Source organism: Solirhodobacter olei (genome assembly GCF_004010155.1).
In the GTDB taxonomy this organism is placed as follows: domain Bacteria; phylum Pseudomonadota; class Alphaproteobacteria; order Rhodobacterales; family Rhodobacteraceae; genus Solirhodobacter; species Solirhodobacter olei.
In genome coordinates this window covers 1-56,234 of the sequence record NZ_RRYH01000017.1, presented here as the reverse complement: position 1 = coordinate 56,234, position 56,234 = coordinate 1, and the positions used below count along the sequence as shown (strand labels likewise).

Here is a 56,234-nt window from a genome sequence, read left to right as displayed (position 1 = left end):
GGCATGGACATTCAGGCGATCCAAGCGGTGCTGGAGGCCAACGGGCTGGCCGCGGCGGCGGTGGCGGCCGGGCTGCTGGTGGTGCTGGTCCTGACCTTGCTTTCCGCGCGGCGCGGCCAGCGGCGGCACTGGGCGGAGACGGACGCGCTTCGCCTCGAGACCGCCGCGCTGCGCGAGGAGAATGCCCAGTTGCGCGAGGAGCGCGCGGGGCTGCGCTCTGCCGCCGAGCGGGTGCCGGGCCTCGACGCGCGCATTGCAGAGCTTCAGGCCGCGCTGGGCGAGGAGGCGCGGTCGCGCGCGGGCGTGGCGCAGGAACTCGCCAGCCTGAAGGAAACTCACGCCGCCCGGCTCGACGAAATCCGCGGCCTGAAGCAGGAGCTGGAGGACCGGTTCAAGGCGCTCGCCTCCGGCGTGCTCAACGCCAATTCGGAGCAGTTCCTGAAGCTCGTCTCCGAGCGGTTCGAGAGCCACAAGACCAATGCCGAGGACGACCTCGCCAAGCGGCACAAGGCGATTGCCGACCTGGTGAAGCCGCTTGACGAGAAGCTCGTGCAGTTCGACCAGAAGATCGGCGAGATCGAGAAGGCAAGGAACGAGGCCTATGGCGCGATCCAGAGCCAGGTTCGCGCGCTGACAGATGGCCAGCGCGATCTGGGCACCGAGACCCGCAAGCTGGTGCAGGCGCTGCGCGCGCCGAAGACACGGGGCCGCTGGGGAGAGATGCAGCTGCGGCAGGTCTTCGAGATGGCCGGAATGGCCGAGCATGTGGATTACGACCTGGAATCGACCATCGACGCCGACGGCGCCCGCAAGCGCCCGGATGCGATCGTGAACATTCCCGGCGGCAAGCAGATCGTGGTCGATGCGAAGACGCCGCTGGAGGGCTATCTCGACGCGCTGGAAGCGGCGACGCCGGAGGAGCAGAAGCACCACCTGCAGCGCCATGCCCAGCAGTTGCGGGTGCATGTGAAATCGCTGGCCTCGAAGGAATACCACGCCGCGATCCCGACGACGCCCGACTTCGTGGTGATGTTCATCCCCGGCGAGACCTTCGTCGCCGCCGCGGTGGAGGCCGATCCGGGCGTGATCGAATACGCCTTCGAGAACAAGGTGCTGATCGCCACGCCGACCACGCTGATGGCGCTGGTCAAGGCGATCGCCTACGGCTGGCAGCAGGAGCGCATGACCCGCTCCGCCGCCGAGGTGCAGCGCGTCGGCAAGGAGATCTACGAACGCCTCGGCATCTTCGCAGGCCACCTGGAGAAGGTCGGCCGTGCGCTGGGCCAGTCTGTGGACAGCTACAACCGCGCGGTCGGCTCGCTCGAAAGCCGGGTACTGGCCTCGGCCCGGAAGTTCGAGGCGCTGGGCGCGGTGAATTCCGAGGCGCGGATCACCGCCGGCGCCGGGGTGGAGGCGCGGCCGCGCGGCATTGCCGCGCAGGAGCTTCTGGCCGCCGCCGACGACCAGGCCGACACGGCAGAATCCGAGGTCTGATGCGCCACCTGACGCCTGCAGATTACCGCCAGATGCCCTGGGCCAACGGCCGCGGCACGACGGTGGAGATGCTGCGGGAAGAGGACGCGGTGGGCCTCTCCCTCCGGCTTTCCATGGCGACGGTGGCGGAGGACGGGCCATTCTCGGCCCTGCCGGGGATTGAGCGGGTCCTGGTCCTGTTGGACGGACCGGGTTTCGTGCTGGAGATCGCGGGTGCCCGCCACACGGTGGGCCTGCTGCAGCCGGTGCGATTCGCGGGCGAGGCAGCGGTCGCGGCGCGGGGCGTGACCGGACCCAGCCGCGATTTCAACGTGATGACCCGGCGCGGCGCACCGGTGCCAGAGGTGGCCGTGCTGCGCGCCGGGCAGGGGGCAGAGGCGGCCAGGCTTCTGGTTTTCGCACCCTCCGGGGCGGAACTGGCGCTGGGGCGCGGGGCGGTATCGCTGGGCGCCGGGGATCTTCTCGACGCGGCGGGCGCGGCCAGGGTTCTTGCCGGTGGGCCGGTGATCGCGGTCGGGCTCGGCTAGCGGCCGGCAGAAAGCTGCCCTGCGGCACGGCGTCGCGGGATTTTCTTGGATATATTCCGAAAACCGGTACCATTCATCCCTACGGACGGCGGCCCTTGGGAGGAGGGCCGGGCGAATCGCCCCGGACAGACGCCGTCGCTGGAGGAGGAACGGATGAAGGTCTGCTCGATTTCCTGCGTGGTGGGCTATGGCGCGGCGGTGAGCTTCGGCTTTCTGGCGGTCACCGGCGCCGCGCTCGACCCGGCGCATACGCTTCTGGTGGACGAACTGATGGCGGCGGCGGGCTTCGGCCTCGGCACGCTGTCCTGGATCAGGATTCGTCGCGGCTGCTAAGGCGGCGCCCGCCCGGGCCGTCACCGGACATGCCTGCGCCGGACATGCAAAGGCCGCCGGGGCTTTCGCCGCGGCGGCCTTGGCCTGGCTAGTCTGGCGGATCAGCCCTGACGCGCCTTGAAGCGCTTCTGGGTCTTGTTGATCACATAGACGCGGCCCTTGCGGCGCACGATCTGACAGTCGCGATGGCGCGCCTTCAGCGAGCGGAGCGAGTTCCTGACCTTCATCGGTCTTCTCCTGGTCCCGGCGCGCGTGCGCCAATCTACGAACGTGCCCCGGACAAGCCGGAGCGGTGAATGGTGGGCGCGACAGGGATCGAACCTGTGGCCACTACGATGTCAACGTAGTGCTCTACCGCTGAGCTACGCGCCCCATCGCCGCCAGTTCCGCCTGCCTTAATGAAAAGGACGCGGGCGGATCCGCGTCGGTCGTCCGGGTCTATAGAGGGAATGGATGGAGGGTTCAAGAGGTTTTGGAAATGCGGGAATTGCCGCTATATCTGGGCCGAAGGAGGCCCGTGGATCGTGCAGTTACCCGCTTATGACCTCGTCCTGCCGCGTGGCAAGCGGTCCCGTCTCGTCGTCTCCTCGCCGCATTCCGGGCGCGATTATCCGGCCGCTTTCATGGCCGCCAGCCAGCTGGATGCGCGGGCGATCCGGTCCTCCGAGGATGCCTTTGTCGACCAGCTTTTCGCCGATGCACCGGCGCATGGCGCGCCGCTTCTGGCGGCCCGGGCGCCACGGGCCTTCGTCGATCTCAACCGCGCGCCGGACGAGCTGGACCCCGCCGTGATCGAGGACGTTCCGCGCAGCGGGATGAACCCCCGGATCTCTGCCGGGCTGGGGGTGATTCCCCGCGTCGTGTCGAACGGGCGGGCAATCTACCGCGGCAAGATTGGCCGGGCGGAGGCGGAAGCGCGGCTGGAAGGTTTCTGGACCCCCTATCACGCCCGGCTGGAGGCGCTTCTGACGGAGACGCGCGAGGCTTGGGGCGAGGCGGTCCTCCTCGACTGCCACTCGATGCCGCATGAGGCGATCGAAAGCTTCGCCCAGGGCGGGCGGCCGCGGCCGGAGGTGGTGCTGGGCGACCGCTTCGGCGCCTCCGCCGGGGCCGAGGTGACGGAGGAGCTGGAGGCCGCCTTCCGCGCCGAGGGACTGTGCGTCGCGCGCAACGCGCCCTTTGCCGGGGCCTTCATCACCCAGGCCTACGGGCGGCCCTCGCGCGGGCAGCACGTGGTGCAGATCGAGATCGACCGCGCGCTTTACATGGACGAGGCGCGGGTGGAGCCGGGGCCGGGGTTCGACCCCCTGCGCCAGCTTCTTGGCCGGGTCTTGGCCCGGATGGCGGGGCTTGCCGGAGACGAGGGTCTGTCGCTCGCCGCGGAGTGAGGGCGGGCGGTGCGCAATGAATGCGCACCCTACGCGCCGAGCCTGGCATGAACCTCGTCGAGGTCGATCTCGCCCTTCGGCATCCGCTGGGCCGGATTTTCGAAATCGTAGCGGAACAGCTCGAAGTCGCGTTTGTAGATCTCGTAGACCAGATGCATCGAGAGATCGTCGAAGAACGCCTCCACCGGATGGGCGCGCTTCGGCCCGTGACCGGCACTCTCGTTGAAGCGCGGCACCTGCGCCAGTGTGACCGGATGGATCTGGGGCACGGCGGCGAGCACCGCGCTCATGCCCTCCTCGAACCGCTCGGTGAAGATGATCCGGTCGTAGCGCCCGCCGCCGTGGATGAAGGTCGAGATATGCCCCGACATCGCCGACCAGTGGATGTCCGGCTCCATCGGCTTGCGGAACCGGATCGTGTCGCGCGCGAAAAGGAGGAACCGCCGGAAGCTGCGGATCTGGTCGAATTCGTCCCGCCCCTCTTCGCCGCCGACGTCGATCCCGTATTTCCGGACCACAAGCGGCACGAGGTTGCCCCGGTAGCGCCCGCCGTTGCGCTGGATGCCGCAGATCTTGTCGAAGAAAGAGGACAGGATCCGGCTGTAGGGATTGCGCACGCAGGTGAAAGCGTAGGCGCGGTGCGCGCGCACGTTGGCCTCGATAAGCGGCTGGCTTTCCTCCAGCGCCCATTTGTGCAGGCCCTCGCGCGCGTCATGTATGTCGCCGTCAAAGAACCGGCCATGGTCGGACTGGAACATGATCTGGCCGATGGTCGAGCAGGCGCATTTCGGCACCACGCGATAGACCATGCTCTCGCTCTTGGTCATCCAGGTGCCGGGAAACCCCATGCGGACCTCAACCCTCGTTACAACCCTGCGCCGAAGCCATGGGTTCGGACATTGCGCCAAGATCTCAAGTTCGCGCTGTCTTTTCAATGGCTTTTCAAGCTAGTTTGGGTGCATAAAATCAACCTTTGGCTGAATGGACGGCCGGATGGCGCGCATCGCCTATATCCTCCTTGCCCATAAGGACCCCGACGGGATCATCGCCCAGGCGGCCCGGCTGACGGCGACGGGCGACGCGGTGGCGATCCATTTCGATGGCCGCGCAGCGACCGCCGGCTTCACCCGCATCCGCGCCGCGCTTGCGGGTAACCCGGCCGTGGCCTTCGCGCCCCGGGTGAAATGCGGCTGGGGGGAATGGAGCCTTGTGAAGGCCACGCTCGGCGCGATCGAGACGGCGCTGGCGGCCTTCCCCGACGCGAGCCACGTCTACATGCTCTCGGGCGATTGCATGCCGATCAAGTCGGCGGCCCATTCCCATGCGGTCCTCGACGCCGAGAGCGCGGATTACATCGAGGCGGAGGATTTCTTCACCTCCGGCTGGATCCGCACCGGCCTGAAGGAAGAGCGGCTGATCTACCGCCACTACCTCAACGAGCGGCGGCACAAGGCGCTCTTCTACCGGATGCTGGACTGGCAGAAGCGGCTGGGGCTGAGGCGGAAGATCCCGGACGATCTGCAGATGATGATCGGCAGCCAGTGGTGGTGCCTGCGCCGCGCCACGGCGGAGGCGGTGCTGGCCTTCTGCCGCGCCCGGCCCGACGTGATCCGCTTCTTCCGTACCACATGGATCCCGGACGAGACCTTCTTCCAGACCCTCGTCCGCCACCTCGTGCCGGAGGCGGAGATCCGGTCGCGCACGCTGACCTTCCTGCTGTTCACCGACTACGGCATGCCGGTCACCTTCTACAACGACCACTACGACCTGCTGGTCAGCCAGAACCACCTCTTCGCGCGCAAGATCTCGCCCGACGCGACAGAGTTGAAGGCCCGGCTGGGCGCACTCTACTGCGACGCCGCGGCGCGCTTCGCGATCTCGGACGAGGGCCGCCCGCTCTTCGCCTTCCTGACCGGGCGGGGCCGGGTCGGCCGCCGCTTCGCGCCCCGCTTCTGGGAGGCCTGTTCCACCATCGGCCGGGGGCGGGAGCTGATGCTGGTGGCCTGCAGGAAACGCCATGTCGGAAAGCGGCTGGCAGAGCGGGTGCGGCAGGCCTCCAACCTGCCCGCGCTCGATTACATATTCGACGAGGAGGCAGCGAACCTGCCCGACCTCGGCGGCATCCAGTCGACGGTCGGGAAACGCACCCGTCACCGCCGCGCGCTGATGCGGATGCTCTTCGACTATTACGGGACGAACCGCCTTCTCGTCTGCCTCGACCCTGCGGGAATCGAACTGATGCGCGATTTCGTCGCCGACCGCTGCACGACGCGAATCCTCGAGATCGACTGCGCCTTCTCCGACGCCTTCCTGGCCGGCCATGCCTGCCGCACCGGCCTCGCCGCGCCCGAGACGCCGGCGGAAGTGCTGAAAAGCCTCCTTTGCACCCTGCGCCATGATATCAGGTTCGAGAGTGACAGGATGCGCGATGCCAACTTCCCCACCTTCCTGCGCATTGACGAGGCCGCCGGGCTGGAGGAGAACGCAATCCCCCTCGCCGCCTTTCTCGATGTGCCGGTGGCGCAGGCCCGCGCGCTCCTGGGCGCCGATCTCTTCGAGGACTGACCAGAACAGAGGACACGATGGCCTACGCCTATGACGACCAGAACATCTTCGCCAAGATCCTGCGCGGCGAGATCCCGAACTCCACCGTGCTCGAAACCGAGCATGCGCTGGCCTTCCACGACATCCGCCCGCATGCGCCGGTGCATGTGCTGGTGATCCCGAAGGGGCCCTATGTGAACTGGGACCATTTCGCGGCCGAGGCCTCGGACGCGGAGATCGGCGATTTCACCCGCGCGGTGGCAAAGGTCTGCGCCTATCTCGGGCTGACGCCGGGGGAGGACGGGATGGGCTACCGGCTGCTGGCCAATTCCGGGCCGCACAGCCACCAGGAAGTGCCGCATCTCCACGTCCACATCCTCGCCGGCCGCCCGCTCGGCCCGATGCTGGTGCAACCGGGCTGAGCCGAGGCCCCGGGCGGGCAGAGGGCAGGACGGCGGCGGCTTATGCGCAGCATCCGGGTCGGCCCGGCGGGCGCGGGGCGGCAGGATGGCGGGGCAAAGGAGACCTGCCATGACCATCCGCTTCATCCCCCTTCCGACCGAGACCGTCCGCGCCCTGCAAGCCGGCGCGCCCGATGCCTATGGCTTCACGCCCGAGCGCCGCACCTCCGGCGGGGCGGGCGTTCCCTGCCGCCATTGCCTGGCCCAGGTGCCGGCCGGGAAGGACTACCTGATCCTCGCCCATCGCCCCTTCCCAGGGCTGCAGCCCTACGCCGAGACCGGGCCGATCTTCCTCTGTGCCGACCCCTGCGCGGCTTACGGGGAGGGGGCGGGCGGGGCCGAGGCCATGCCGGCGATTCTCTCCTCCGCGCACTACATCGTCCGGGGCTATGGCCGGGATGACCGGATCGTCTACGGCACCGGCGGCGTGGTGGCGACGGCGGCGATCCCGGCGCGGGCGGAAGAACTGCTCGCCCGACCCGAGATCGCCTATGTCCATGTCCGCTCGGCCGCGAACAACTGCTACCAGCTCCGGATCGACCGCGCGGCGGGCTAAGGGGGGGCAGGCTGAGCGGGCCGCCGCGCCGCGCTCAGCCGTGGGCGCCCAGCCGGCCCGGGAACAGCTTGCGCTGGATCCAGGGCCGGTATTCGCGCCAGAGCGCCGGGAGCGGCAGCAGAAGGATGAGGAGCAGCGCGGCCGTGACCGTCTCGAGGTTGCCCAGCGGGCCCCAGGTCATGTCGACATAGCGCAACCCGTAGACCAGCAGGACGTGCCAGGCGTAGGTCTGCAGCGAATGCCGGCCCATGATCTTCAGCGGCCAGAACCTGAACAGCGCATGCAGTCCGCGCGAGATCGCCGCGACCCATCGCTGTTTCGCCTCCGGCCCCGCGATCAGCAGCCAGGCCAGCAGGCCGCCGGCGCCGGCGAGGTTCAGAAGGTAGACCGGGCCGAAGCTGCGGCGGATCGCCATGCTCTGGAACGGGCCGAGGAATTCGTAATCGATCATCCCGTGCGCCGTGACGAAACGCACCGGCATGAAGAAGCCCACCACGATCAGGCAGACGATCGGCAGCGCCGTCTTCTCGGGCGCGAAGATCTTCTTCCATTCGATCCCGCCCTTGGCCATCAGCCCGCCGCCCACCAGGCCGGAGATGAACACGATCTGCCAGCCCAGCGGGTTGAAGCTGCCGCGTAGCCCCTGCCCGTCGGAGGCCTTGAAGGCGGCGTGAAGCGGCCAGCCGATCAGCTCTCCCATGCCGATCTGCGCCGCCATCCAGACCACCAGCGAGCCGGTGATGACGACGGGCCAGCGCCCCTCGGCCACCAGCTTCACCAGCCAGGGCGAGACCACCAGGAACAGGATGTACATCGGCAGGATGTCCATGAAGGTCGGCTGGAACACCATCAGCGCCAGCGCCAGGTCGCGCAGGTGATCGTCGGTCCCGGCCGGGCCCATCCAGTTGGCATAGGCCTCGAACCCGCCCGGCAGCAGCGCGCGCAGCGTCAGCGCCACCACGACCACGCCCATTGCGTAGACGTAAAGCTCTGCCGCCCGTCGCCAGATGCTGATGCGCATGGCCACGGCGCCGTAGCGGAGCATCCGCGAGGTCTGGATCAGGCCGATCAGGAAGCCGGAGAGAAACACGAAGCCCTGGGCGTCCTCGACGAACATGACCTCTGCCAGGTTGACGTTCTGCAGCCACAGTCCGCCCTGCAGGATCATGTGATTGATAAGCATGAAGAAGAGGAAATAGCCCCGCATGCCGTCGAGGGTTTCGATCCGTTTCACTTGGGCCTCCTTGGCGCCAAATCAGTCCGAAGCCAGATGAACGAATCTACGCCTCCACTCCGTCGCACACCATGCAACTGATAGGCGACTTTCTGCGCTCTGGCGGGGAATTGCTCATGCACTCCTGAACCTTCGCGCCGCGGCCGCGGGCTTGACGCCCCGGGCCGGGCGACCTATCCCGCTCTGGACCAATTCCGACAGGACAGGGGGAGCCGCCGATGGCCACAGAGGTGCCGGAGACCGAGGTTGTCAACCAGTGGAAAGTGCCCTGCGACGGGGGCCCCGGCGGGCTTGGCCATCCACGCGTCTGGCTGACCATCCCGCACGAGACCGGCTGGGTCGAATGCGGCTATTGCGACAAGCGCTTCGTGCATGAGGATTTCGTCGAGAAGGTGCTCGGCGAAAAGGCCTGAGGCGCGCTTAGGGGGGGCCACCCGCTGAAACCCCTGAGGATACGCCCGGACGGAAAGAGTGCGCAGGCCGCGCTCCTTCTCCCTGGACGAAATACTCCCGTCGGAGGCCGCCCGGTCCGGCTGGCACCCCGCGCGGCTTCATGGCATGAGAAGGCCAGAGGCAAGCGGAGGAGCGGCACATGACATTCGGCAAGGGCTGCCACCTGCACCTGATCGACGGCTCGGCCTATATCTTCCGCGCCTATCACGCGCTGCCGCCCCTGACCCGCAAGTCCGACGGCCTGCCGATCGGCGCGGTGGCGGGGTTCTGCAATATCCTCTGGAACGAGATCAACCGCGCCAACGGCGACGACGCCGCGACCCATCTCGCCGTGGTCTTCGACTACTCGTCGAAGACCTTCCGCAGCGATCTCTACCCTGAATACAAGGCCAACCGCCCCGAGCCGCCCGAGGATCTGCGCCCGCAGTTCCCGCTGACGCGCGATGCGACACGGGCCTTCAACGTGGCCTGCCTCGAGACCGCCAATTACGAGGCCGACGACATCATCGCCACGCTGGCGCGCGAGGCGGTGGAGGCGGGCGGCAGCGTCACCATCATCTCCTCCGACAAGGACCTGATGCAGCTTGTCGGGCCCGGCGTCGTTATGCGCGATCCGATGAAGGACCGGGTGATCGGCCCCGAGGAGGTGGAGGAGAAATTCGGCGTCGGCCCCGAGAAGGTGGTCGACGTGCAGGCGCTGGCGGGCGATTCGGTCGACAACGTGCCTGGCGCGCCGGGGATCGGCATCAAGACCGCCGCGCTTCTGATCCGCGAATACGGCGACCTGGAAACGCTGCTGGAGCGGGCCTCGGAGATCAAGCAGCCCAAGCGCCGCGAGGCGCTGACCGAGAATGTCGAGAAGATCCGCATCTCCAAGCAGCTGGTGACGCTGAAGCGCGACACGCCGCTCGACGTGACGCTGGACGCGCTGGAACTGCGCCCGGTCGATCCCGAGGCGATCATGGATTTCCTCGGCAAGATGGAATTCCGCACCCTGACCAAGCGCGTGGCCGACAAGCTGGGCGTCGAGGCGCCGGTGATCGCCGGTACCGCGCCCGCCGCCACCGCGGCAGAAGCCCCGGATACCCCGGCGGTGGCCGAGGTCCCCTTCGACACCGCCGGCTACGAATGCGTGCGCGACGCGGCGGCGTTGGAGGCCTGGGCGGCGGCGATCCGAGAGAAGGGTCATGTCGCGGTCGATACCGAGACGACGAGCCTTGACGAGATGCAGGCCGAGCTGGTCGGCATCTCGCTTTCGGTCGAGACCGGGCGCGCCTGCTACATCCCGCTGGGCCACAAAGAGGGCGGCGGCGATCTGTTCGGGGCGGAAGCGCTCTGCGACGGGCAGATCCCGATGGAGAAGGCGCTGGCGATCCTCAAGCCGGTGCTGGAGGACGCGTCGATCCTCAAGATCGGCCAGAACATGAAATACGATGCGAAGATCTTCGCCCGCTACGGGGTGAAGGTCGCGCCGATCGACGACACCATGCTGATGTCCTACGCCATGCACGCCGGCGAGCATGGCCACGGCATGGATTTCCTGAGCGAGAAGTACCTCGGCCACGCACCGATCCCAATCAAGCCGCTCCTGGGTTCAGGCAAGTCGGCGATCACCTTCGACAGGGTCTCGATCGACGAGGCGACCGCCTATGCGGCGGAGGATGCCGACATCACGCTCCGCCTCTGGCAGCGCTTCAAGCCGGAGCTGCCTCGCGCCGAGGTGACCACCGTCTACGAGACGCTGGAGCGGCCCATGGTGGGCGTTCTGGCGGCGATGGAGATGGCGGGGGTGCAGGTCGACCGCGACACGCTCTCGCGCATGTCGAACGCGTTTGCGCAGAAGATGGCCGGGCTGGAGGACGAGATCCACCAGCTCGCCGGGGAAAGCTTCAACGTCGGCTCGCCGAAGCAGCTGGGCGAGATCCTCTTCGACAAGATGAGCCTGCCGGGCGGGGTGAAGGGCAAGACCGGCGCCTATGCCACCGGCGCTGACGTGCTGGAGGATCTGGCGGCGGAAGGGCACGACCTGCCCGCGCGGGTGCTGGACTGGCGGCAGATCTCGAAGCTCAAGTCGACCTACACCGACGCGCTGCAGACCCACATCCACCCGGATACGGGGCGGGTCCACACCTCCTACTCCATCGCGGGGGCCAACACCGGGCGGCTCGCCTCGACCGATCCGAACCTGCAGAACATCCCGGTCAGGACCGAGGAAGGCCGCCGCATCCGCGAGGCTTTCGTGGCGCCGGCCGGCAAGCGGCTCCTCAGCCTCGACTATTCCCAGATCGAACTCAGGATCCTCGCCCATGTCGCCGATATCCCGGAGCTGAAGCAGGCCTTCAAGGACGGGCTCGACATCCACGCGATGACGGCGTCGGAGATGTTCGACGTGCCGATCGAGGGGATGGACCCGGGCGTGCGGCGGCAGGCCAAGGCGATCAATTTCGGGGTGATCTACGGCATCTCGGGCTTCGGCCTCGCCCGCAACCTGCGCATCCCGCGGGCCGAGGCGCAGGGCTTCATCGACCGCTACTTCGAACGCTTCCCCGGCATCCGGACCTACATGGACGACACCGTGGCCTTCGCGAAGGGACACGGCTACGTCCAGACCCTCTTCGGCCGCCGCATCCATACGCCGGAGATCAACGCCAAGGGCCCGCACGCGGGCTTCGCCCGCCGCGCCGCGATCAACGCGCCGATCCAGGGGGCGGCGGCCGACATCATCCGCCGCGCCATGATCCGGATGCCGAAGGCGATCGAGGGGCTGCCCGCAACCATGCTTCTGCAGGTCCACGACGAACTCCTCTTCGAGGTCGCCGAGGACGCGGCCGACCGCGTCGCCGCGCGGGTGAAGGAGGTCATGGAGGCCGCCGCCGAACCGGCGGTGAAGCTCTCCGTCCCGCTGATCGTCGAGGCCGGCCAGGGCGGCAACTGGGCCGAGGCGCATTAGGGGGCTCCGCCCCCGGTCCTTCGCTCAGAACTTCTCCACCCAGGGCCTGACCGCGATCTCCTCCGACCAGGCGGAGCGGTGCTGGTTGACCAGCGCGACATAGGTCTGGGCGATGGCCTCCGGGTCGAGCATGGAATCCGGCGCGTCGGGCGGCTCGACGCGGCCTGGGTTTCGGATGCCGCCGTCGATGTTGATCCAGGCGACGTGGATGCCCTGCGGGTGCAGCTCGCGCGACATCGACTGGGCAAGGCCGCGCTGGGCGAACTTGCCCATGGCGAAGCTGGCCGATTGCGGGAAGCCCTTCACCCCGGCGGAGGCGCCGGTGAAGAGGATGGTGCCGCGGGTTCCGCCCTCGGGCGCGGTGGCCAGCATGGCGCGGGCCGCGGCCTGGCCCACCAGGAAGGCGCCGAAGGCGGTGGTGTCGAGCGCGCGGCGGACCTCGGCGGGGTCGAGCCCGGCGATCGGGCCGCGCACCCGGGCGGAGGGGTTGTAGACCACCACGCGCGGCGCCCGGCCGAGGGCGGCGAAAAGCGCCGTGACCGCCGCCGGATCGGCCGCGTCGCAGGCGTGGCAGGCGGCGTCCACCTCCGCGGCGAGGGTGGCGAGCTTGGCGGTGTCGCGGGCGGCCAGGGCCACGGCATAACCTTCGCGGTGGAAGCTGCGCGCGAGCGCGGCCGAAAGGCCGCTGCCGGCGCCGACGATGAGGGCGAGGGGGTGTGCCATGTTATTCTCCTGCCTGAAGCTTCACGAAAGCTGGCGCTCCGGGGGGCAAAAGTCAAAGCCGGGCGGGCAGGGCCCCTTGGTTGACAGTCCCGCGCCAAGGCGGGAGTCTGGGCTGGAAGGAGAGTCCATGCCGCACGATCACGCCCATCACCATCATCACGATCTCGACGCCGCCGGCGGCGACAGGCGAGTAGCCTTGGCGCTTGTCGTCAACGTGGGACTATCGCTGGCGCAGATCGCAGGCGGGATCGTCTCGGGATCGGTCGCTCTGGTGGCCGACGCGGTCCACAACCTCTCCGACGCGGCGGCGCTGGCGCTGGCATTCGCCGCGCGTCGGATCGCGCGGCGGCCGGCGGATGCCAAGATGACCTTCGGCTATGGCCGGGCCGAGGTGGTGGCTGCGCTGATCAACTACACCGCGCTGATCCTGCTCTCGGTCTGGCTGGCGGGCGAGGCGGTGACGCGGCTGATCGCACCGCCGCCGGTTGAGGGCTGGCCGGTGGTCATCCTCGCCGCGCTGGCGCTGGTGGTGAATTCGGTGACCGCGCTTCTGACCTTCGCCATGGCAAAGGACAGCGTGAACATCCGTGCGGCCTTCCTGCATAATCTCGGCGATGCCGCGACCTCGCTGGTGGTCATGCTCGCCGGCGGGCTGATCCTGCTTTACGACTGGCGGCTGGTCGACCCGCTGGCGACGATCGCGATCTCCGCCTGGATGCTGCGGATCTCGTTCATCGAGATCGGGCCGGTGATCCGGATCCTGATGCTCGGCGCCCCGCCCGAGACGGCGGCGGAGGAGATCCTGCAGGAGATCGAGGCCGTCCCCGGCGTCGCCGGCGCGCATCACCTGCACCTCTGGCAGATCGACGAGCGCAAGATCTCCTGCGAGGCGCATCTGGTCGTTTCCGGCGATCCGGCGGTGGTCGATCGGGCCGTGCGGCGCATGCTGGAGCGCGACTACCACATCCATCACGCGACCTTCCAGGTGGAGACGGTCGAGGGCCGATGCGTCGGTGCACCCGCGATCGGCCACGCCGCGGAATAGGGACCTCCGGGCGCCGCGCTCTTTCCCCGGTCCGGACTAGCCGAGTTCCGCCGAGGGGATCACCGGAAAGAACTTCCCGCCGGACCAGAGGCCGAACCAGTGCTCTCCCTCCCGTTCCTCATGTGCGCCGAGCTCGACCAGCCGGTAGAAGCTCTTGCGGTCGATCAGCGCCTCGAGGTTGGTGCGGACGAGGATGTAGGGAGAGGGCTCCCCCGTCTCCGGATCGCGGACAACGCGGATCGGGTGCTCCGGGCCGGCCTCGGCCTCGTCGCCGACATTGGTGACGAAGCGCAGGCGCTGGCCGCGGCCCGTCCCCTCCGCCTCGAAATCCACGGCGACGAAGGGGGCGTCGTCGACCTTGATGCCGACCTTCTCGACCGGGGTGACCAGGAAATAATCGTCCCCGTCCCGCCGGATGATGTTGGAAAAGAGCTTCACCAGTTCCTTCCGTCCGATCGGCGTGCCGAGGTAGAACCAGGTTCCGTCGCGCGCGATCCGCATGTCGAGATCGCCGCAGAAGGGCGGATTCCACAGATGCACCGGTGCCGGCCCACGGCCCTTGCCGGCCTTGCCCGCCGCCTTGGCGAGGCCCTCCGCCGACGGCCCCGAGCCGATTTGCGCCGTTTTGCTTTTTGTCATTTGTGCCCGCCGCTATATCCTCTCTAATGGCCCTAACTATAACCCGCAAAGGAGCAGTGTCATGGCCGAGCCGTCCCCCCTCGTCGCAGAGATCGAGGCCCTGGGCGACAAGCTCTCCCGCGCCCGCGCCTCGATCAACCGCCGTTTCATCGGGCAGGACCGGGTGGTGGACCTCGTGCTGTCCGCGCTTCTCTGCGGCGGGCATGGCCTGCTGATCGGTCTGCCGGGGCTGGGCAAGACCCGGCTGGTCGATACGCTCTCGACCGTGATGGGCCTGAAGGGGTCGCGCGTGCAGTTCACGCCGGACCTGATGCCGGCGGACATCCTCGGGTCCGAGGTGCTGGAAACCGCCGCCGACGGCTCCCGCGCCTTCCGCTTCATCGAGGGGCCGGTGTTCTGCCAGCTCCTGATGGCGGACGAGATCAACCGCGCCAGCCCGCGCACGCAATCCGCCCTCCTGCAGGCGATGCAGGAGCGCCAGGTGACCGTCGCGGGCCGCCACCGCCCGCTCGGCACGCCGTTCCACGTCCTCGCCACCCAGAACCCGATCGAGCAGGAGGGCACCTATCCCCTGCCTGAGGCGCAGCTCGACCGCTTCCTGGTGGAGATCGACGTCGACTACCCCGAGCGGGAGGCGGAGAAGGAGATCCTGATCGCCACCACCGGCACGGAGGAGGCGCAGTCCGAACAGGTCTTCTCCGATGGCGAGCTTCTGGGTGCCCAGCAGGTGCTGCGGCGGATGCCGGTGGGCGATGCTGTGGTGGAGATGATTCTGGATCTCGTCCGCGCCTGCCGCCCGGGCGAAGCCGAAGCGGGCCAGCGCGTGAACGAGGCGGTCAGCTGGGGCCCCGGCCCGCGCGCGGCGCAGGCCCTGATGCTTACGGTCCGCGCGCGGGCGCTTCTCGAAGGCCGGCTCGCCCCCTCGGCAGAGGATGTGGCGGCACTGGCGCGGCCGGTGCTGAGCCACCGCATGGCGCTGAGCTTCGCCGCCCGTGCGCGGGGCGAAAGCCTGCCCGCCCTGATCGATTCGGTAGCGGCGCAAGTGACCCGGATCGAGGCCGCCGCTTGAACCAGGGCGCCCCCTCCACCCCCCTCAGGGGGCGGGCGGAGGCGCTGGCCTCGCCCCTGCCGCCGCTTCTGGCGGAGGCGGAGCATCTGGCCCAGGCGGTGATGCTGGGCGAGCATGGCCGCCGCCGCGCCGGGACGGGCGACGAGTTCTGGCAATACCGCCCGGCGCTCGGTGGCGACGACGCCCGCGCCATCGACTGGCGCCGCTCGGCCCGGTCCGACGCGCATTACGTGCGCGAGAAGGAATGGCAGGCGGCGCAGACGGTCTCTCTCTGGGTCGACGATGCGCGTTCCATGGGGTTCACGGGGGATGCGCGCCGCCCGGCCAAGGCCGACCGCGCCGCCCTTCTGGCGCTCGCCGTCACGGTGCTTCTGACGAGGGCGGGGGAGCGCGTCGGCCTTGCCGACGGGTCGATCCCGGCGCGGAGCGGGCCGGCGCAGGTGGTGCGGCTTGCGGAAGCGTTTTCCGGACTGGCCACGGGCGCGGGCGAGGCCGATTACGGCGCGCCGCGGGCAGAGGCGATGGCGCCGCATGGCCGGGCGCTGTTCTTCTCGGATTTCCTTGGCGATCCGGCGCCGCTGGAGGATGCGCTCGGCCGCGCGGCGGATCGCGGGGTGCGGGGTGTCCTCCTCCAGATTCTGGATCCGCAGGAAGAGACCTTCCCCTTCGACGGCCGCACGATCTTCGAGAGCATGGCGGGCCTTCTGCGGCACGAGACGCTGCGCGCGGGCGACCTTCGGGGCCGCTATCTGGAGCGGCTGGCCGAGCGGAAGGATCGTCTGCGCCAGCTCGCGCGCCGCACCGGCTGGCAATTCTCGACGCATCACAGCGATGAGCCCCCGGCGGCGGCGCTCCTCTGGCTTTACCGGGCGCTGGAGCGCCGGCTCTGATGTGGGTGCTTGGCCCGATCGGCTTCACCACGCCCTGGCTTCTTCTCGGGCTCGCCGCGCTGCCGGTGCTGTGGCTTCTGCTGCGCGCGATCCCGCCTGCGCCGATCCGGCGGCGGTTCCCGGGTGTCGCGCTGCTCCTCGGCCTGAAGGACGAGGAGGCGGAGACCGACCGCACGCCCTGGTGGCTGCTTCTCCTGCGCAGCCTCGCCGTGGCCGGGCTGATCCTCGCCTTCGCCGGGCCGGTGCTGCACCCCGACCAGCGGCGCGGCGGCACCGGGCCGCTTCTGGTGGTGATGGACGGCACCTGGGCCGATGCGGCGGACTGGCCGCGCCGGATAGAGCATGTGCAGCAGCTTCTGACCGACGCCGGCCGCGCCGGGCGCCCGGTGGCGGTGGTCACGCTGACCGACCTGCCCGAGGGCGCCCTGCCGTTCCAGGCGGCGAGCGCCTGGGTCTCGCGCCTGCCCGGTCTGAAGCCCCAGCCCTGGGCGCCCGACCCCAAGGCGCTTTCGGCCTTCGCCGGGCGGCTGAGCGGATCGTTCCAGACCTACTGGCTGTCGGACGGCCTTGCCCATGACGGGCGGATGGCGTTTCTTTCCGCGCTGGAACGCCACGGCCGGGTGACGGTGTTCGAGACGGGCCGCCCGTTCTTCGCGCTGCCTCCGGCGGTCTTCAAGGACGGGGCGATCACGCTCACCGCACTGCGCGCCCGCCCCGGCCCGGCGATGAGCGCCGCGATCACCGCGCGCGGCCCCGATCCCTCGGGCACCGAGCGCGACCTCGCCCGCGGCACGGCCGATTTCAAGGACGGAGCGACGGTGGCGGAGCTGAAGCTCTCGCTGCCATCGGAACTTCGCAACCGCATCACCGGCTTCGCGATCCAGGGCGAACGCTCCGCCGCCGCCGTCAGCCTCACTGACGACGCGCTGAAGCGCCGCAAGGTGGCGCTGATCGCCGGGGTGCCGGACCAGGAGGGGCTGCAGCTCCTCTCGCCGCTCCATTACCTGCGCGAGGCGCTGAAGCCCAATGCCGATGTGATCGAGGGCAAGTTCGGCGACCTCCTGATGGCCGACCCCGACGTGATCATTCTCGCCGATGTCGCCCGCCTGCCGCCCGAGCAGGAGGATCCGCTGATCGCCTGGGTCAAGAAGGGCGGCACACTGCTGCGCTTCGCCGGCCCCCGGCTGGCCCAGTCCGACGTCAGCCGCGAGACCGAGGACCCTCTGATGCCCGTGCGCCTGCGCGCCGGCGGGCGCGAGGTCGGCGGTGCAATGTCCTGGGGCCAGCCGAAGAAGCTGAGGCCCTTCCCGGAGAACTCGCCCTTCCACGGCCTCGCCATCCCCAAGGACGTGACGGTGAAGGAACAGGTGCTGGCCCAGCCCGACCCCTCGCTTGCCAGCCGCACGATCGCGAGCCTGACCGACGGCACGCCGCTGGTCACCCGCAAGGCGCTGGGGCAGGGGCAGGTGGTGCTGTTCCACGTCACCGCCAACGCGGAATGGTCGAGCCTGCCGCTGTCCGGCCTGTTCGTGCGGATGCTCGACCGGCTGGCGGTGGCGACGCGGCCGGCGGAGCCGAGCGCGGCGGATCTGAAGGGCACGACCTGGGTGCCGAAGAAGCTGGTCGACGCCTTCGGGGCCACGCATGACGCGGGCCAGGTCGCGGGCGTCACCGGCGAGGCCCTGGGCAGGGCCGAGGCCGGCCCGGCAACACCCCCCGGCCTCTACGCCGCGCAGGACCGGCGCGTGGCGCTGAACGTGATCGGCGCGAAGACCGTACTCGCCCCTGCCGCCTGGCCCGCGGGGACCGTGGTGGAGGGCGCCGCCGCCCGCCACGAACGCCCGCTGAAGGGCGATCTGCTGCTCGCGGCGCTGATCCTGCTTCTGGTGGATCTCGCGGCCTCGCTCTGGCTCTCCGGCCGGCTGCGCGGCCCCCGTGCCGGGGCGGCGGCCGTCGTGCTGGCGGCGCTTCTTGCGCTGCCGCCGCATCCCGCGCAGGCGGATGACGCCTTCGCGCTGAAGGCCACCCACGGCGTCGTCCTCGCCCATGTGCTGACCGGCAACGCCCGGGTCGACCAGATCGCTCAGGAGGGGCTGCAGGGGCTTTCGGACGTCCTGACCCAGCGCACCTCGGTCGAGCCCGACACGCCGATGGCGGTGAACCTGAACACCGACGATATCTCGCTTTTCCCCTTCCTCTACTGGCCGATCACGCCGGACGAGCCGCTGCCCTCGGCCAAGGCCTATGACAAGCTGAACGACTTCCTGCGCACCGGCGGCATGATCCTTTTCGACACCCGCGACGGCGACGTGTCGGGCTACGGCACGACCACGCCCGCGGGCCAGCGCCTGCAGCAGATCGCCGCCGGCCTCGATATCCCGCCGCTGGAGCCGATCCCGCGCGACCACGTGCTGACCCGCAGCTTCTACCTGCTGCAGGACTTCCCCGGACGCTACGACGGCGCGCCGGTCTGGGTAGAGGCGGCGGCCCCCGATGCCGCCAAGGCTGACGGCATGCCCTTCCGCAATCTCAACGACGGTGTCTCGCCCGTGGTGATCGGCGGCAACGACTGGGCCGCGGCCTGGGCGGTGGATGCAAAGGGCAACTTCCTCTTCCCGGTCGGGCGTGGGGCTACGGGAGAACGGCAGCGGGAGATCTCGTTCCGCTTCGGCATCAACCTCGTCATGTACGTGCTGACCGGCAACTACAAGTCAGACCAGGTGCACGTACCGGCGCTGCTGCAGAGGCTGGGACAATGAGCGTCGCGGGTGTGGTCTTCGATCCGCTGGTGCCGTGGCCGGTGATCTGGCTCGCCGCAGCGGTGGCCGTGATCGCCATCGGCGTGGCACTCTGGCGCAGGCTTTCGGGCTGGGGCCTGCGGGCCCTGACCGGCGTCGTGATCCTCACCGCGCTTGCCAACCCGGCGCTCCAGCGCGAGACGCGGCGGCCGCTGTCGGACATCGTGCTGATGGCAATCGACCGCTCGTCGAGCCAGAAGCTCTCGGACCGCGACGCGCAGACCACGGCGGCAGTGAAGGCGATCGAGGCGAAAATCAAGGCGATGCCGAACACCGAGCTTCGCGAGGTCACCGTGGGCGACGCGCCTGGCGACGGCGGCACCCTCCTCATGGGTGGCCTCGCCAGTGCCTTGGCCGAGGAGCCGCGCGACCGCGTCGCCGGGGCGATCCTCGTCACCGACGGGCAGGTGAACGACATGGCCGCCGCACCGGATATCCCGGCGCCGGTCAGCGTGCTTCTGACCGGCCACAAGACCGACTGGGACCGCCGACTGATCATCAAGGCCGCGCCCGCCTATGCGATCATGGGCGAGCCGGTCGAGCTGCGCCTGCGTGTCGAGGATCAGGGTAAGGTCCCGGCCTCTGCCGGCAAGACCGCCCGGCTCGCCATCTCCATCGACGGCGATCCGGCGAAGTCCTACACGGTGCCGATCGGCCGCGACCTCAGCCTGCCCGTCACCCTGCCGCACGGGGGCCTCAACGTGCTGCAGTTCCAGACGCCTAAGATGGCGGGCGAGCTGACCGCCCGCAACAACGCCGCCGTCGTGCAGATCAACGGCGTGCGGGACCGCCTCCGTGTCCTCCTCGTCTCCGGAGAGCCCTACGCGGGCGAGCGGGTCTGGCGGAACCTGCTGAAATCCGACGCCTCGGTGGACCTTGTCCATTTCACCATCCTGCGCCCGCCGGAAAAGGAGGACGGCGTTCCGGTGAACGAGCTGGCGCTGATCGCCTTCCCGACCCACGAGCTCTTCGTCGAGAAGATCAAGAGCTTCGACCTGATCATCTTCGACCGCTACCGCCGCCGCGGCATCCTGCCCGCGGAATACCTCGACAACGTGCGCAAATACGTGACGGACGGCGGCGCCGTGCTGGTGGAGGCCGGGCCGGAATTCGGCTCTGCCGACAGCCTCTACCGCTCGCCGCTGGCCAGTGTCCTGCCGGTCGAGCCGACCAGCCGGGTGATCGAGCAGGGCTTTCTGCCCGAGATCACCAAGCTCGGCGAGCGTCACCCGGTGACCGAGGGGCTGGAGAATTTCGGCCGCTGGCACAAGACCAAGGACGGCAAGCCCGGATGGGGCCGCTGGTTCCGCCAGATCGAGGTGACGGCGAAGCCGAAGTCGCAGGTCGTCATGTCGGGGGTGGACGGCAAGCCGCTCCTCGTCCTGTCGCATGAGGGCAAGGGCCGCGTCGCCGTCCTCGCCTCCGACCAGGCCTGGCTCTGGTCGCGCGATTTCGAGGGCGGCGGGCCGCAGCTGGAGCTTCTCCGCCGCCTCGCCCACTGGATGATGAAGGAACCCTCGCTGGAGGAAGAGGCGCTGACCGCCTCAGCCGTCGGGCAGGACGTGACCATCACCCGCCGCTCGCTGACCGAGGAGAAGCGCAGCGTTTCCGTCACCGGCCCGGACGGCAAGGTGACGGTCCTGCCGATGAAGGAAACCTCGCCCGGCGCCTGGACGGTCACCTGGCACGCGCCGGACATGGGGCTTTACAAGCTTGCGCAGGGCAAGCTGAAGGCGGTCGTCGGCGTCGGCCCCTCCGCGCCCAAGGAATTCGAGCAGACCATCGCCTCGGGCGCGAAACTCGCGCCGCTGGTCGACCGGCACCGCGGCGGCGTGATCCCGGTGGAGGACGGCATCCCCGACATCCGCCTGGTCCGCGCCGGCGCCGCCGCGGCGGGGCGCGGCTGGATCGGCATCACCCCGCGCCACGCCTATGTGACGACAGACGTGCGGGTGGAACCCATGCTGCCGGCCTGGGCGCTTCTGCTGCTCGCGGGCCTGCTTGCCATCGCCGCCTGGCTGGTCGAAGGGCGCCGCCGCGCCCGCTGAAAGCTTGCCTCCGCCTGTCCCATTGGCAAAAATATCCCCTCCAGAGGCCGTCGCTGTCCGCGGCGATCTTGCCACATTCGAATATTGGTTATAATTCCTTACCAATACCGAGGGAGAGACCCATGGAGATGCCGGCCCCGAATCCCGCGATCCTGGCCCGCAAGGCGCGGATCGTCGAACGGCTGCGCGCGGTCCTGCCCGCGGACGCGGTGATCGCCGAGGAGGCGGAGACCCGCGCCTATGAATGCGACGCGCTGTCCGCCTATCGCTGCCCGCCGCTGGCCGTCGTGCTGCCGCGCTCGACGGCCGAGGTCGCGGCCGCGCTGAAGGTCTGCCATGCCGAGGGCGTGCCGGTGGTGCCACGCGGCTCCGGCACCTCGCTTGCGGGGGGCGTGCTGCCCACCGCCGACTGCGTCGTCCTCGGCGTTGCCCGCATGAACCGGGTGATCGAGGTCGACTACGCCAACCGCTTCATCCGGGTGGAGACCGGGCGCACCAACCTCTCCGTCACCGGCGCGGTGGAAGAGGACGGGTTCTTCTACGCGCCCGATCCCTCCTCGCAGCTCGCCTGCGCCATCGCCGGCAACGTGGCGATGAACTCCGGCGGCGCGCATTGCCTGAAATACGGCGTGACGACGAACAACCTGATGGGCGTCACCCTCGTCACCATGGAAGGCGAGGTGCTGGAGATCGGCGGCGCGCATCTGGACGCGGGGGGGCTCGACCTTCTCGGCGTCATCTGCGGCTCGGAAGGGCAGCTGGGCGTGGTCACCGAGGCGACGCTGCGCATCCTGCGCAAGCCTGAGGGCGCGCGACCGGTGCTGATGGGCTTCGCCTCGAACGAGGTCGCGGGCGAATGCGTCTCGGATATCATCAAGGCGGGCGTTCTGCCCGTCGCGATCGAGTTCATGGACCGCCCCTGCATCCGCGCGACCGAGGATTTCGCCCATGCCGGCTACCCCGACTGCGAGGCGCTTCTGATCGTCGAGGTCGAGGGATCGGAGGCGGAGATCGACGAGCAGCTCGGCCTGATCCTGCAGATCGCCCGCAAGCACGATCCGGTCGAGCTGCGCGAGAGCCGGTCGGAGGAGGAAGCCAAGAAGATCTGGCTCGGCCGCAAGTCGGCCTTCGGCGCGATGGGCCAGATCGCGGACTACATGTGCCTCGACGGCACGATCCCGGTCTCGGCCCTGCCCTACGTCCTGAAGCGCATCGGCGAGATGAGCCGGGACTACGGGCTCGAGGTCGGCAACGTCTTCCATGCCGGCGACGGCAACATGCATCCGCTGATCCTCTACAACGCCAACGACCCCGAGGAGCTTGCGAAATGCGAGGCCTTCGGCGCCGATATCCTGAAGCTTTGCGTCGAGGTCGGCGGGTGCCTGACCGGCGAGCATGGCGTGGGGATCGAGAAGCGCGACCTGATGGTGGTGCAATATGCGCCCGAGGACATGGAGGCGCAGATGCGGGTGAAGGACGTGTTCGATCCGGGCTGGCTGCTCAATCCGGCGAAGGTGTTTCCCCTGGCGCTGACCGCGGCACGGCGCGCGGCCTGACGGGGAGGTTCCGGGGGCCATCTGCCCCCCGGAACCTCCCAAGGATATTTTTGGACAGAAGATCTTTTGACAGAAGAAGGACGCCGGATGAGGCCCGAAGACGAAAGCGAGCTGGCCGAGGTCGTGCGGGGCGCCTCCTCGCCCCTGCGCATCCGCGGCGGCGGCACGCGCGAGGTCGGCCGGCCGATCTCCGGCGCGGTGGTCGAGACCGGCGCGATCTCCGGCATCACGCTTTACGAGCCCGCCGCGCTGACGCTGGTGGCCCGGGCCGGCACGCCCCTCGCAGAGGTCGTGGAGGCACTCGCCGCCGAGGGTCAGCGGCTGCCCTTCGAGCCGCCGGACTGGCGCGCGCTGCTGGGCACCTCGGGCGAAAGCACCATCGGCGGGGTGGTGGCGGCCAATGCTTCCGGCCCCCGCCGGATCATGTCGGGCGCCTGCCGTGACAGCCTGATCGGCGTGCGCTTCGTCGACGGCACGGGCGCGGTGATCAAGAATGGTGGGCGGGTGATGAAGAACGTCACCGGCTACGACCTGGTGAAGCTCCTCGCCGGCTCCTGGGGCACGCTGGGGGTGCTGACCGAGGTCTCCTTCAAGGTGCTTCCGGTGCCGGAGAGCGCGGCGACGCTCCTGCTGCCCGGCATCGGGGTGGCGCCCGCCGTGACGGCGCTGGCCGCTGCCATCGGCTCGCCTTTCGAGGTCTCCGGCGCGGCCTGGACCGAGGAGGGCGCACAGATCCGGATCGAGGGCTTCGCGGCCTCCGTCGCCTACCGCGCCGAGCGGCTGCAGGCGCTTCTGGCCCCCTTCGGAGAGGTCGTGGTCGAGGCCGGACGCGACGCGAGCGATACCCGTTGGGCGGGCCTCCGCGACGTTGCGGGGCTGGCGGGCCGGCCGGGCGATATCTGGCGCGTTTCGGTGAAACCCTCCGACGCACCGGCGCTGGTGGCGCGGATGGGGGCGGAGGCGGTCGCCCTCGACTGGGCCGGCGGGCTGGTCTGGGCGCTGACGGAGCCGGGCACCGACCTGCGCGCGCGCCTCGGCGGCTTCGCGGGCCATGCCACGCTTATGCGGGCGGCCCCCGAGACTCGCGCCCGGATCGCCCCGTTCCAGCCGGAGCCACCGGCGATCGCAGCGATCGCCACCGCGCTCCGTGCCCGGTTCGATCCGCGCCATATCCTCAACCCCGGGCTGATGGACTGAGAGATGCAGACGAATTTCACCCCGGAACAGCTTCAGGATCCCGGCACCGCGCGGGCGAACAAGATCCTCAGGACCTGCGTCCATTGCGGCTTCTGCACCGCCACCTGCCCGACTTACCAGGTGCTCGGCGACGAGCTCGACAGCCCGCGCGGCCGGATCTACCTGATCAAGGACATGCTGGAGAACGAGCGCGTGCCCGACGCCAAGACCGTCGGCCATATCGACCGCTGCCTGTCCTGCCTCGCCTGCATGACGACCTGCCCCTCGGGTGTCGACTACATGCACCTCGTCGACCATGCCCGCGCCTATATCGAGGAGCGGTACCGCAGGCCCTGGTCGGACCGGGCCCTGCGCTGGCTGCTGGCGCGGATCCTGCCCTATCCGGGCCGCTTCCGGCTGGCGCTGCTGGGCGCGCGGATCGGCCGGCCTTTCGCCCGGTTCCTGCCGGACCCGCGGCTGCGTGCGATGCTGGCCATGGCGCCGAAGCGCGTGCCCCCGGTCAGCCGCAACGACGCGCCGCAGGTTTTCCCGGCGAAGGGGGCGCGGAAGATGCGCGTGGCGCTGATGACGGGCTGCGCCCAGAAGGCGCTCAACACCGATATCAACGACGCGACGATCCGGCTGCTGACGCGGCTCGGCTGCGAGGTGGTGGTGGCGCGCGGCGCGGGGTGCTGCGGCGCCCTGACCCATCACATGGGCCGCGAGGGCGAAAGCCATGCCGCGGCGGAGAAGAACATCCGTGCCTGGACCGCGGAAAAGCACGGCGCGGGCCTCGACGCGGTGGTGATCAACGCCTCCGGCTGCGGGACGACGGTGAAGGATTACGGCGTCATGTTCGCGGGCACCCCGCTTGCCGCCGAGGCCGCCGGGATCGCCGCCCTCGCCTGCGACATCACCGAGATCCTGCAGCGGCTCGACCTGCCGGAGCAGCCCGCCCAGGGCCTGCGCGTCGCCTATCACGCCGCCTGCTCGCTGCAGCACGGCCAGCAGATCAAGGCGGCGCCGAAACAGGTGCTGAAGCGCGCGGGCTTCGAGGTGGTGGAGCCGGCCGACAGCCATCTCTGCTGCGGCTCGGCGGGCACCTACAACCTGCTGCAGCCCGAGATCTCGGCCGAGCTGAAGGCGCGCAAGCTCTCGACCCTCGACGCCCTTGCCCCCGATGTGATCGCCGCCGGCAACATCGGCTGCATGATGCAGCTCGGCTCCGGATCGACGGTGCCGGTGGTGCATACGGTGGAGCTCGTCGACTGGGCGACTGGCGGGCCGCGGCCCCGTGCGCTTGGCCCGATTTCGTCATAGTTTTGCCTGAAGGGGCCGCTAGTCGGGCAGGATGACCCGCATCCTCCGTCCCCTGCTGTCCCGGCTTGTCCTCGTCCTTGCGATCGGTGCCCAGCTCGGGGTTTCGGCACTGCCGGCGCGGGCCGATTCCGGGCTGACGGCGCTCGACACCGCCGACCAGTCGAAGGGCTGGCAGGCGGTCGGGCGGCTCAACATCGGGGCGGACGGGTTCTGCACCGCCACGCTGATCGCGCCCGACCGGGTGCTGACAGCGGCGCATTGCCTTTACGACAAAGCCACCGGCCGGCGCATCCCGGTCACCCGGATGCAGTTCCTCGCCGACTGGCGCATGGGCCGCGCCGCGGCCTATCGCGACATCAAGCGGGCGGTGATCCTGCCCGATTACGTCTACGCCTCTGCCGACAAGCTTGGCCGTGTGCGCCACGACCTCGCGCTGATCGAGCTTGCCCGGCCCATCCGGCTGCCCTCGATCCGGCCCTTCGCGGTCGGGGCCGAGCTGCAGCCGGGAGAGACCGTCGGCGTCGTCTCCTACGCCGAGGGGCGGGCGCAGGCGCCCTCGCTCCAGCGCAGCTGCCAGGTGCTCGAGCGCGATACCGGGTTCTTCGTGATGAGCTGCGACATCGACTTCGGCTCCTCCGGCGCGCCGGTCTTCACGATCCGGAACGGGCGGGCGCAGGTGGTGGCAGTGGTCTCCGCCAAGGCGCTCGCCAACGGGCGGCGGGTCTCGCTCGGCGTTGATGTCGCCGGCCAGGTCCACGCGCTGGAGGCCCGGCTGCAGGCGATCGAAAGCGGCACCGTGGCCCAGGCCGCGGGGGTGGACGAGCCTCAGATGCTGCGCCCGGGCGAGAACGACACCGGCGCGAAGTTCCTGCGGCCCTGAGCCGCGATCGGGCCCGCCGCCGGGGCCTTGAAAGCCGGATTTTCCTTCCCCATCTCAGGCTTGCCGGACGCCATGACGGGTCCGGTCAACCGCCCGTCCCTTGGGGGAGGGCCCTTTTGAACATCGCTCGAAGGAGGATGATCCATGCGTGCCTATGACTTTTCGCCCCTCTACCGCGCCACCGTTGGCTTCGACCGTCTGGCCGACCTGATGGACCGCGCGCTGACCGTCGACGCCGGGGCGCCGACCTACCCGCCCTACAACATCGAGAAGACCGACGAGAACGCCTACCGCATCTCGATTGCCGTCGCCGGCTTCACCGGGGATGAGCTTTCCGTCGAGGTGAAAGAAAATACCCTCGTCGTCTCTGCCCGCAAGGCCGAGGAGGATGCCAAGACCTACCTCCACCGCGGCATCGCCACCCGCGCGTTCGAGCGCCGCTTCGCGCTGGCCGATCATGTCCGCGTGACCGGCGCCACCCATGCCGACGGCATGCTGCATATCGACCTCGTGCGCGAGACGCCCGAAGCGCTGAAGCCGCGCCGGATCGAGATCGCCCGCGCCTCCGACATCGAGGCAAAGGCCGTGGAGCAGGCCGAGGCCTGATCCTCCCGCCAACCGGCAGTCCGGGGCGCGCCAAACGGCGCGCCCTTTTCGTATTCGCGGCGACGGCCCGCCATCCCCCCGTTTTTCTGTCCGAAAATATCCCCGCTGGAGGCGGCGCCGCGCCCGCGGCGCTTCTGCCCCGTGACGCCGGACCCGCGTCCGCCTATGGTCGCGCCATGAGCGAGCCCACCGATCCCCGCCTTCGTCTCCGCGTCGTCTTCGGCGACGGCCGCATGGTCGGCCCCGGCAAGGCGGACCTGCTGGAACTGATCCGCGATACCGGCTCCATCTCCGCCGCCGGCCGCGCGATGCGGATGAGCTACAAGCGCGCTTGGAGCCTTGTCGAGGAGATGAACGCCGCCTTCCGCGAGCCGCTCGTTGCCCGCACCCGGGGCGGCGCGCAGGGCGGCGGCGCGGCGCTTACCGCGGCCGGAGAGGCCGTCCTGTCGCATTACCGCGCGATCGAGGCCGCGGCGGCGGAAGCCGGCGCCCCCGACATCGCCGCGATCCGCGGCATGCTCAGGGATATATCCGACGGGAAATAACGCTTGCGCCGGGCCGCGCTCCCGGTCCATATGTTTCGCGAAACATAACGACCCGCCGGAGACCGCCATGCCCCTGTCCGCCCTGACCCGCCGCACTGCCCTGGCTCTCTGCGCCGGCCTCATCGCGTTCGCAACGCTTCCCGCCGCTGCGCGCGCCGGTCAGATCACCGTCTTCGCGGCCGCCAGCCTGAAGACCGCGATGGACCAGATCGCCGCCGACTGGAAGGCCGACACCGGCAACACCGCCGTCGTCTCCTATGCCGGCAGCTCGCAACTGGCCCGCCAGATCCAGCAGGGTGCCCCGGCCGATGTCTTCATCTCCGCCAACGAGGCCTGGATGACCCGGCTTCAGAAGGGCGGGCTGATCCAGGCCGCGACCCGGCGCGACCTTCTGGGCAACCGCCTCGTCCTGATCGCGGCCAAGGGCACGGCGAAGGTGACGATCGGCAAGGGCTTCGATCTCGCCAAGCGGCTCGGCTCCGACCACCTCGCCATGGCGCTGGTCGACAGCGTGCCAGCCGGGATCTACGGGAAAGAGGCGCTGACCTCGCTGGGGATCTGGAAATCGGTAAAGCCGAAGGTGGCCCAGGCCTCCAACGTCCGCGCCGCGCTGGAACTGGTTGCGGCGGGCGAGGCGCCCTACGGCATCACCTATGCCACCGACGCCAGGGCCGAGCCGCGGGTGGAAATCGTCGGCACCTTCCCGGCAGACAGCCACCCGCCGATCATCTATCCTGCCGCCCTGACGAAAGAGGCCAAGGGGCCGGCAGCGCAGTTCCTCACCTATCTCGGCGGGGCCAAAGCCAGGGCGGCCTTCGAGGGGCAGGGGTTCACGGTTCTGAAATGACGCGATGCCCGGCTTGAGCGCGGAAGACCTCCAGGCCCTCGTCCTGTCGCTGCAGGTCGCGGCAACCGCCACCGCCGTAGCGCTGCCCTTCGCGCTGGCCGCCGCCTACCTGCTTGCCCGAAAATCCTTTCCGGGCAAGCAGCTCTTCAACGGGCTGGTGCATCTGCCGCTCGTCCTTCCGCCGGTGGTGACGGGCTATATCCTGCTTCTCGCCTTCGGGCGGCACGGGCCGCTCGGGATCCTCTTCGCCGATCTCTTCGGGCTGACCTTCATCTTCCGCTGGACGGGTGCGGCGCTGGCCGCGGGGGTCATGGGCTTCCCGCTGATGGTCCGTGCCATCCGCCTCGCCATCGAGGCGGTCGACCCGAAGCTGGAGGATGCCGCCGCCACCCTCGGCGCCGCCCGCCCCTGGGTCTTTCTGACCGTCACGCTGCCGCTGATCCTGCCCGGCATCCTCGCCGGGGCGGTTCTCGGTTTCGCCCGGGGCCTGGGCGAATTCGGCGCCACGATCACCTTCGTCTCGAACATCCCCGGCCAGACCCGCACCCTGCCGCTGGCCATCTATTCCGAGCTTCAGGTCCCCGGCGGAGAGCCCGCCGCGCTGCGCCTCGTCATCATCGCCACGGTCTTCGCCATGGCCGCGCTGATGATATCGGAGTTGGTCGCCACCCGTGTCGCCCGCCGGATCGGTGGCGCATGACGCTTTCGGTCTCGCTCGCCCATGCCTTCCCCGGCTTCCGGCTCGATGCCGCCTTCGAGGCGCCCGCCGGTCTCACCGTCCTCTTTGGTCGCTCGGGCTCGGGCAAGACGACAGTCGTCAACGCGGTGGCCGGGCTGCTGCGCCCCGACCGCGGGCGCGTCACCGTCGCCGGCCGCGCACTCTGCGACAGCGCGACCGGGCTCTGGCTTCCGCCGCACCGCCGGCGGATCGGATACGTGTTCCAGGAAGGGCGGCTCTTTCCACACATGACCGTGCGCCAGAACCTCGCCTACGGCGCCCGCTTCGCGCCGCGCGGGGCGACCGGCGCGGATCTCGGCCCGGTGGTGGAGCTTCTGGGCATCGGCCATCTCCTCACCCGCCGTCCAGGCGCGCTTTCGGGCGGGGAGAAGGCGCGGGTCGCCATCGGCCGGGCGCTTCTGTCGCGGCCGGAGCTTCTGCTGATGGACGAGCCGCTGGCCGCGCTCGACCAGGCCCGGAAGGAGGAGATCCTGCCCTATCTCGAACGCCTGCGGGACGAGACCAGGGTGCCGATCCTCTATGTCAGCCATTCGGTGGCCGAGGTCGCCCGCCTTGCCACCACGCTGGTCCTGATGCACGAGGGGCAGGTGGAGCGCACCGGCCCCGCGGCCGAGGTCCTGGCCGATCCCGCCAGCGCCCAGGCCATCGGGCTGGCCGAGGCTGGTGCGGTAATCGAGGCGCGGGTGGTCGGCGAGGAGGCTGACGGGCTCTCCGTCCTCCAAACCTCGGCCGGGCGGCTCTATCTGCCGCGGATCGACGCGCCGCCGGGCGCCTGCCTTCGGATCCGCATCCATGCCAGCGACGTGATCCTGTCGCGCGGCGCGCCGCAGGGCCTCTCGGCGCTCAACATCCTGCCCGGGCGGGTGGAGGCGGTGCATCTGGGCGAGGGGCCGGGCGCGATCGTCCGGCTGCGCTCGGGACAGGACGTGATCCTCGCCCGCCTGACCCGCCGTTCGGTTGTGGCGCTGGGGCTGGCGCCGGGGACCGAGTGCCATGCGATCGTGAAGACCGTGGCGGTGGCGCGCGGCGACGTCGGCACCGCCTGACCTGCCGCGCCCCGGTCCGGACATCCATTGGCGACGGTCCCCCGGCGTCGGGAAGCAGGGGCGATTCCCCCACAACCCGTGCCAAAGGGGAAACATCCCAACACGTTGTCGCGACGGCTTTGAAATCTACCGTCGCCCGCCCGACGTAAACCGCATATTGAGGGGCGCAGCCCAAACGCCGGAGGTCCGAACTCGTGTTCCAGTCGTTCTTTCCCAGGCCGAAGCTGTTCTTCGCCTCGGCGCTGCTCTGGTCCGTCCTCGCGGTCGCCTTCTGGTATCTCTTCGCAAAGGATTTCGGCGCGCGGATCGGCCTGCCCCCGGGCCCGGGCGAGGCCCATCCCGTCATCGGCCTGCGCTATTTCGTGACGCCGGACTTCATCTGGTTCTACATTTACTACACCATCGCCACCGCGATCTTTGCCGCCGCCTGGATGATCCTCGCGCCGCATCCCTACCAACGCTGGTCGATCGCGGGCTCCGCCCTGATCATCTTCGTCGATTACTATTCCGTGCAGGTCTCGGTCGCGATCAACAACTGGCGCGGGCCGTTCTACGACGCGATCCAGAAGGCGCTTTCGGGCAGCAACTCAGGACCCAAGGCGGTAAATGCCACCGACCTCTACACGCTCCTGCTGACCTTCGCCGCGATCGCGATGATGGCGGTTTTCGTCTTCGTGCTGACGCGCTTTTTCATCAGCCACTACGTGTTCCGCTGGCGCACCGCGATGAACGACTACTACATGTCCCGCTGGCCCGAGGTGCGCCTGATCGAGGGCGCCTCGCAGCGGGTGCAGGAAGACACCATGCGCTTCGCCAACATCGTCGAGGGATTGGGGCTTTCAATGATCGACTCGGTCATGACGCTCTTCGCCTTCCTTCCGATCCTCGCCGCGCTGTCGGCCAATGTCACCGCCCTGCCGCTGATCGGCGAGGTGCCGGAGCCGCTGGTCGTGGCCGCGGTCTTCTGGTCGCTCTTCGGCACCGTCCTGCTGGCCGCCGTCGGCATCCGCCTGCCCGCGCTGGAGTTCATGAACCAGCGGATGGAGGCGGCCTACCGCAAGGAGCTGGTCTACGGCGAGGATGACGCAAGCCGCGCCGAGCCGATGACGGCGCAGGAGCTCTTCGCCCAGGTCCGCCGCAGCTACTTCCGGCTTTACGCGCATTTCGTCTATTTCAACATGTTCCGCAGCCTCTACTCCCAGGCCGACAACGTCTTCGGAACGGTGATCCTGGTGCCGACCATCGCCGCCGGGAAGATCACATTCGGGATCTTTCAGCAGATCCTCGGCGCCTTCGGCAACGTCTCCGGCTCGTTCCAGTACCTGGTCTATTCCTGGTCGACGATCGTGGAGCTGCAGTCGATCTACAAACGCCTCAAGGCCTTCGAGGCCGCGTTTGAGGGCAAGGCCCTCGACTCCATCGAAAGCGCCGACCAGGGCTGATGCCAGGCCCCCCTGTCGGCCCGGAACAGCGGTGCGTTAGCACCGCCGGGCCAGCGCCCGTCCGCCCCCAAGGGCGGGCGCTATTGGTGAGTCACCGCCCCGGCTACGCGAAGCGGTTCTTTACGCAATAAGCGGACAGATCCCGGTCCTCACCGCGTAGGGTGCGCATTCATTGCGCACCACGGGATCCCTTCAGACCGAGAGGCAGATGTATTTCATCTCCAGGTAATCCTCGGTCCCGTGATGGCTGCCCTCGCGGCCAAGGCCGGACTGCTTCACGCCCCCGAAGGGCGCCACCTCGGTCGAGATCAGCCCGGTGTTCACGCCAACCATCCCGTATTCCAGCCCCTCCTGTACCCGGGTGATCCGGCCGATGTCGCGGGCATAGAAATAGCTCGCCAGCCCGAAGATCGTGGCATTGGCAAGCGCGATCGCCTCCTCCTCAGTCTCGAACTTGTAGAGGGGCGCGAGCGGGCCGAAGGTCTCCTCGTTCGAGACCTTCATCTCGGGCGTCACGCCGGTCACGATCGTCGGCTCGAAGAAGGTGCCGCCAAGCTCATGCCGATGCCCGCCGAGCACGACCTTGCCGCCATGGGCCAGCGCGTCGGCGATGTGATCCTCTACCTTCGCCACCGCCGCCTGGCTGATCAGCGGCCCAAGCTCGGTTCCCGTTTCCAGCCCGTCGCCGACCTTCAGCTTCGCCACCGCCTTGGCGAGCTTCTCGGCGAAGGCATCATAGACCCCGGCCTGCACGTAGATCCGGTTGGCGCAGACGCAGGTCTGGCCGTTGTTGCGGTATTTGGAGATGATCGCGCCTTCCACCGCCTTGTCGAGATCGGCATCGTCGAAGACGATGAAGGGCGCATTGCCGCCCAGCTCCATCGAGCATTTCATCACCTGGTCCGCCGCCTGCCGCAGCAGGATCCGTCCGACCGCGGTCGACCCGGTGAAGGTCAGCTTGCGCACCGCCGGGTTCTCGCAGAACTCCTTGCCGATGTCGGAGGCGCGGGTGGACGGGACGACGGAGAACACCCCCGCCGGAATCCCCGCCCGCTCGGCCAGCACGGCGAGGGCGAGCGCCGAGAGCGGCGTCAGCTCGGCCGGCCGGGCGACGAAGGCGCAGCCGACGGCCAGCGCCGGGCCGCATTTGCGGGTGATCATCGCGTTGGGGAAGTTCCAGGGCGTGATCGAGCCCACCACCCCCACCGGCTGCTTGATCACCGTGATGCGCTTGTCGGGCTGGTGGCCGGGGATGGTCTCGCCATAGATCCGCTTGGCCTCCTCGGCGAACCATTCGATGAAGGAGGCGCCATAGGCGATCTCTCCCTTCGCCTCGGCCACCGGCTTGCCCATCTCGGCGGTCAGGATGCGGGCCAGGTCCTCCTGGTTCGCCATCATCAGGTCGAACCATTTCCGCAGCACGGCGGCGCGCTCCTTGCCGGTGCGGCGGGCCCAGGCCTTCTGGGCGACCTCTGCCGCCGCGATGGCGCGGGCGACCTCAGCCCGGCCAAGGTCCGCCACGGCGCAGATGACATCGCCACGGGCCGGGTTCAGCACTTCGAAGGTGGCGCCGTCATCGGCGTCGATCCACTCGCCGGCGACATAGGCCTTGGTCGCCAGCAGCGAGGGATCCTTCAGCAGCGCGCGAAGATCGGTTACGGAATCGAGCATGGCAGCCTCCTAGGTCAGGTCCGGCCTATCCAAAGCACCCGGCCCCGCGCTTGTCCAGAACGCCGGGGGGCTGGGGGGCCGGGGCGCGGTGCATCCGGGAAATCGGGGTTTCCTGGCAGGTCGACCCATCCCGGACCCGGCACCCGGCAGGGGCGGTGCGTTACGGTGCGAAAGCGGTGCGAAAGCGGTGTAAAAGCGGTATCCGATTTTTCGAGGCATGACAGGGGGTTGCAGCCAAAACGCAGCCCGCGCGCCGGTCTCGCGGCACGCAGCGGCAAGATCCCGTTAAGGAAAGCTCAGCCTCGTCCGAACTTCGCCTGCCAGCTCGGCAGCAGGTCCCCCGGCGCGGGCTCGGCGGCATAGACAGCCCGCGCGATGGCGCGGGCAAGGCAGCAGGCCGCGGCATGGCCAAGCGCGAAGACATCGGCCTCGCCATTGGCCAGCGGTCTTTCCCCGGTCGCCGCCGCGAAGACCAGGTCCCCGTCGAAGGGGGTATGCGACGGCACGATCGCCCGCGCCATCCCGTCATGCGCCGCCGTCGCCACCCGCTGCGCCTGCGCCTGGCTGAGCACGGCATCGGTGGCGACGATGGCGATGGTGGTGGCCTCGCCCGAACCCTTCATCGGCGAAGGTTCGTGCGTGGCGGGGAAGCGCGGCGGGAGGCCGAGGCCCCCGAACTCACCGCCGATCTCCCAGGGAGCGGCCCAGAATTCCGGGCCATTTCCGACGGTTACGCGCCCCACGGCGTTGACCGCCACCAATGCGCCGACGGTCAGTCCGCTCTCCAGCACCGCCGAGGCGGAGCCGAGCCCGCCCTTCAGGTTGCCGGTGGTCGCCCCCGCCCCGGCGCCGTGGCTGCCAAGCGCGAAATCCTCCTCCGCCGCCGCCAGCGCCGCCCGGCCGAGGCTCTTGTAGGGGTTCTCGGCCCAGCCCTTCTCGCCGCCGTTCAGCAGATCGAAGAGGATCGCCCCCGGCACGATCGGAACGCGCGCCGCGCCCACCGAGAAGCCCCGCCCCATGGCCAGCAGCCCGTCCGCCACGCCGGAGGCCGCATCCAGCCCGAAGGCCGAGCCGCCGGAAAGCACCAGCGCATCGACCTCCTGCACCAGCCGGTCGGGGGCGAGCAGGTCCGTCTCCCGCGTCCCCGGCGCGCCGCCCATGACATGGACCGCGGCCGTGAAGGGCCTGTCGCCCAGCAGCACCGTCGCGCCGGAGCGCAGCGTGCGGTCCTCGGCACTGCCGACCCGAAGGTCCGCAACATCGGTGATCAGGTTGCGCGGCCCCGGGCGCATCATAGCCTCGGCTTCTTCGCGGCGGTCGCCGGGTCGCCGGTGTTCGGCGTGCCTTTCGGCTCGATCAGCAGCACCTTGGCCTCCGCCTCCGCGCGCGGCCGGTGGCGCATGCCTTTCGGCACGACAAACAGATCGCCCGGGCCGAGCCGGTGCGTCTCCGTCTCGACGTCGAGCAGCACCTCGCCTTCCAGAACAAGGAAGAAATCGTCGGTATCGGGATGGTCGTGGAAGGGGAAATCCCCCACGAACTTCACCACCATCACGTCATTGTCGTTGTAATCCGCCACCACGTGCGGGTCCCAGTGAGTGTCGAATTTGCCGAGTTTCTCGGCCAGATTGACGACCTTCATTTCGCTGTCCTGCTTTTTCCTGGCTGAAATACTCCGGGGGGTGCGGGGGCAGCGCCCCCGCGCCTACTGCCCGGGCCTCACCTTCCCCGCGGCCGGTGGATGTGCGCGCTCTGCACCAGCCCGAAGGCCCCCATCAGCACCAGCATCGCCGAGCCGCCATAAGACACCAGCGGCAGAGGCACGCCGACGACGGGGGCGAGGCCCATGACCATGGCCATGTTGACGGCGAAGTAGAAGAAGAAGGTCGCCGCCACCCCGATGGTCAGCAGCGAGGAGAAGCGGTCCTTGTTGTTGAGCGCCGAATGCAGGCAGAAGAGCACGATCAGCGCGTAGAGGATCAGCAGCGAGGTGGTGCCGAGGAAGCCGAACTCCTCGCCCAGCGTGGTGAAGATGAAGTCGGTGTGCTTCTCCGGCAGGAAGTTCAGCCGCGACTGGGTGCCCTGCAGGAAGCCCCGGCCGGCCCAGCCGCCGGAGCCAAGCGCGATCTTGGCCTGCATGATGTGATAGCCCGCACCCAGCGGGTCCGACCCGGGGTCGAGGAAGATGTCGATCCGCTTGTACTGGTAGTCCTTCAAAAGCTGCCAATGCGTGCCGCGCGACATCATCACGGCGGTGATCAGGCCCGAGCCGAGCACCCCGATACCTGCGAAATACCATGGGCTGACCCCGGCCACGAACATCACCACGCCCGCGCCCAGCATCATCAGGATCGCGGTGCCGAGGTCGGGCTGCTTCATCACCAGCGCCATCGGGACCAGCGTCAGCACGAGCGGCACCAGCACCCAGAACGGACGTGAGACCTTCTTGACGTCGAGCCAGTCGTAGTAGGAGGCGAGCAGCATCACGAGGGCGATCTTGCCAAGTTCCGAGGGCTGCAGCCGCATGAAGCCGAGGTTGATCCAGCGCTGCGCCCCCATGCCGACGGAGCCCGCGACATCGACCAGCACCAGCAGCGCCAGGGCGATCAGGTAGGCCACGCCCGATATGTTGCGCCAGAACCAGGTCGGCACGAAGGCGAAGATGAACATCACGATCAGCCCTGCCACGAAGCGCAGCATCTGGGGCTCCGCCCAGGGCTGAAGCGATCCGCCGGCCACGGAATAGAGCATCAGGAACCCGGCGGAGGCGACCGCGATCAGAAGCACCACCAGCGCCCAGTTGATGTAGAGCACCTTGCGAAGCCCGGTGGGGACAGTCTTTACGGTATATTCGAGGTAGCTCATGCGCGGCTCCTTGCCGGCGGCTGGGGTTCGATATTGCGCAGCTTGAGGGCATTGAACTCGGCGCCGATCTCCTTGCGGTAGCGCGCCGGGTAGGCGGAGAGAGGCGGCACCCCGCCCGTCATGGCAAAAAGCAGCGCGTCGCGGCCCAGAGGGGCGGCGGAATGGTCCGGCCCGCCATGCTCGACCACGACGCCGACGGCGACCTTGGGCTTGTCGAAGGGCGCATAGGCCACGAACAGCGCGTGGTCGCGCTCGTTCCAGGGGATCTGGTCGGGCTTGGCGAGGCCGGCGGCGCGGTCGGCGGCGGTGATGTTGCGCACCTGCGCGGTGCCGGTCTTGCCGGCCATGAGCATCGAGGTGTCGGCGATGCGGGCATAATTCGCGGTGCCGTGGATCGAATTCACCACGCCCCAGACGCCCTTGCGCACGCCGTCGAGGAAGGGCTGCGGCAGGTTCAGCGCGTCGGCCGGCACCACCGGCACCTCGACCGAGTCGACCGATTTCACCAGCCGCGGCACCACCGCCTTGCCGCTGGCCAGCCGCGCCGTCATGATCGCCAGCTGCAGCGGCGATGTCAGCACGTAGCCCTGGCCGATAGCGGCGTTGATCGTGTCACCGATCAGCCAGTCCTGGTGGCGGTATTTCTTCTTCCATTTCTTGTCTGGCGTCAGCCCGGAGGCGATCGCCGACATCGGCAGCTCCGGCGCCTCGCCCAGCCCCATGCGCTTGGCCATATGTGCGATCGGGTCGATCCCGCAGCGCTGGGCGGCGGTGTAGAAGAACACGTCGCAGCTCTGCGTGATCGCGCCTTCGATATCGAGCCAGCCGTGGCCGCCATGTTTCCAGCAGTGGAAGATGCGTTTGCCGACCTTCAGGTAGCCGGGGCAGAAGACTTTGTCGGTCAGCTTCAGCTGGCCAGAGTTCAGCGCGGCCAGCCCAGTGACGATCTTGAAGGTGGAGCCGGGCGGGTAGACGCCCTGCACCGCCTTGTTGATCAGCGGGTGATGGTTGTTGTCGCGATAGGCGGCATAGTCCTTGATGGAGATCCCGCGCACGAAGAGGTTGGGGTTGAACGAGGGCGCGGAGACCGAGGCGAGGATGTCGCCCTTCTCCACGTCCATCACGACCACCGCCGCGCTCTGCCCGACCAGCCGCGCCATCAGGAAATCCTGAAGCTTGGCGTCGATCGTCAGCTGGATGTTCTCGCCCGGCCGGCCCGGCTCCTCGCCGATCTTGCGCATGACGCGGCCGACGGAGTTCACCTCGACCCGTTCGAGCCCGGCGGTGCCGCGAAGCTGCTCCTCAAGCTTCGCCTCGACCCCAAGCTTGCCGATCTGGAACTTCGGGATCTGCAGGAGCGGATCGGGGGAGGGGTTGTCCTTCAGGTCGGCCTCGCTGACCGGGCCGACATAGCCCACGACATGGGCCAGGTCCTCGTCCAGCGGGTAGTAGCGCGAGAGCCCGACCTCGGGCGAGATCCCCGGCAGCGCCGGCCCGTTCACCGCGACGCGGGAGAGCTGGTCCCAGGTCAGCCGGTCGGAGACGGTGATCGGCACGAAGGGGCTGTGGCGCTTCACGTCGCGGATGGTGCGGTGGATGTCTTCCTGAGAGAGGGGGATCAGCTCGGAGAGCTTGTCGAGCGTGTCGCGCACGTTGCCTGCGTCCTCGCGCAGGATGACGGCGGAGTAGTTCTGCTCGTTGCCGGCGATAAGGATGCCGTTGCGGTCGTAGATCAGGCCGCGGGCGGGGGGCAGCAGGCGGATGTTGATCCGGTTCTTGTCCGACAGAAGCCGGTATTGCTTCGAATCGACGATCTGCAGCTGGCGCATCCGCGCCGTCAGGCCGGCCACGATCGCCACCTGCGCGCCGCCCAGAAGAAGGGCGCGGCGGCTGATCTTGCGGCTGCTTTCCTCGGTGTCGCGGGGCGAGCGCCTCATATCCTCCTCCCCAGTGAATCAGTCTGTCCGGGGGCGGTCTTCCGCAGCCCGAAGAGAAGGCCCGAAAGCGCCACCACCACCGGGTAGGCGAGGATCGAGCCCAGAAGCTGCAGCGCCACCAGCGCGATCGGCGGCTCCTGCATCAGCGCTGCCGCGAAGACCAGCCGGTAGGCCACGACCATGGCAAACATGACCACGCTGACCAGCGCCCATTCCATCGCCAGCCCCACCTCGCGCATCAGGCCGACGCGGTTCCTCAGGAACTCGGTTCCCACCAGAACGATGACGGCCCAGAGTCCGGGCGGGCGCATCAGCAGGAAATCCTCCAGCAGGAACACGGCGGCGATCAGCAGGACGGGCACGTAATCGGGCCGCCGCAGCACCCAGGCGCAGGCGATGCAGACAAGGATATCCGGGCCGGGGACGGAGACCGGCAGCGTGCTCAACGGCAGCATCCGAACGATCATCAGAAGAAGCGCCAGCGCAACGAAGAGGGCGCGGTGGCCCCAGACAGGACCGATCAGAGCCCTAGCCATTGCCGCCTACCTGGCCGGTCGTTCCGGTGGTGCCTGTCGTGCCGGATGTGGTGCCTGTCGTGCCCGTTGTGCCGGATGTGGTGCCGGTTGTGCCTGAGGTGGTCCCCGTGGTGCCGGTCGTGCCCGTCGTTCCGGCGCCGGCCGGCTCTGGCGGGACCGGGGGCGCAATCAGTCCGCCGGGATCGGAGATATGTTCCGCCGGGTGGCTGCGCAGCACGCGCAGGAAGTCCAGCCGCTCGTAATCCGCCGCCAGGCGGACCTTCAGCCGCCGGTCCGGCCCCTCGACCACCTGGCCGACGAGGAGGCCCGCGGGGAACACCCCGCCATCGCCGGAGGAGACGACCTGGTCGCCCGGCCGGATCGCGTCCGGCGATTCGACGAATTCCAGCGGCGGGATGGCGGAGTTGTCGCCCTGCAGGATGCCATGCTGTCCCGAGGGTTCCACCGTCACAGGGATGCGGCTGTTGGAATCAGTCAGCAGGATCACCCGGCTGGTGCTTTCGCCGACGCCAGAGATCCGCCCGACGAGGCCCAGCCCGTCCATCACCGCCCAGCCATTGACGATGCCGTCACGCTTGCCGACGTTCAGCAGCACCGACTGGCGGAAGGGCGAGCCGCTGTCGGCCAGCACCACGCCGGTGACATGGGTCAGGCTGGGGTCGAGGTGGACCTGGTTGAGGTCGAGCAGCTTGGCGTTCTTCTGCTCGAGCTGAAGTGCTGCTTCCTTCCAGGCCTTCATCTGCTGCAGCTCGCGGCGCAGCTCCTGGTTCTGTTCGTAGAGGCTGGCGTAGGACTGGAATCCTTCCACCATCACCGTCAGGCGGGTGACCGGCACCATGGCCCAGGCGAAGCTCGGCACGAAGCGGTTGACCAGCGCGGCGCGGAATCGTTCAACGCGCGGGCTGTCGATCCGCCAGAGTACGAAAAGGGCGATCAGCAGAAACGCCAACGCCCCCACCAAAATCCGGCGGAGGGGCCTGACGAAGTCGTCCTGACCGTTTCGATTGTTCGCCACTGCAGCCTTGTCCCTGGCGCGAGAGCCCGGCGCCGACGGCCGGAGCTCAGCTGTCGTAGTCTATCACATGCCGGAGCTGCTTTTCGTATTCCAGCGCTTTGCCGGTGCCCAAAGCAACACAATTCAGCGACTCGTTCGCGACCGAGATCGACAGGCCCGTCTGCTCGCGCAGCGCCAGGTCCAGCTCTCCCAGAAGCGCGCCGCCGCCCGTCAGCATCACGCCGCGGTCGACGATGTCGGCAGCGAGATCCGGCGGGGTGGCCTCCAGCGCGACCATGACGGCCTCGCAGATCTGCTGCACCGGCTCGGCCAGCGCCTCGGCCACCTGGGCCTGGTTGATCTCGCTTTCCTTCGGCACGCCGTTCAGCAGGTCGCGGCCGCGGATCTGCATCGCGGCGCCGCGGCCGTCGTCGGGCATGCGGGCCGTGCCGATCGAGGTCTTGATCCGCTCGGCGGTCGAATCGCCCACCAGCAGGTTATGCTGGCGGCGGAGGTAGGAGATGATCGCCTCGTCCATCCGGTCGCCGCCGACGCGGACCGAGCGGGCATAGACGATATCGCCCAGCGACAGCACCGCAACCTCGGTGGTGCCGCCGCCGATATCGACGATCATGGACCCCGTGGGATCGGTGATCGGCATGCCCGAGCCGATGGCCGCGGCGATCGGTTCGGCGATCAGCCCGGCGCGGCGGGCGCCGGCGGAAATGACCGACTGGCGGATCGCCCGCTTCTCGACCGGGGTCGCGCCATAGGGCACGCAGACGATCACCTTCGGCTTGGCGAAGGTGGAGCGCTTGTGAACCTTGCGCATGAAATGCTTGATCATTTCCTCGGCGACGTCGAAATCCGCGATCACGCCATCGCGCATCGGGCGGATCGCCTGGATCGAGCCGGGGGTGCGGCCGAGCATCAGCTTGGCGTCCTCGCCGACCGCCAGAACCTGCTTCTTGCCGTCCTTGACGTGATAGGCGACGACCGAGGGCTCGTTCAGGATGATGCCCCGGCCCTTGACGTAAACGAGCGTGTTCGCCGTACCGAGGTCGATCGCCATGTCCGACGTGAAAATGCTCGAAATGCCTGCCATGCTGGGGTGATCCTGTCTTCGCCCTGTTCCGCCCGGGGACCGACTCTGCCTTGCCGGACCGCGAAACCTTATAGGGGGCGCGCAGTGTGAGGGAAAGGGGCGACGCCGCCCCGCCGCGCGCGTTTCCGCCACAGCTTCGTGTAGCGTGTTTCAGGGAGCCGCGCCGCGCTCTCTGGCGCGCCAGTCGAGCCAGCGCCGGCGAAGCACCCAGGGGCGCAGCGGGACCCGCTCGGCCAGCGCCTCGGCCGCCGTCACCCGGTCGAGGCGGAAGTGCCGGAAGTCCTGTCTGAGTTCGCACCATCCGATCAGCAGCCGGCTGGTTTCGGCGTAGCCCAGGACGACCGGCCAAACGGTGCGCTCCGTCTCGCGGCCGTCCCCGGTGCGGTAGGTCAGGCGCAGCTTGCAGCCTTCGCGCAGCCAGAGGCGGAGCCGGGCCGGGTCGAGCGCGGGCGCCGCCTGCGGCCGCGGGGGCGGCGTGGCGATGCGCGGCTCTGCGATGAAGGGGCGCAGGTGGCCGGGTACCACGGCGGCGATCTTGGCCAGAAGGTCGCGCGCGGCGCGGGCGAGTTCGGCATCGCCATGGTCGGCCACCCAGCCCGCGCCGAGAACGGCGGCCTCGACCTCGTCCGGCGTCAGCATCAGGGGCGGCATGTCGTAGCCCTCGGCAAGGAGATAGCCGAAGCCCGCCGCCCCCTCGATCGGGACGCGCTGGCCGACGAGGTCGGCGATGTCGCGGTAGACGGTGCGGGAGGAGACCTCGAGCTCCGCCGCGATGGCGGCCGCCGTCACCGGGCGGGACGAGCGGCGCAGGATCTGGATGATCTGGAACAGGCGGTCGGCGCGGCGCATCGGATCCCCATGACTCCTGCTGACAGGATGCTGGCAGTGGGGCCATGCCACAAGGCCCGCGACGGGGCGAGGGGCCCCGGAGCAGGAAAGGCCAGATTCATGAGACTCGCATCAACCCGCCTGATCGCGGAAGACGTGCAGGCCGTCGTCGCCTTTTACGAGGACGTCACCGGCGTCAGGGCCGAGTGGCTCGCCCCGGTCTTCGCCGAGATCGTCACGGAGGGCGCCACGCTTGCCATCGGCTCGGCCGCCACAGTCTCGGCCTTCGCCGAGGGAAGCGCGGAGCCGAAGGCCAACCGATCTGCCATCCTCGAATTCCAGAGCGCGGATGTGGAGGCCGATTTCGCCCGGCTGAAGGCGCGCTGCACGGTCGTCCATCCGCCGAAGATGATGCCCTGGGGCAATCTGTCCTGCCAGTTCCGCGATCCGGAGGGGACAGTGGTGGCGCTCTACCAGCCGGTCTCGGAGGCGGCGCTCGCGCGGTTCTCGGGGCGGCGACGCGGGATCGGCCGCGCCCGGAGGGCCGGGCGCAGCCGAGACGCGGGGATCAGCCCGCGTCCTTGTAATTCACCGATTTCACATCGGAGTTGGGCTTGGACTTGGCGCGGCGCACGATGAGGTTGTTGAGCGCGGCGACATAGGCCTTGGCCGCGGCGACGACCGTATCGGTGTCCGAGGACTGGCCGGTGACGATCTTGCCGTCCTCCTCCAGCCGGACGATGACAGTGGCCTGCGCGTCGGTACCCTCGGTGACCGCCTGGACCTGGAAGAGGGCAAGGCGGGCTGTGTGCGGGAAGATCCGGCCGATGGCGTTGAAGGTCGCGTCCACCGGGCCGTCGCCGGTCGCCGTCACCTGCTTGTCGGTGCCGTCGACGGTCAACGTCAGATCGGCCGACTGCGGCGCCTCGGTGCCGCAGATCACGCGCAGGAACTTCACCTGCAGGTGGTCGGAGGTGGCGACGGAGGCCGTTTCCGACATCAGCGCGATCAGGTCGTCGTCGTAGACTTCCTTCTTGCGGTCGGCGAGCGCCTTGAAGCGGACGAAGGCGTCGTTCAGCTGGTTGTCGGCCAGCTCGTAGCCCAGTTCCTTGAGCTTCGCGCGCAGCGCGGCGCGGCCGGAATGCTTGCCCATGACGAGGTTGGTGGCGGCGAGGCCGACATCCTCGGGGCGCATGATTTCAAAGGTTTGCGCGTTCTTCAGCATCCCGTCCTGGTGGATGCCGCTCTCGTGGGCGAAGGCGTTCTTGCCGACGATGGCCTTGTTGAACTGCACCGCGAAGCCCGAGACGGCGGCGACGCGGCGGGAGATGTTCATGATCTTCGTCGTGTCGATGCCGGTGTCGTAGGGCATGATGTCGTGGCGGACCTTCATGGCCATCACCACCTCTTCCAGCGCGGTGTTGCCGGCGCGTTCGCCCAGGCCGTTGATCGTGCATTCGATCTGCCGGGCACCCGCCTCGACCGCCGCCAGCGCGTTGGCCGTCGCCATGCCCAGGTCGTTGTGGCAGTGGGTGGCGAAGACGATCTGGTCCGCGCCGGGCACCCGCTCGATCAGCATGCGGATCAGGTCGGCGCTTTCGCGCGGGGCGGTGTAGCCGACCGTGTCGGGGATATTGATCGTGGTGGCGCCGGCCTTGATCGCGATCTCGACCACGCGGCAGAGGTAGTCATGCTCTGTCCGGGTCGCGTCCATCGGCGACCATTGCACGTTGTCGCAGAGGTTGCGGGCGTGGGTCACGGTGTCGTGGATCCGCTCCGCCATCTGGTCCATGTCGAGGTTGGGGATGGCGCGGTGCAGCGGCGAGGTGCCGATAAAGGTGTGGATTCTCGGGCGCTTGGCGTGCTTCACCGCCTCCCAGCAGCGGTCGATGTCTTTGAAGTTCGCGCGGGCGAGGCCGCAGATCACCGACGTTTTCGCCTGCTTGGCGATGTCGGAGACGGCGGCGAAATCGCCCTCGGAGGCGATCGGGAAACCGGCCTCGATGATGTCCACGCCCATCTCGTCGAGCAGCGCCGCGATCTCGAGCTTCTCGTCATGGGTCATGGTGGCGCCGGGCGATTGCTCGCCGTCGCGCAGCGTGGTGTCGAAGATCAGAACGCGGTTGGCGTCGGGTTTGGATTGGTCGGTCATGGCTCTCGTCTCTCTGGCTTTGTCTCTGGCTCCCGGGCGCTGTTTACCTCCGAGCGGTCGCGCCCTTGGGCACGCTCAGAGGCAGCTAAGGAGCAGGAGCCCACGGGCGGAGAGGAGGCCGAGCGGCCCCGCGGGAAGAGAGATGATCGTCGCCCGTGACATGGGTCGGGACTATAGGGACGATTCGGCAAAAGGGAAGGATGAATTTGGCCGGCCGGGGGCGGAGGGCGTAAGGGCTTGGCAGGGCTGGAAAATCGGGGTGCCGATTCAGCACAGCTTCGGCACCGCTTTGACACCGTAAACGTGCCGTATTTCGGGACGGTGGCAGGGCGGTTCGCGCAACGGGCTTTCGCGGGGCGGACGGGCGCTGGCCCGGCGGTGCTGCGCACCGCTGCTTCGGGCCGGGGGTTACTTTGAAGGTAGCTGCGACCAGATCACGGCGGCGAGGACTATGGCACCGCCGAGGAGGGTCCGGGGAGCCGGGACCTCGGCGAGAGCGACGAAGGCGAGAAGCGGCGCGAAGGGCAGCTCCAGCGTCGAGAGCAGCGCCGTCTCCACCCCCGGCAGGCGGCGGGCGCCGGCGGAGAGGGTGACTGAGGCCACCGCGAAGACCAGCCCGAAGACGAGTAGCACGGCGACCGGGCCGAAGGGCAGCGCCCCGGGGCGGGCGAAGGTCAGCGACAGCGGCAGCAGCAGGAACTGGGAGAGCGCGGGGGGCAGGGCGGCGGGCGTCTTCGGCCAGCGACGGTAGACCAGCATCAGGCAGGCCATCATCAGCGTCATCCAGAAGGCCAGAAGGTCGCCGGCGAGGCTCTGGGGCAGGCCGGCGCGGCCGATCCCCCCGAGGCTGCCCGAGGCGGCGGTGAGTACGCCCGCAAGCGCCGCGAGGCTCGCCAGCAGGACGCGGGGGCCCGGGCGCTCGCCAAGCCAGAGCCAGCCGAGGGCGGCGGTGACGAAGGGGCAGGTGCCGTAGATCAGCGTCACGCTGGCGATGTCGGTCAGCTTGAAGGCGGCGATGAAGGCCGCGGTGCCGGAGGCCCCGGCGAGGGTGGCGGCCCATGCGCTGGCGCGGAAGGCCCGCGCCTCGGCGGCGAGGCGGCCGGTGAGGGCGAGCCAGGCCAGCGTGAAAAGCGCGGCGGCGAGGCCGCGCCAGAAGACGATCTGCCACGCCCCGGCGGCGAGACCCTGGGTGAAGGTCCCGGCGGAGGAGAAGGTGAGGGCGGAGCAGAGGACGAGGGCTCGGCCCAGGGTGCGGTCGGCGAGGGGCATGGCGGGGCCTTTGGGGTGCGGGTGGCGGGAAGGTGCGCAATGAATGCGCACCCTACGGAGCTCGCGGTGAGGAGGGGCAGGGACCTTCCGCGGGTGGGCGCTGGCGGCGGGGGTGGTCTGTCCGTTTATGGTTTAAAGAACCCCCTAAGTGATCTCGCGTGGTGAGGTCCAAGAAGCGCCCGCCGTCACGCCAGAGGCGTGCCGATGTATAGTGGCGCGCCAAAGGCGCGACGGGGCGGACGGGCGCTGGCCCGGCGGGCTTTGCCCGCTGTTTCGGGCCGGGGGATGTCTGGGAGGCCATGGTCTTTTCCGTTGCGGCGGGGCGGGCTGCTGCGACAGTATCGGGGCCCTGCTGCCAACTGGGTGTCAGCAGCCTGCATCCCCGGGGGAGGGCATGGCGAAGACCTCTCGGCTGTTCGAGATCATCCAGATCCTGCGGGCCGCGCGCGGGCCGGTGCTGGCGGCCGATCTCGCCGCGGCGCTGGAGGTGTCGCGGCGCACGATCTACCGCGACATCGCGGCGCTGCAGGCGATGCGCACGCCGATCGAGGGGGCGGCGGGCGTCGGCTATGTCATGCGGCGCGGCTACGACCTGCCGCCGGTGAACTTCGACGAGGACGAGGCGGAGGCGGTGATCATCGGCCTGTCGATGATCGCGCGGACCGGGGACGAGGGGCTGTGGCAGGCGGGCCTGCGCGCGGCGCGCAAGCTGAGCGGGGCGACGCGGAGCGCCGACCACCTGATCGCCTCGAGCTGGGGGGCGGAGCCTTCGGCGGGGGTGGATCCGGCGCTGATCCGGCAGGCGATCCGGGCCGAGGCGAAGCTTGCGCTCAGCTACCGCGACGCGGGCGGGGGCTTTACCCGGCGCGTGGTCCGGCCGCTGGTGCTGATCTATTACGCCGACAATGCGATGCTCGCCGCCTGGTGCGAGCTTCGCGGGGATTTCCGGCATTTCCGGCTGGACCGGATCCTCGCCTCCGCCCGGCTGGAGGCGGATTTTGCGGGGCAGGGCGCGGCGCTGCGGGCGCGGTGGGAGGCGGAGTACCGCGCGCTGACGGTGGAGACGCGCTAGGCCTCAGTCGCCGGTGATGGAGCTGTTGCTGCCCCCGCCGTCAGAGGTGCCGCCCGTGGTGGTGCCGCTGGTCGTGCCGTCGGTGGTGGTGCCGCTGGGGGCGGCCGCGCCATCGCCCGCCGCGCCGCCTGCGGAATTGTCGAGCTTGCCGTTCACCCAGTGGCCGCTCTGGGTCTGGCCGCCGGCGTAATGCATCGTGCCCTGGCCGCTTCTGTTGCCCTTGACGAAGGTGCCCTCGTAGGTGTCGCCGTTCGGATAGGTGGCCTTGCCCTGGCCGTCCATCTGCCCGGCCTTCCAGCCGCCGACGTATTTGAACCCGTCCTTCATGGTCAGCGTGCCCTGGCCGTCGCGCTGGCCGTTGACGAAATCGCCGGTGTAGACGGTGCCGTCGGGATAGGTCGCGGTGCCCTGGCCGTTCCGCTGGCCGTTGGCCCACTGGCCATCGTATTTGTAGCCGTCGGGATAGGTCATCACGCCGTGGCCGGAGTTCTTCCCGTCCTTGAAGCCGCCGGTGTAGGTGATGCCGTTGGCATAGGTCGCGGTGCCCTGGCCGTCGATCTGGCCGGCCTTCCAGTCGCCCTCGTAGGTCGAGCCGTCCTTGTAGGTGATCTTGCCGGTACCGTCGGCCTTGTCGTCCTTGAAGCTGCCGGTGTAGGTCGAGCCGTCGGCATAGGTGACGGTGCCCTGGCCCTCGATCCGGCCGTCCTTCCAGTCGCCCGTGTACTTGTAGCCGTCATGGCCGGTGAAGGTGCCCGTGCCGTCGCGCTTGTCGTTGGCGAACTGGCCGACGTAGGTGTCGCCGTTCTTGTAGGTGACCTTGCCCTGGCCCTGCCGCTTGCCGTCGGCCAGCGTGCCTTCGTAGACATCGCCGTTCGGCTGGGTCAGCTTGCCGGTGCCGTTGATCTGGCCGTCCTTCCACTGGCCGACATAGGTCAGCCCGTCGGGCATGGTCAGCGTGCCGGTCCCCTGGCGCTTGCCGTCGACGATGTCGCCGGAATAGGTGGTGCCGTTGGGGTAGGTGATGGTCGCCTTGCCCTGCTGGACGCCCTTTACCCAGGTGCCGTCGTAGACGTAGCCGTCGGGGCTTTCGAGCTTGCCCTGCCCCTCGTGCTGGCCATCCTTGAACTGGCCGGAATAGGTCATCCCGTTGGCGAAATGCTCCGCCCCCTGGCCGGTCATCTGGCCGTTCTTCCAGTCGCCGTCATAGGTGGTGCCGTCGGCGGTGGTCAGCCGGCCCTTGCCGTCGGGTTTGCCGTTCCTGAACGTGCCGACATAGACCGAGCCGTTGGGGAAATGCGCGGTGCCATGGCCCTGGATCTCGCCCGCCTTCCACTGGCCGGTGTAGGAATAGCCGTTGGGAAGCGTGTAGGTGCCGGTGCCGTCCTGCTTGCCGTCCTTGAACGTGCCCTTGTAGACGCCGCCGTCGTCGTATTGCTTGGTGACGACGTCCTGCGCCACGGCCGCGCCGGACAGAAGGAGCACGACGCCCGCCGCAATGCCGGCCCGACGCGCGGCCCGCGCGATCCTTTTCGACCATTCCGCCACGTGACGCTCCCCGTCCATTGTTCTTATTCAGCCCCCCCGGAGGGCGCGGCGGAAGGGTAGTGGAGGGTCCGGAGGCTGACAAGCGTTTCGCCATCTATCGGCTTTCCCTTGCCGCGGGGCATGCTAGAACCTCTGCCGGATCGAAGGGACCCCGCATGACCGACCGTTTTCGCCTGACGCTCGCCCAGCTTGACCCGACCGTTGGCGCGATCGCGGCCAACTGCGCCAAGGTGCGGGCAGCCTGGGAGGAGGGCCGTGCGGCGGGCGCCCAACTGGTGATGCTGCCGGAGATGTTCGTCACCGGCTACCAGACCCAGGATCTGGTGATGAAACCCGCCTTTGCCGAGGACGCGATGCGCGCCGTCGAGCGGCTCGCCGCCGACTGTGCCGAGGGCCCGGCGCTGGGCGTGGGCGCGCCCTGGCGGGAGGGCGGGGCGCTTTACAACGCCTATCACATCCTGTCCGGCGGCAAGGTGGTGGCGCGTGTGCTGAAGCATCACCTGCCGAATGACGATGTCTTCGACGAGGTGCGTCTGTTCGAGGCCGGCGCGATCTCCGGCCCCTACCGGATCGGGCCGCTCAGGATCGGCACGCCGGTCTGCGAGGATGCCTGGTTCGACGACGTGACCGAGACGCTGGCCGAGACCGGGGCGGAGGTTCTGTTCATTCCCAACGGGTCCCCCTACCGGCGGCGGAAGATGGACCTGCGGATGAACCTCATGGTCTCGCGCGTCGTCGAGACCGGGCTGCCGCTGGTCTACCTCAACGCCGTGGGCGGGCAGGACGACCAGGTCTTCGACGGGGCGAGCTTCGTGCTGAACCCGGGCGGGCAACTCGCCGTGCAGCTTCCGGCGATGGAGGAGGCCGTCGCCCATGTCGATTTCGAGCTGGGCCCGGACGGCTGGCGGGCGCTGCCCGGCGTGCTGGCCCCGCAGCCCGACGACTGGGAGCAGGATTACCACGCCATGGTGCTGAGCCTGCGGGATTACCTGCGCAAGAGCGGGATCTCGAAGGTGCTGCTGGGCCTGTCGGGCGGGATCGACTCGGCGCTGGTCGCCACGATCGCGGCGGATGCGGTGGGGCAGGAGAACCTGCGCTGCGTGATGCTGCCGTCGGAGTTCACCTCGCCCCATTCGCTGGAGGATGCGGCGGCGGTGGCGCGGGCGCTGGGCTGCCGGCTGGACGAGGTCCCCATCGCCGGGCCGAAGGCCGCGGTGGGCGGCGCGCTGGCGCATCTTTTCGCCGGGACGGCCGAGGGCGTGGCCGAGGAGAACATCCAGAGCCGCCTGCGCGGGCTGCTGCTGATGGCGCTGTCGAACAAGTTCGGGGAGATGCTGCTGACCACGGGCAACAAGTCCGAGGTGGCGGTGGGCTATTGCACGATCTACGGCGACATGGCGGGCGGGTTCAATCCGATCAAGGACCTTTACAAGACCCGCGTCTTCGAGACCTGCCGCTGGCGCAACCGCGAACATCGCGACTGGATGAAGGGTCCCGCAGGCGAGGTGATCCCGGCACGGGTGATCGAAAAGCCGCCCTCGGCGGAGCTTCGGGCCGACCAGAAGGACGAGGATTCGCTGCCGCCCTACCCGGTGCTGGACGAGATCCTGGAGCGGCTGATCGAGGGCGAGCAGTCGGTGGCGGAGATCGTGGCGGCCGGGTTCGAGCGCGCGGTGGTCAAGAAGGTCGAGGGGCTGCTTTACGGCGCCGAGTGGAAGCGGTTCCAGGCGGCCCCGGGGACGCGGCTGACCACGCGGGCCTTCTGGCTTGACCGGCGCTACCCCATTGTCAACCGCTGGCGCGACGAGAGCTGAGCCGGGCCGGGGGGGCGCGGCTCAGGGGTGCGGAGCCTCCGGCGCGGGCAGGAGGCGGGCCAGCGTCAGCGCCTCCACGGCCGAGCGGAACGTTCCTTCGACCGCGATGACGCGGACGAAGCTGCGCATGGCGAGACTGAAGGGAAAGCCGTTGCGACTGATATTGCCGGTGGAGGAGACGATGGCGGCCAGCGCGAGGCTGCCGTGGCTGCGCACCAGCATCGCGCCGCCGGAGCCGCCGGTGTCCATGGCGCCGGCGAGGTAGATGGCGCGGGGGGCGTTGCCCTCGATGGGGTCGGCCGTCTCCACCCGGGCGCGCTGGGCGATCGGGGTGGCGAGGCCGAGCTTGGCGACCAGATCGCTCTGGAAGCCGGAGATCAGCAGGACCGGCGTGCCCTCTGCTACCGGTGCGGCGGCGATGGGGAAGCCCTGCGCAGCCGGGTTGGTGAGCGGGTGCGCGAGGCGGACCACGGCGTAATCGTTCGGATCCCAGAAATTGTCGCGCCCGCCAGAGCCGAGGACCTCTGTTGCGTCGATGCGCAGCGGCACGGTTTCCGCCGGCTTTGCCTGGGTGCGGAACAGGCAGCGGCTGCCCGCGGGGAGCGGCGCCCAGTCCTTCTTCGGGTCGCGCAGGACATGGGCCGCGGTGGCGATGGCGGCGCCGTCGCCGACGAGGACGCCGGAGGCGAGCGGGCGCATCGCCTCGCCCTCCTCGGCGCAGAGCACGATGCCGGTGGAGGCTCGGATGCGCTCTGCCTCCGCCGGGGACAGGCCGAGAGCGGCGCGCAGCCCGTCCAGCGTGCCGCGGCGATCATCGGGCGTGCCGTCGGGACGGGAGCCGACGATGTTGACGCGGATCAGCGGGAGGGCGGGCTCGGTTGCGGGAGTCGCGGGCGGCGCGGCACGCCGGGCCGTCGCGGGGGCGGCGGCGAGGAGGGCCAGAAGGCCCAGGATCGCGCTTGATCGGGCTCGGCGCATGGCCGCGTGCCTCGTGCAAGGGCCTCGATCGTCTTAGCATAGCACGGAATGCGGGGGCGCGGGGGGAATGCTGGCGTCACTCCCACCAGCGGTCGATGCTGGCGATGTCGTCGTCGGACCAGCCGAAGTGATGCGCAATCTCGTGGACCACCACATTGGCGACGAGATCGCCGAGCGCGACGTCGCCGCGGCTGGCCCATTCGTCGAGGATGGCGCGGCGGAAGAGCCAGACGGTATCGGGGCCGTCGGGCTGGTCGAGGACGGATTTCTGCGTCAGCGGGATGCCGTCGTAGAGGCCGGTGAGCTCGAACGGATCATCCAGGCCCAGCTCTTCCAGCATCTCGTCGGGGGCGAGGTCGGCGATGCGGAGGGCCACGGCCTCGGCCCGCGCGCGGAAGGCCGCGGGCAGGGTGGCCAGCGCCGCGCGGGCCAGCGCCTCGATCACGGCTTCGTCGGGGGCGGGCACCTCGGCCCAGCCGGTTTCGTCTGCCATGGCGCGTGCCCTCCCGCCCCTTCATATGGACAAGCACGGGCCTTTGTGAAAGAGCGGGGCCAACAGGAGCAAGCCCATGACCGTCACCCGTTTCGCCCCGTCTCCCACCGGCTATATCCACGTCGGCAACCTGCGCACGGCGCTGATGAACTTCCTGATCGCGCGAAAGTCCGGCGGGACGTTCATCCTGCGTCTGGACGACACCGACCAGGAGCGTTCGAAGCAGGAATACATCGACGGGATCCTGCAGGACCTGGAATGGCTGGGGATCACCTGGGACCGGATCGAGCGGCAGTCGGCCCGCCTCGGCCGCTACGAGGAGGCGGCGGAGGATCTGCGCGCCAAGGGGCGGTTCTACGAGGTCTTCGAGACGCCGCTGGAGCTGGACCTGAAGCGCAAGAAGCAGCTCAACATGGGCAAGCCGCCGGTCTATGACCGCTCCGGCCTGCATCTGAGCGACGCCGAGAAGGACGCGCTGCGCGCGGAGAAGCCGGGCTACTGGCGGTTCCTCCTCGACCAGGAGCGGATCGAGTGGGTGGACGGGATCCTGGGCCCGATCTCGATCGACGCGGCCTCGGTCTCCGATCCGGTGATGATCAAGGCGGACGGGCAGGTGCTTTATACCTTCGCCTCCTCGGTCGACGACAGCGACATGGGGATCACCCATGTGGTGCGCGGGGCGGACCATGTGACCAACACCGCGACGCAGATCCAGATCATCCAGGCGCTGGGCGGCAAGGCCCCGAGCTTCGCCCACCACAGCCTGCTGACCGGGCCGCAGGGAGAGGCGCTGTCGAAGCGGCTGGGGACGCTGAGCCTGCGGGACCTGCGCGCGCAGGGGATCGAGCCGATGGCGCTTCTGTCGCTGATGGCGCGGCTCGGTTCGTCGCAGCCGGTGGAGCTTGCAGGCTCGATCGAGGAGCTGATCGAGGGGTTCGACATCTCCACCTTCGGGGCGGCGCCGACGAAGTTCGACGCCGACGACCTGAAGCCCCTGACGCGGGCCTATGTGCAGGCGCTGCCGTTCGCGGCCGTGGCCGGGCGGCTGGCCGGGATCGGTGTGCCCGAGGCGCAGGCGGAGCGGTTCTGGGAGGTCGTGAAGGGCAACATCGGCGTGCTCGGCGATCTCGACGGCTGGTGGGCGCTGGTGCGCGACGGGGCGGAGCCGATGGTCGCGCCGGAGGACGAGGCCTTCGTCGCCGAGGCGCTGGCGATGCTGCCGCCGCGGCCCTGGGGGCCGGAGAGCTGGAGCGAATGGACCGCCGCGGTGAAGGCCGCGACCGGGCGGAAGGGGCGGGGCCTCTTCATGCCGCTGCGCCGGGCGCTGACGGGCATGGACCACGGGCCGGAGATGGCCGAGCTGATGCCGCTGCTGCAGAAGGTGCCGGGGCAGGGGTGAGCGGTTCCCGCGCGGGGTGGTCGGGGTGGTGGTGCGCAATGAATGCGCACCCTACGCTGAGGAGGGCCGGGGCTCGTCCGCGGGTGGGCGCTGGCGGCGCTGCCGGTCTGTCCGTTTATGGTTTAATCGCCCCCTTCGGTTTGCCGGAATGAGGACTCACCAGTAGCGCCCGCCCTTGGGGGCGGACGGGCGCTGGCCCGGCGTCGCTGCGCGACGCTCTTTCGGGCCGAAGGGAGTATTTGGGCCAGGAAAAAGCTGAGGGTGTGCAGCTGGCTCGGGCCGAGGCGCTATGCCTAAGGCTCAGCGAACGCCGATCTCGGCCAGCGCGGCGGCCAGCGACGGGGGCAGGCTGTCCTCGCGTTCCCGGTTCACGTTCAGGTCGCGCGGGGCCTCGGCCGGGTCGAGGTAGCGCCAGCCCTGGAACGGGCGGCGGGGCTGCGGTTCGGTGCGGATCACCTGCGGATCAAGGATGATGGCGCAGCGCAGGATCCCGTCCTGCCCCCGGCGCTCGTCCAGCCGCAGGATGCGCTGACGCGCCAGCACTAGGCCCTTGAAAACCCAGTAGAGCGATCCGCCCGCCAGTACCTCGGCCTCTCGCTTCGGCCACATCCGGGTGACGTGGCAGGTCTCCCAGCCCGGCGTTTCTGCCCGGCGGCGGTCCTGCCAGTCGATCAGATCTTCCACCGCATCGGCGCCGACGCAGAGTTTCAGAAGGTTGACATAATCGGAATCGGCCACGGGATTGCTCTAGATGGTGGGTTTTGACGATCAACTTAGGCTAGCGGTTGCGGAGAGCAAGGCGTATGGTGGAGAGCCCTGCCCAAAGCCCGAAGGATTCCCCGATGACCCGCTTTGCCGCCCCGATCGCCGAGCAGATCTGGGACATGAAATACCGCTTCAAGGATGCCGATGGCACGCCGATCGATGCCACGCTGGAAGACAGCTGGCGGCGGATCGCCCGCGCGCTCGCCTCGGTCGAGAAGGCGCCGGCGAAATGGGAAGAGAAATTCTATACCGCGCTGGAGGATTTCCGCTTCCTGCCGGCCGGGCGGATCACCGCCGGCGCGGGGACCGGGCGCTCCGTCACCCTCTTCAACTGCTTCGTCATGGGCACGATCCCGGACACGATGGGCGGGATCTTCGACCAGCTGAAGGAAGCCGCGCTGACGATGCAGCAGGGCGGCGGCATCGGCTATGACTTCTCCACCATCCGGCCGCGGGGCGCGGCGGTGCATGGGGTGGCGGCGGATGCCTCGGGGCCGCTGTCCTTCATGGATGTCTGGGACGCGATGTGCCGCACCATCATGTCCGCCGGCTCGCGCCGCGGCGCGATGATGGCGACGATGCGCTGCGACCACCCGGATATCGAAAGCTTCATCGAGGCCAAGCAGGATCCGGCGCGCCTGCGCATGTTCAATCTCTCGGTCCTCGTCACCGATGCCTTCATGGCGGCGGTGAAGGCCGACGGCCCGTGGGAGCTGGTCTTCGACGGCAAGGTCTATCACACCCTGAAGGCGCGGGACCTGTGGAACCGGATCATGCGCTCGACCTACGATTACGCCGAGCCGGGCGTGATCTTCATCGACCGCATCAACGCGATGAACAACCTCAACTACGTCGAGACCATCGCGGCGACCAACCCCTGCGGCGAGCAGCCGCTGCCGCCCTATGGCGCCTGCCTGCTGGGCTCGGTCAACCTCGCCCGCCTCGTCACCCAGCCGTTCGAGGCCGGGGCGGAGATGGACCTCGCCGCGCTCGACGACCTGGTGCGCACGGCCGTGCGGATGATGGACAATGTCGTCGACGCCAGCCGCTTCCCGCTGCCGCAGCAGCAGGCCGAGGCGGAAGCGAAGCGGCGGATCGGGCTTGGCGTCACCGGGCTTGCCGATGCGCTTCTGATGCTGGGGCTGCGCTACGGGTCGGACAAGGCGGCGGCGGTGACCGAGGGCTGGATGAAGGCCATCGCGCGCTCGGCCTATCTCGCCTCGGTGGACCTGGCGAAGGAGAAGGGGGCGTTCCCGCTTTTCGACGCCGAGGGCTTCCTCGCCTCCGGCAACATGAGCCAGATGGACGAGGACATCCGCGCCGCGGTGGCCGAGCACGGCATCCGCAACGCGCTCGTCACCTCGATCGCGCCGACGGGGACGATCAGCCTTTACGCCGGCAATGTCTCCTCCGGGATCGAGCCGGTCTTCGCCTATGCCTATACGCGCAAGGTGCTGCAGAAGGACGGGAGCCGCACCGAGGAGGAGGTGGTGGATTACGCCGTCAACCTCTGGCGCGAGAAGTTCGGGGAGGAGCCCTTGCCGGACTATTTCGTCGACGCGCAGCGGCTGGCGCCGCTGGAGCATGTGAAGATGCAGGCGGCGGCGCAGAAGTGGGTCGACAGCTCGATCTCCAAGACCATCAACTGCCCGGTCGACATCGGCTTCGAGGCGTTCAAGGACGTCTACATGGCGGCCTGGGACCAGGGCTGCAAGGGCTGCACCACCTACCGGCCGAACGACGTGACGGGCTCGGTTCTCGCGGTGTCGGAAAAGGCCGAGGCGACCCCGGCGGAGGAGGCGCAGCAGGCGCAGGCGGCGGCGCTGGGCGAGGTCGTCTACCTCTCCGAGCCGCTCGACCGGCCGCAAGAGCTGGAAGGGGCGACCTACAAGCTGAAGTGGCCCGACAGCGAGCATGCGATCTACATCACCATCAACGACATCGTCGTGGGCGGGCGGCGGCGGCCGTTCGAGGTCTTCATCAACTCCAAGAACATGGAGCATTTCGCCTGGACCGTGGCGCTGACGCGGATGGTTTCGGCGGTGTTCCGGCGGGGGGGTGACATCTCCTTCGTGGTGGAGGAGCTGAAGGCGGTCTTCGATCCGCGCGGCGGGGCGTGGATGCAGGGGAAATACGTACCCTCCATCCTGGCGGCGATCGGCGGGGTGATCGAGAGGCACCTGATCCAGATCGGCTTCATCGAGGGCGAGGGGCTGGGCCTGAAGGGCGACCCGACGGCCGATCTCGCGCCCCCCGCCGGCGCACCGCGCGGCAAGGCCTGCTCGAGCTGCGGCAGCTACGAGATGCGGATGGTCGAGGGCTGCATGACCTGCGCCAACTGCGGCTATTCGAAATGCGGCTGAGGCGCGGGGCGCGGGTGTTATTTTATTTTGACTACCAAATCTTAGCCACTGGCGGGGTCGAAATGGCAATTTTACAGGCAAAAGACGCCAATCGGCTCGAAAGGCAGGATTTCTCAAATCTTTTGTCTCGATTGGATCGAGCGGAGGTTTCACCTCTGTCCCGATGGACTTAGGGTGCGAATTCATGATCCTCAAGCGCTATTCAAATTTCTGATGGGGTTCTTGGGGCGCGGACCGCGAGAACTTCGGGGTTTCGGGTTCAGTGTATGAAAGACAAGGAAGAGGCGGCGGCCCGATGTGCAGATTTTACGCTGGTGGACCCAGTGATCTGCCCTGAGCGTGGAGGCCTTATTTTGCGGCGCGGCTAATGCCCAGAAACGAGGAAGGGCGGCTTGCGCCGCCCTTTGATCGGGATCCTATCGCGCCTTCATGTTGATCGCTACATGCGTAAGGCCTTCTCGATACGATCGTACGCCGCCAATGTCTCGTGGCTCGAGTGATTGCCATTACAGAGCGGATATTCGTAGGTATCCGTGTGGGTGTTTTCGATCGTGTAACCGAGTGCAAGAAACGCGTCACGTGCGGCCAGAGCCAGCGGATTGAGGGTCTTGGAGGCCGCCATCACCGTGACGCCGGCGATTTCCCGGCCTCGGTCCGTATAATGCCGGTGGACGTACAGGAGCACCAGAGAAACCCGGAATTTTGCGATAAGCCAGAGGGTGACATCGCAAATGTCCCGCTCCAGCCCGAACTCCTCAGGATGTAGGCCCAGTCGGTGCTCCCGCGCGGTCTGAAACGCGCAACGTGCCTCGGACCTAAAAGGCACGATTAAACCCGGCGAGCAACTCGCTGACACGGGCACCATGCCACCTGGTCATGTCGGAGGCTGACAGGTTTCGCAGTTGGCCGATGCCCCATTCGTGCCGCTGCGAAGCTTGTTCGGTGGCGTCTAACTTGGAGCAGTGAAGCCGTCCGGTGTGGTTCCCTGATCAGTTTCTATGCGGCAGTTCGGCAACGTCATTAGCGTAGAATAGCCCGTTAGGCCTTGTGGCTCAGAGAGCGAAGGCGCCAACTCAGGCCTCGGCTTGGCAAGCCCACACCAAGAAAGGAAGCCCACAATGAGCGGAGTTTCGGGCAAG

The 56,234-nt window shown here is 68.8% G+C and carries 50 protein-coding genes and 1 tRNA gene; 29 read left to right on the top strand and 22 right to left on the bottom strand.

What is annotated here, in order from left to right; all coding sequences use genetic code 11:
• Positions 1-3: 3 nt before the first annotated feature.
• The 3 genes from EIP85_RS13010 (at position 4) to EIP85_RS13000 (ending at position 2,354) form a co-directional block, all read left to right on the top strand.
• On the top strand, positions 4-1,494 hold the full coding sequence (locus EIP85_RS13010; protein WP_127902623.1) for a DNA recombination protein RmuC: 1,491 nt from the start codon (positions 4-6) through the stop codon (positions 1,492-1,494).
• On the top strand, positions 1,494-2,021 hold the full coding sequence (locus EIP85_RS13005; RefSeq protein ID WP_127902622.1) for a HutD/Ves family protein: 528 nt from the start codon (positions 1,494-1,496) through the stop codon (positions 2,019-2,021). Before EIP85_RS13010 ends, EIP85_RS13005 begins: the two co-directional genes overlap by 1 nt.
• A 153-nt stretch (positions 2,022-2,174) precedes the next feature.
• Positions 2,175-2,354, top strand: a complete 180-nt coding sequence (locus EIP85_RS13000) for a hypothetical protein (protein ID WP_127902621.1) — start codon at positions 2,175-2,177, stop codon at positions 2,352-2,354.
• A 101-nt stretch (positions 2,355-2,455) separates the two neighbouring features.
• On the opposite strand, the gene ykgO is transcribed toward EIP85_RS13000, so the two are convergent.
• Together ykgO and EIP85_RS12990 are read right to left on the bottom strand one after the other, a co-directional pair.
• Complete coding sequence (gene ykgO / locus EIP85_RS12995; protein WP_127902620.1) at positions 2,456-2,581, bottom strand: type B 50S ribosomal protein L36; 126 nt, start codon at positions 2,579-2,581, stop codon at positions 2,456-2,458.
• A 70-nt stretch (positions 2,582-2,651) separates the two neighbouring features.
• Positions 2,652-2,726: transfer RNA gene (locus tag EIP85_RS12990), tRNA-Val, on the bottom strand.
• Positions 2,727-2,878: 152 nt separating this feature from the next.
• Between EIP85_RS12990 and EIP85_RS12985 the strand changes: the two genes are divergently transcribed.
• Entirely contained in the window at positions 2,879-3,742 is an 864-nt protein-coding gene (locus EIP85_RS12985) for an N-formylglutamate amidohydrolase (RefSeq protein WP_164871725.1), read from the top strand.
• Positions 3,743-3,771: 29 nt separating this feature from the next.
• Here EIP85_RS12985 and EIP85_RS12980 read toward each other — a convergent pair whose 3' ends face one another.
• Positions 3,772-4,590 carry a sulfotransferase family protein gene (locus EIP85_RS12980; protein ID WP_127902618.1) on the bottom strand — a complete coding sequence of 273 codons (819 nt, stop codon included), beginning with the start codon at positions 4,588-4,590 and terminating at the stop codon, positions 3,772-3,774.
• 145 nt (positions 4,591-4,735) lie between these two features.
• Here EIP85_RS12980 and EIP85_RS12975 point away from each other — a divergent pair, with 145 nt between their 5' ends.
• The 3 genes from EIP85_RS12975 (at position 4,736) to EIP85_RS12965 (ending at position 7,303) form a co-directional block, all read left to right on the top strand.
• Entirely contained in the window at positions 4,736-6,307 is a 1,572-nt protein-coding gene (locus EIP85_RS12975; protein WP_127902617.1) for a DUF5928 domain-containing protein, read from the top strand.
• 17 nt (positions 6,308-6,324) lie between these two features.
• On the top strand, positions 6,325-6,708 hold the full coding sequence (locus EIP85_RS12970; RefSeq protein WP_127902616.1) for an HIT domain-containing protein: 384 nt from the start codon (positions 6,325-6,327) through the stop codon (positions 6,706-6,708).
• 109 nt (positions 6,709-6,817) lie between these two features.
• The gene (locus EIP85_RS12965; protein WP_127902615.1) at positions 6,818-7,303 is read left to right on the top strand and encodes a DUF1203 domain-containing protein; all 486 of its coding nucleotides are present in this window, start codon (positions 6,818-6,820) and stop codon (positions 7,301-7,303) included.
• 34 nt (positions 7,304-7,337) lie between these two features.
• Here EIP85_RS12965 and EIP85_RS12960 read toward each other — a convergent pair whose 3' ends face one another.
• On the bottom strand, positions 7,338-8,537 hold the full coding sequence (locus EIP85_RS12960; RefSeq protein WP_127902614.1) for an OpgC family protein: 1,200 nt from the start codon (positions 8,535-8,537) through the stop codon (positions 7,338-7,340).
• Between the two features lie 218 nt (positions 8,538-8,755).
• Here EIP85_RS12960 and EIP85_RS12955 point away from each other — a divergent pair, with 218 nt between their 5' ends.
• On the top strand, positions 8,756-8,950 hold the full coding sequence (locus EIP85_RS12955) for a zinc-finger domain-containing protein (RefSeq protein ID WP_127902613.1): 195 nt from the start codon (positions 8,756-8,758) through the stop codon (positions 8,948-8,950).
• A gap of 179 nt (positions 8,951-9,129) precedes the next feature.
• Entirely contained in the window at positions 9,130-11,940 is a 2,811-nt protein-coding gene (gene polA, locus EIP85_RS12950; protein WP_127902612.1) for a DNA polymerase I, read from the top strand.
• 24 nt (positions 11,941-11,964) lie between these two features.
• Here polA and EIP85_RS12945 read toward each other — a convergent pair whose 3' ends face one another.
• Positions 11,965-12,663 (bottom strand): SDR family NAD(P)-dependent oxidoreductase, encoded by a 699-nt coding sequence (locus tag EIP85_RS12945; protein ID WP_127902611.1) that lies wholly within the window; start codon positions 12,661-12,663, stop codon positions 11,965-11,967.
• A 127-nt stretch (positions 12,664-12,790) separates the two neighbouring features.
• Here EIP85_RS12945 and EIP85_RS12940 point away from each other — a divergent pair, with 127 nt between their 5' ends.
• Positions 12,791-13,708 carry a cation diffusion facilitator family transporter gene (locus tag EIP85_RS12940; protein WP_127902610.1) on the top strand — a complete coding sequence of 306 codons (918 nt, stop codon included), beginning with the start codon at positions 12,791-12,793 and terminating at the stop codon, positions 13,706-13,708.
• 36 nt (positions 13,709-13,744) lie between these two features.
• Here EIP85_RS12940 and EIP85_RS12935 read toward each other — a convergent pair whose 3' ends face one another.
• Complete coding sequence (locus EIP85_RS12935) at positions 13,745-14,347, bottom strand: DUF1285 domain-containing protein (RefSeq protein WP_127902609.1); 603 nt, start codon at positions 14,345-14,347, stop codon at positions 13,745-13,747.
• A 61-nt stretch (positions 14,348-14,408) separates the two neighbouring features.
• On the opposite strand from EIP85_RS12935, the gene EIP85_RS12930 reads away from it, so the two are divergent.
• The 14 genes from EIP85_RS12930 (at position 14,409) to sbmA (ending at position 31,309) form a co-directional block, all read left to right on the top strand.
• Entirely contained in the window at positions 14,409-15,416 is a 1,008-nt protein-coding gene (locus EIP85_RS12930) for an AAA family ATPase (RefSeq protein WP_127902608.1), read from the top strand.
• Positions 15,413-16,306, top strand: coding sequence for a DUF58 domain-containing protein (locus tag EIP85_RS12925; protein ID WP_241560000.1), 894 nt, complete (start codon positions 15,413-15,415; stop codon positions 16,304-16,306). The genes EIP85_RS12930 and EIP85_RS12925 overlap by 4 nt, the downstream gene beginning before the upstream one ends.
• Complete coding sequence (locus EIP85_RS12920; protein ID WP_127902607.1) at positions 16,306-19,065, top strand: DUF4159 domain-containing protein; 2,760 nt, start codon at positions 16,306-16,308, stop codon at positions 19,063-19,065. Before EIP85_RS12925 ends, EIP85_RS12920 begins: the two co-directional genes overlap by 1 nt.
• Positions 19,062-21,152, top strand: coding sequence for a hypothetical protein (locus EIP85_RS12915; protein ID WP_127902606.1), 2,091 nt, complete (start codon positions 19,062-19,064; stop codon positions 21,150-21,152). Before EIP85_RS12920 ends, EIP85_RS12915 begins: the two co-directional genes overlap by 4 nt.
• Positions 21,153-21,274: 122 nt before the next feature.
• A complete protein-coding gene (locus EIP85_RS12910; protein WP_127902605.1) occupies positions 21,275-22,708 on the top strand; it encodes an FAD-linked oxidase C-terminal domain-containing protein in 1,434 nt (477 codons plus the stop codon).
• 87 nt (positions 22,709-22,795) lie between these two features.
• Entirely contained in the window at positions 22,796-23,905 is a 1,110-nt protein-coding gene (locus tag EIP85_RS12905; protein WP_127902604.1) for an FAD-binding protein, read from the top strand.
• 3 nt (positions 23,906-23,908) lie between these two features.
• The gene (glcF, locus tag EIP85_RS12900) at positions 23,909-25,204 is read left to right on the top strand and encodes a glycolate oxidase subunit GlcF (protein ID WP_127902603.1); all 1,296 of its coding nucleotides are present in this window, start codon (positions 23,909-23,911) and stop codon (positions 25,202-25,204) included.
• Between the two features lie 31 nt (positions 25,205-25,235).
• Entirely contained in the window at positions 25,236-26,084 is an 849-nt protein-coding gene (locus EIP85_RS12895) for a trypsin-like serine peptidase (protein ID WP_127902602.1), read from the top strand.
• Between the two features lie 144 nt (positions 26,085-26,228).
• Positions 26,229-26,690, top strand: a complete 462-nt coding sequence (locus tag EIP85_RS12890) for an Hsp20 family protein (protein ID WP_127902601.1) — start codon at positions 26,229-26,231, stop codon at positions 26,688-26,690.
• 176 nt (positions 26,691-26,866) lie between these two features.
• Positions 26,867-27,235, top strand: coding sequence for a winged helix-turn-helix domain-containing protein (locus EIP85_RS12885; protein ID WP_206615537.1), 369 nt, complete (start codon positions 26,867-26,869; stop codon positions 27,233-27,235).
• Positions 27,236-27,302: 67 nt separating this feature from the next.
• A complete protein-coding gene (modA, locus tag EIP85_RS12880) occupies positions 27,303-28,082 on the top strand; it encodes a molybdate ABC transporter substrate-binding protein (RefSeq protein ID WP_127902600.1) in 780 nt (259 codons plus the stop codon).
• Between the two features lie 4 nt (positions 28,083-28,086).
• The gene (gene modB / locus EIP85_RS12875) at positions 28,087-28,782 is read left to right on the top strand and encodes a molybdate ABC transporter permease subunit (protein ID WP_127902599.1); all 696 of its coding nucleotides are present in this window, start codon (positions 28,087-28,089) and stop codon (positions 28,780-28,782) included.
• On the top strand, positions 28,779-29,867 hold the full coding sequence (gene modC / locus EIP85_RS12870) for a molybdenum ABC transporter ATP-binding protein (protein WP_127902598.1): 1,089 nt from the start codon (positions 28,779-28,781) through the stop codon (positions 29,865-29,867). The genes modB and modC overlap by 4 nt, the downstream gene beginning before the upstream one ends.
• Positions 29,868-30,061: 194 nt before the next feature.
• Positions 30,062-31,309 carry a peptide antibiotic transporter SbmA gene (gene sbmA / locus EIP85_RS12865; protein ID WP_127902597.1) on the top strand — a complete coding sequence of 416 codons (1,248 nt, stop codon included), beginning with the start codon at positions 30,062-30,064 and terminating at the stop codon, positions 31,307-31,309.
• Positions 31,310-31,501: 192 nt separating this feature from the next.
• Here the strand turns inward: sbmA and EIP85_RS12860 are convergent, their stop codons facing one another.
• The 9 genes from EIP85_RS12860 to EIP85_RS12820 all read right to left on the bottom strand — a co-directional run bounded on the left by EIP85_RS12860 (position 31,502) and on the right by EIP85_RS12820 (position 41,266).
• Positions 31,502-32,980, bottom strand: coding sequence for an NAD-dependent succinate-semialdehyde dehydrogenase (locus EIP85_RS12860; RefSeq protein WP_127902596.1), 1,479 nt, complete (start codon positions 32,978-32,980; stop codon positions 31,502-31,504).
• Positions 32,981-33,276: 296 nt separating this feature from the next.
• Entirely contained in the window at positions 33,277-34,272 is a 996-nt protein-coding gene (locus tag EIP85_RS12855) for a P1 family peptidase (protein WP_127902595.1), read from the bottom strand.
• Positions 34,272-34,622 carry a cupin domain-containing protein gene (locus EIP85_RS12850; protein ID WP_127902594.1) on the bottom strand — a complete coding sequence of 117 codons (351 nt, stop codon included), beginning with the start codon at positions 34,620-34,622 and terminating at the stop codon, positions 34,272-34,274. The genes EIP85_RS12855 and EIP85_RS12850 overlap by 1 nt, the downstream gene beginning before the upstream one ends.
• Before the next feature lie 77 nt (positions 34,623-34,699).
• Positions 34,700-35,845 (bottom strand): rod shape-determining protein RodA, encoded by a 1,146-nt coding sequence (gene rodA / locus EIP85_RS12845; RefSeq protein ID WP_127902593.1) that lies wholly within the window; start codon positions 35,843-35,845, stop codon positions 34,700-34,702.
• Positions 35,842-37,782 carry a penicillin-binding protein 2 gene (gene mrdA, locus EIP85_RS12840; protein ID WP_127902592.1) on the bottom strand — a complete coding sequence of 647 codons (1,941 nt, stop codon included), beginning with the start codon at positions 37,780-37,782 and terminating at the stop codon, positions 35,842-35,844. Before mrdA ends, rodA begins: the two co-directional genes overlap by 4 nt.
• Positions 37,779-38,318: a rod shape-determining protein MreD gene (locus EIP85_RS12835; protein ID WP_127902591.1), complete on the bottom strand. Its 540-nt coding sequence runs from the start codon at positions 38,316-38,318 to the stop codon at positions 37,779-37,781. The genes mrdA and EIP85_RS12835 overlap by 4 nt, the downstream gene beginning before the upstream one ends.
• Positions 38,311-39,333, bottom strand: a complete 1,023-nt coding sequence (gene mreC / locus EIP85_RS12830; RefSeq protein ID WP_127902590.1) for a rod shape-determining protein MreC — start codon at positions 39,331-39,333, stop codon at positions 38,311-38,313. The genes EIP85_RS12835 and mreC overlap by 8 nt, the downstream gene beginning before the upstream one ends.
• A 46-nt stretch (positions 39,334-39,379) precedes the next feature.
• Complete coding sequence (locus EIP85_RS12825; protein ID WP_127902589.1) at positions 39,380-40,417, bottom strand: rod shape-determining protein; 1,038 nt, start codon at positions 40,415-40,417, stop codon at positions 39,380-39,382.
• Between the two features lie 150 nt (positions 40,418-40,567).
• A complete protein-coding gene (locus EIP85_RS12820) occupies positions 40,568-41,266 on the bottom strand; it encodes a helix-turn-helix transcriptional regulator (protein WP_127902588.1) in 699 nt (232 codons plus the stop codon).
• Between the two features lie 99 nt (positions 41,267-41,365).
• On the opposite strand from EIP85_RS12820, the gene EIP85_RS12815 reads away from it, so the two are divergent.
• On the top strand, positions 41,366-41,884 hold the full coding sequence (locus EIP85_RS12815; RefSeq protein ID WP_127902587.1) for a VOC family protein: 519 nt from the start codon (positions 41,366-41,368) through the stop codon (positions 41,882-41,884).
• Here the strand turns inward: EIP85_RS12815 and EIP85_RS12810 are convergent.
• Together EIP85_RS12810 and EIP85_RS12805 are read right to left on the bottom strand one after the other, a co-directional pair.
• A complete protein-coding gene (locus EIP85_RS12810; RefSeq protein WP_127902586.1) occupies positions 41,814-43,397 on the bottom strand; it encodes a 2-isopropylmalate synthase in 1,584 nt (527 codons plus the stop codon). The two genes, EIP85_RS12815 and EIP85_RS12810, sit on opposite strands and share 71 nt — an antisense overlap.
• Before the next feature lie 408 nt (positions 43,398-43,805).
• On the bottom strand, positions 43,806-44,666 hold the full coding sequence (locus tag EIP85_RS12805) for a DMT family transporter (protein ID WP_127902585.1): 861 nt from the start codon (positions 44,664-44,666) through the stop codon (positions 43,806-43,808).
• A gap of 394 nt (positions 44,667-45,060) precedes the next feature.
• On the opposite strand from EIP85_RS12805, the gene EIP85_RS12800 reads away from it, so the two are divergent.
• Positions 45,061-45,738 carry a helix-turn-helix transcriptional regulator gene (locus EIP85_RS12800; RefSeq protein WP_127902584.1) on the top strand — a complete coding sequence of 226 codons (678 nt, stop codon included), beginning with the start codon at positions 45,061-45,063 and terminating at the stop codon, positions 45,736-45,738.
• A gap of 3 nt (positions 45,739-45,741) precedes the next feature.
• On the opposite strand, the gene EIP85_RS12795 is transcribed toward EIP85_RS12800, so the two are convergent.
• On the bottom strand, positions 45,742-47,301 hold the full coding sequence (locus EIP85_RS12795) for an MORN repeat-containing protein (protein ID WP_127902583.1): 1,560 nt from the start codon (positions 47,299-47,301) through the stop codon (positions 45,742-45,744).
• Positions 47,302-47,438: 137 nt separating this feature from the next.
• Between EIP85_RS12795 and EIP85_RS12790 the strand changes: the two genes are divergently transcribed.
• Positions 47,439-49,097: an NAD+ synthase gene (locus EIP85_RS12790; RefSeq protein ID WP_127902582.1), complete on the top strand. Its 1,659-nt coding sequence runs from the start codon at positions 47,439-47,441 to the stop codon at positions 49,095-49,097.
• Between the two features lie 21 nt (positions 49,098-49,118).
• On the opposite strand, the gene EIP85_RS12785 is transcribed toward EIP85_RS12790, so the two are convergent.
• Together EIP85_RS12785 and EIP85_RS12780 are read right to left on the bottom strand one after the other, a co-directional pair.
• Complete coding sequence (locus EIP85_RS12785) at positions 49,119-50,075, bottom strand: trypsin-like peptidase domain-containing protein (protein WP_127902581.1); 957 nt, start codon at positions 50,073-50,075, stop codon at positions 49,119-49,121.
• 76 nt (positions 50,076-50,151) lie between these two features.
• Complete coding sequence (locus tag EIP85_RS12780; RefSeq protein ID WP_127902580.1) at positions 50,152-50,568, bottom strand: metallopeptidase family protein; 417 nt, start codon at positions 50,566-50,568, stop codon at positions 50,152-50,154.
• Between the two features lie 76 nt (positions 50,569-50,644).
• Between EIP85_RS12780 and gltX the strand changes: the two genes are divergently transcribed.
• The gene (gltX, locus tag EIP85_RS12775; RefSeq protein WP_127902579.1) at positions 50,645-51,967 is read left to right on the top strand and encodes a glutamate--tRNA ligase; all 1,323 of its coding nucleotides are present in this window, start codon (positions 50,645-50,647) and stop codon (positions 51,965-51,967) included.
• Between the two features lie 300 nt (positions 51,968-52,267).
• On the opposite strand, the gene EIP85_RS12770 is transcribed toward gltX, so the two are convergent.
• Positions 52,268-52,705: a DUF1489 family protein gene (locus EIP85_RS12770; protein ID WP_127902578.1), complete on the bottom strand. Its 438-nt coding sequence runs from the start codon at positions 52,703-52,705 to the stop codon at positions 52,268-52,270.
• 104 nt (positions 52,706-52,809) lie between these two features.
• Between EIP85_RS12770 and EIP85_RS12765 the strand changes: the two genes are divergently transcribed.
• Positions 52,810-55,095, top strand: coding sequence for an adenosylcobalamin-dependent ribonucleoside-diphosphate reductase (locus EIP85_RS12765; RefSeq protein WP_127902577.1), 2,286 nt, complete (start codon positions 52,810-52,812; stop codon positions 55,093-55,095).
• Between the two features lie 439 nt (positions 55,096-55,534).
• Here the strand turns inward: EIP85_RS12765 and EIP85_RS12760 are convergent, their stop codons facing one another.
• A complete protein-coding gene (locus tag EIP85_RS12760) occupies positions 55,535-55,780 on the bottom strand; it encodes a hypothetical protein (RefSeq protein ID WP_127902576.1) in 246 nt (81 codons plus the stop codon).
• Positions 55,781-56,234 lie beyond the last annotated feature (454 nt).

Bases quoted from the DNA above. Each gene is read 5' to 3' on its own strand.
- EIP85_RS12790 (WP_127902582.1), top strand. From the start codon at position 47,439: ATGACCGACCGTTTTCGCCTGACGCTCGCCCAGCTTGACCCGACCGTT.
- EIP85_RS12955 (WP_127902613.1), top strand. From the start codon at position 8,756: ATGGCCACAGAGGTGCCGGAGACCGAGGTTGTCAACCAGTGGAAAGTG.
- EIP85_RS13005 (WP_127902622.1), top strand. From the start codon at position 1,494: ATGCGCCACCTGACGCCTGCAGATTACCGCCAGATGCCCTGGGCCAAC.
- polA (WP_127902612.1), top strand. From the start codon at position 9,130: ATGACATTCGGCAAGGGCTGCCACCTGCACCTGATCGACGGCTCGGCC.
- EIP85_RS12860 (WP_127902596.1), bottom strand. From the start codon at position 32,980: ATGCTCGATTCCGTAACCGATCTTCGCGCGCTGCTGAAGGATCCCTCG.
- EIP85_RS12920 (WP_127902607.1), top strand. From the start codon at position 16,306: ATGTGGGTGCTTGGCCCGATCGGCTTCACCACGCCCTGGCTTCTTCTC.
- EIP85_RS13010 (WP_127902623.1), top strand. From the start codon at position 4: ATGGACATTCAGGCGATCCAAGCGGTGCTGGAGGCCAACGGGCTGGCC.
- EIP85_RS12835 (WP_127902591.1), bottom strand. From the start codon at position 38,318: ATGGCTAGGGCTCTGATCGGTCCTGTCTGGGGCCACCGCGCCCTCTTC.
- EIP85_RS12930 (WP_127902608.1), top strand. From the start codon at position 14,409: ATGGCCGAGCCGTCCCCCCTCGTCGCAGAGATCGAGGCCCTGGGCGAC.
- modB (WP_127902599.1), top strand. From the start codon at position 28,087: ATGCCCGGCTTGAGCGCGGAAGACCTCCAGGCCCTCGTCCTGTCGCTG.
- rodA (WP_127902593.1), bottom strand. From the start codon at position 35,845: ATGAGCTACCTCGAATATACCGTAAAGACTGTCCCCACCGGGCTTCGC.
- EIP85_RS12975 (WP_127902617.1), top strand. From the start codon at position 4,736: ATGGCGCGCATCGCCTATATCCTCCTTGCCCATAAGGACCCCGACGGG.
- EIP85_RS12855 (WP_127902595.1), bottom strand. From the start codon at position 34,272: ATGCGCCCGGGGCCGCGCAACCTGATCACCGATGTTGCGGACCTTCGG.
- EIP85_RS12935 (WP_127902609.1), bottom strand. From the start codon at position 14,347: ATGACAAAAAGCAAAACGGCGCAAATCGGCTCGGGGCCGTCGGCGGAG.
- EIP85_RS13000 (WP_127902621.1), top strand. From the start codon at position 2,175: ATGAAGGTCTGCTCGATTTCCTGCGTGGTGGGCTATGGCGCGGCGGTG.
- EIP85_RS12980 (WP_127902618.1), bottom strand. From the start codon at position 4,590: ATGGGGTTTCCCGGCACCTGGATGACCAAGAGCGAGAGCATGGTCTAT.
- glcF (WP_127902603.1), top strand. From the start codon at position 23,909: ATGCAGACGAATTTCACCCCGGAACAGCTTCAGGATCCCGGCACCGCG.
- EIP85_RS12815 (WP_127902587.1), top strand. From the start codon at position 41,366: ATGAGACTCGCATCAACCCGCCTGATCGCGGAAGACGTGCAGGCCGTC.
- EIP85_RS12820 (WP_127902588.1), bottom strand. From the start codon at position 41,266: ATGCGCCGCGCCGACCGCCTGTTCCAGATCATCCAGATCCTGCGCCGC.
- EIP85_RS12825 (WP_127902589.1), bottom strand. From the start codon at position 40,417: ATGGCAGGCATTTCGAGCATTTTCACGTCGGACATGGCGATCGACCTC.
- modC (WP_127902598.1), top strand. From the start codon at position 28,779: ATGACGCTTTCGGTCTCGCTCGCCCATGCCTTCCCCGGCTTCCGGCTC.
- EIP85_RS12965 (WP_127902615.1), top strand. From the start codon at position 6,818: ATGACCATCCGCTTCATCCCCCTTCCGACCGAGACCGTCCGCGCCCTG.
- modA (WP_127902600.1), top strand. From the start codon at position 27,303: ATGCCCCTGTCCGCCCTGACCCGCCGCACTGCCCTGGCTCTCTGCGCC.
- EIP85_RS12810 (WP_127902586.1), bottom strand. From the start codon at position 43,397: ATGACCGACCAATCCAAACCCGACGCCAACCGCGTTCTGATCTTCGAC.
- EIP85_RS12905 (WP_127902604.1), top strand. From the start codon at position 22,796: ATGAGGCCCGAAGACGAAAGCGAGCTGGCCGAGGTCGTGCGGGGCGCC.
- EIP85_RS12795 (WP_127902583.1), bottom strand. From the start codon at position 47,301: ATGGACGGGGAGCGTCACGTGGCGGAATGGTCGAAAAGGATCGCGCGG.
- mrdA (WP_127902592.1), bottom strand. From the start codon at position 37,782: ATGAGGCGCTCGCCCCGCGACACCGAGGAAAGCAGCCGCAAGATCAGC.
- EIP85_RS12910 (WP_127902605.1), top strand. From the start codon at position 21,275: ATGGAGATGCCGGCCCCGAATCCCGCGATCCTGGCCCGCAAGGCGCGG.
- EIP85_RS12800 (WP_127902584.1), top strand. From the start codon at position 45,061: ATGGCGAAGACCTCTCGGCTGTTCGAGATCATCCAGATCCTGCGGGCC.
- EIP85_RS12895 (WP_127902602.1), top strand. From the start codon at position 25,236: ATGACCCGCATCCTCCGTCCCCTGCTGTCCCGGCTTGTCCTCGTCCTT.
- EIP85_RS12940 (WP_127902610.1), top strand. From the start codon at position 12,791: ATGCCGCACGATCACGCCCATCACCATCATCACGATCTCGACGCCGCC.
- EIP85_RS12785 (WP_127902581.1), bottom strand. From the start codon at position 50,075: ATGCGCCGAGCCCGATCAAGCGCGATCCTGGGCCTTCTGGCCCTCCTC.
- EIP85_RS12850 (WP_127902594.1), bottom strand. From the start codon at position 34,622: ATGAAGGTCGTCAATCTGGCCGAGAAACTCGGCAAATTCGACACTCAC.
- EIP85_RS12885 (WP_206615537.1), top strand. From the start codon at position 26,867: ATGAGCGAGCCCACCGATCCCCGCCTTCGTCTCCGCGTCGTCTTCGGC.
- EIP85_RS12915 (WP_127902606.1), top strand. From the start codon at position 19,062: ATGAGCGTCGCGGGTGTGGTCTTCGATCCGCTGGTGCCGTGGCCGGTG.
- EIP85_RS12945 (WP_127902611.1), bottom strand. From the start codon at position 12,663: ATGGCACACCCCCTCGCCCTCATCGTCGGCGCCGGCAGCGGCCTTTCG.
- ykgO (WP_127902620.1), bottom strand. From the start codon at position 2,581: ATGAAGGTCAGGAACTCGCTCCGCTCGCTGAAGGCGCGCCATCGCGAC.
- gltX (WP_127902579.1), top strand. From the start codon at position 50,645: ATGACCGTCACCCGTTTCGCCCCGTCTCCCACCGGCTATATCCACGTC.
- EIP85_RS12970 (WP_127902616.1), top strand. From the start codon at position 6,325: ATGGCCTACGCCTATGACGACCAGAACATCTTCGCCAAGATCCTGCGC.
- EIP85_RS12890 (WP_127902601.1), top strand. From the start codon at position 26,229: ATGCGTGCCTATGACTTTTCGCCCCTCTACCGCGCCACCGTTGGCTTC.
- EIP85_RS12765 (WP_127902577.1), top strand. From the start codon at position 52,810: ATGACCCGCTTTGCCGCCCCGATCGCCGAGCAGATCTGGGACATGAAA.
- EIP85_RS12805 (WP_127902585.1), bottom strand. From the start codon at position 44,666: ATGCCCCTCGCCGACCGCACCCTGGGCCGAGCCCTCGTCCTCTGCTCC.
- EIP85_RS12780 (WP_127902580.1), bottom strand. From the start codon at position 50,568: ATGGCAGACGAAACCGGCTGGGCCGAGGTGCCCGCCCCCGACGAAGCC.